This window comes from Limimaricola pyoseonensis, from assembly GCF_900102015.1.
In the GTDB taxonomy this organism is placed as follows: Bacteria; Pseudomonadota; Alphaproteobacteria; order Rhodobacterales; family Rhodobacteraceae; genus Limimaricola; species Limimaricola pyoseonensis.
This window is the reverse complement of sequence record NZ_FNAT01000001.1, coordinates 720,567-776,471: the sequence shown is the minus strand read 5'-3', so window position 1 is coordinate 776,471 and position 55,905 is coordinate 720,567. Positions and strand designations below refer to the sequence as shown.

The 55,905-nt window shown below is 71.5% G+C and carries 51 protein-coding genes and 1 pseudogene (1 of these 52 cut by a window edge); 24 read left to right on the top strand and 28 right to left on the bottom strand.

Features of this window, described 5'->3' with window-relative positions:
* Positions 1 to 115: 115 nt before the first annotated feature.
* The 8 genes from BLT43_RS03695 to BLT43_RS03660 form a co-directional block, all read right to left on the bottom strand.
* Complete coding sequence (locus tag BLT43_RS03695; RefSeq protein WP_090110151.1) at positions 116 to 994, bottom strand: 2-oxo acid dehydrogenase subunit E2; 879 nt, start codon at positions 992 to 994, stop codon at positions 116 to 118.
* Between the two features lie 10 nt (positions 995 to 1,004).
* Complete coding sequence (locus BLT43_RS03690) at positions 1,005 to 2,435, bottom strand: NAD-dependent succinate-semialdehyde dehydrogenase (RefSeq protein WP_090110149.1); 1,431 nt, start codon at positions 2,433 to 2,435, stop codon at positions 1,005 to 1,007.
* Between the two features lie 16 nt (positions 2,436 to 2,451).
* Complete coding sequence (locus tag BLT43_RS03685) at positions 2,452 to 3,789, bottom strand: biotin/lipoyl-containing protein (protein ID WP_090110147.1); 1,338 nt, start codon at positions 3,787 to 3,789, stop codon at positions 2,452 to 2,454.
* Positions 3,779 to 4,774 carry an alpha-ketoacid dehydrogenase subunit beta gene (locus BLT43_RS03680; RefSeq protein ID WP_090110145.1) on the bottom strand — a complete coding sequence of 332 codons (996 nt, stop codon included), beginning with the start codon at positions 4,772 to 4,774 and terminating at the stop codon, positions 3,779 to 3,781. The genes BLT43_RS03685 and BLT43_RS03680 overlap by 11 nt, the downstream gene beginning before the upstream one ends.
* A 10-nt stretch (positions 4,775 to 4,784) precedes the next feature.
* Positions 4,785 to 5,765 (bottom strand): thiamine pyrophosphate-dependent dehydrogenase E1 component subunit alpha, encoded by a 981-nt coding sequence (locus BLT43_RS03675; protein WP_090110143.1) that lies wholly within the window; start codon positions 5,763 to 5,765, stop codon positions 4,785 to 4,787.
* A gap of 56 nt (positions 5,766 to 5,821) precedes the next feature.
* A complete protein-coding gene (locus BLT43_RS03670; RefSeq protein ID WP_090110141.1) occupies positions 5,822 to 7,120 on the bottom strand; it encodes a M24 family metallopeptidase in 1,299 nt (432 codons plus the stop codon).
* 97 nt (positions 7,121 to 7,217) lie between these two features.
* Positions 7,218 to 8,027, bottom strand: coding sequence for an SDR family NAD(P)-dependent oxidoreductase (locus BLT43_RS03665; protein WP_090110138.1), 810 nt, complete (start codon positions 8,025 to 8,027; stop codon positions 7,218 to 7,220).
* A 10-nt stretch (positions 8,028 to 8,037) separates the two neighbouring features.
* Positions 8,038 to 9,810 (bottom strand): ABC transporter substrate-binding protein, encoded by a 1,773-nt coding sequence (locus tag BLT43_RS03660; RefSeq protein ID WP_242652209.1) that lies wholly within the window; start codon positions 9,808 to 9,810, stop codon positions 8,038 to 8,040.
* Positions 9,811 to 10,072: 262 nt separating this feature from the next.
* Between BLT43_RS03660 and BLT43_RS03655 the strand changes: the two genes are divergently transcribed.
* The 5 genes from BLT43_RS03655 to BLT43_RS03635 all read left to right on the top strand — a co-directional run bounded on the left by BLT43_RS03655 (position 10,073) and on the right by BLT43_RS03635 (position 15,440).
* The gene (locus BLT43_RS03655) at positions 10,073 to 11,035 is read left to right on the top strand and encodes a sugar ABC transporter substrate-binding protein (RefSeq protein WP_090110136.1); all 963 of its coding nucleotides are present in this window, start codon (positions 10,073 to 10,075) and stop codon (positions 11,033 to 11,035) included.
* An 80-nt stretch (positions 11,036 to 11,115) separates the two neighbouring features.
* On the top strand, positions 11,116 to 11,913 hold the full coding sequence (locus BLT43_RS03650) for an SDR family oxidoreductase (protein ID WP_090110135.1): 798 nt from the start codon (positions 11,116 to 11,118) through the stop codon (positions 11,911 to 11,913).
* 31 nt (positions 11,914 to 11,944) lie between these two features.
* On the top strand, positions 11,945 to 12,919 hold the full coding sequence (locus BLT43_RS03645; RefSeq protein ID WP_090110134.1) for an ABC transporter permease: 975 nt from the start codon (positions 11,945 to 11,947) through the stop codon (positions 12,917 to 12,919).
* An 11-nt stretch (positions 12,920 to 12,930) separates the two neighbouring features.
* On the top strand, positions 12,931 to 13,932 hold the full coding sequence (locus BLT43_RS03640) for an ABC transporter permease (RefSeq protein ID WP_090110133.1): 1,002 nt from the start codon (positions 12,931 to 12,933) through the stop codon (positions 13,930 to 13,932).
* On the top strand, positions 13,929 to 15,440 hold the full coding sequence (locus BLT43_RS03635; protein ID WP_090110132.1) for a sugar ABC transporter ATP-binding protein: 1,512 nt from the start codon (positions 13,929 to 13,931) through the stop codon (positions 15,438 to 15,440). The genes BLT43_RS03640 and BLT43_RS03635 overlap by 4 nt, the downstream gene beginning before the upstream one ends.
* 156 nt (positions 15,441 to 15,596) lie before the next feature.
* Here the strand turns inward: BLT43_RS03635 and bchO are convergent, their stop codons facing one another.
* The 4 genes from bchO to crtA are packed head-to-tail and all read right to left on the bottom strand — an operon-like array spanning position 15,597 to position 19,891.
* On the bottom strand, positions 15,597 to 16,469 hold the full coding sequence (gene bchO / locus BLT43_RS03630; RefSeq protein ID WP_242652201.1) for an alpha/beta fold hydrolase BchO: 873 nt from the start codon (positions 16,467 to 16,469) through the stop codon (positions 15,597 to 15,599).
* Between the two features lie 4 nt (positions 16,470 to 16,473).
* Positions 16,474 to 18,108 (bottom strand): VWA domain-containing protein, encoded by a 1,635-nt coding sequence (locus BLT43_RS03625; protein ID WP_090110130.1) that lies wholly within the window; start codon positions 18,106 to 18,108, stop codon positions 16,474 to 16,476.
* Positions 18,105 to 19,112: a magnesium chelatase ATPase subunit I gene (gene bchI / locus BLT43_RS03620; RefSeq protein ID WP_090110129.1), complete on the bottom strand. Its 1,008-nt coding sequence runs from the start codon at positions 19,110 to 19,112 to the stop codon at positions 18,105 to 18,107. The genes BLT43_RS03625 and bchI overlap by 4 nt, the downstream gene beginning before the upstream one ends.
* Positions 19,109 to 19,891 carry a spheroidene monooxygenase gene (gene crtA, locus BLT43_RS03615; RefSeq protein ID WP_423222111.1) on the bottom strand — a complete coding sequence of 261 codons (783 nt, stop codon included), beginning with the start codon at positions 19,889 to 19,891 and terminating at the stop codon, positions 19,109 to 19,111. The genes bchI and crtA overlap by 4 nt, the downstream gene beginning before the upstream one ends.
* A 28-nt stretch (positions 19,892 to 19,919) precedes the next feature.
* Between crtA and crtI the strand changes: the two genes are divergently transcribed.
* Genes crtI through tspO form a run of 3 tightly spaced genes read left to right on the top strand, consistent with a single transcriptional unit; the run spans position 19,920 to position 22,926 of the window.
* Positions 19,920 to 21,470 carry a phytoene desaturase family protein gene (gene crtI, locus BLT43_RS03610; RefSeq protein WP_090110128.1) on the top strand — a complete coding sequence of 517 codons (1,551 nt, stop codon included), beginning with the start codon at positions 19,920 to 19,922 and terminating at the stop codon, positions 21,468 to 21,470.
* Positions 21,467 to 22,465, top strand: coding sequence for a phytoene/squalene synthase family protein (locus tag BLT43_RS03605; RefSeq protein WP_090110127.1), 999 nt, complete (start codon positions 21,467 to 21,469; stop codon positions 22,463 to 22,465). The genes crtI and BLT43_RS03605 overlap by 4 nt, the downstream gene beginning before the upstream one ends.
* Positions 22,462 to 22,926: a tryptophan-rich sensory protein TspO gene (tspO, locus tag BLT43_RS03600; RefSeq protein ID WP_090110125.1), complete on the top strand. Its 465-nt coding sequence runs from the start codon at positions 22,462 to 22,464 to the stop codon at positions 22,924 to 22,926. The genes BLT43_RS03605 and tspO overlap by 4 nt, the downstream gene beginning before the upstream one ends.
* On the opposite strand, the gene crtC is transcribed toward tspO, so the two are convergent.
* Positions 22,923 to 23,756: a carotenoid 1,2-hydratase gene (gene crtC, locus BLT43_RS03595; RefSeq protein WP_423222113.1), complete on the bottom strand. Its 834-nt coding sequence runs from the start codon at positions 23,754 to 23,756 to the stop codon at positions 22,923 to 22,925. The two genes, tspO and crtC, sit on opposite strands and share 4 nt — an antisense overlap.
* Positions 23,753 to 25,327 (bottom strand): 1-hydroxycarotenoid 3,4-desaturase CrtD, encoded by a 1,575-nt coding sequence (gene crtD, locus BLT43_RS03590; protein WP_090110123.1) that lies wholly within the window; start codon positions 25,325 to 25,327, stop codon positions 23,753 to 23,755. The genes crtC and crtD overlap by 4 nt, the downstream gene beginning before the upstream one ends.
* Positions 25,328 to 25,447: 120 nt before the next feature.
* Here crtD and BLT43_RS03585 point away from each other — a divergent pair, with 120 nt between their 5' ends.
* From BLT43_RS03585 to pufC, 12 genes and pseudogenes are all read left to right on the top strand, one after another.
* Positions 25,448 to 26,287 (top strand): polyprenyl synthetase family protein, encoded by an 840-nt coding sequence (locus BLT43_RS03585; RefSeq protein ID WP_423222110.1) that lies wholly within the window; start codon positions 25,448 to 25,450, stop codon positions 26,285 to 26,287.
* A complete protein-coding gene (locus tag BLT43_RS03580) occupies positions 26,287 to 27,414 on the top strand; it encodes a methyltransferase (RefSeq protein WP_090110119.1) in 1,128 nt (375 codons plus the stop codon). The genes BLT43_RS03585 and BLT43_RS03580 overlap by 1 nt, the downstream gene beginning before the upstream one ends.
* Before the next feature lie 96 nt (positions 27,415 to 27,510).
* Complete coding sequence (bchC, locus tag BLT43_RS19225; RefSeq protein ID WP_090110117.1) at positions 27,511 to 28,452, top strand: chlorophyll synthesis pathway protein BchC; 942 nt, start codon at positions 27,511 to 27,513, stop codon at positions 28,450 to 28,452.
* Complete coding sequence (locus BLT43_RS03570) at positions 28,449 to 29,444, top strand: chlorophyllide a reductase iron protein subunit X (protein WP_090110115.1); 996 nt, start codon at positions 28,449 to 28,451, stop codon at positions 29,442 to 29,444. The genes bchC and BLT43_RS03570 overlap by 4 nt, the downstream gene beginning before the upstream one ends.
* Positions 29,437 to 30,996: a chlorophyllide a reductase subunit Y gene (gene bchY, locus BLT43_RS03565; RefSeq protein ID WP_090110113.1), complete on the top strand. Its 1,560-nt coding sequence runs from the start codon at positions 29,437 to 29,439 to the stop codon at positions 30,994 to 30,996. The genes BLT43_RS03570 and bchY overlap by 8 nt, the downstream gene beginning before the upstream one ends.
* A 64-nt stretch (positions 30,997 to 31,060) precedes the next feature.
* On the top strand, positions 31,061 to 32,533 hold the full coding sequence (bchZ, locus tag BLT43_RS03560; protein WP_090110111.1) for a chlorophyllide a reductase subunit Z: 1,473 nt from the start codon (positions 31,061 to 31,063) through the stop codon (positions 32,531 to 32,533).
* Complete coding sequence (pufQ, locus tag BLT43_RS03555) at positions 32,530 to 32,751, top strand: cytochrome PufQ (protein ID WP_090110109.1); 222 nt, start codon at positions 32,530 to 32,532, stop codon at positions 32,749 to 32,751. The genes bchZ and pufQ overlap by 4 nt, the downstream gene beginning before the upstream one ends.
* 119 nt (positions 32,752 to 32,870) lie before the next feature.
* Complete coding sequence (gene pufB / locus BLT43_RS03550) at positions 32,871 to 33,020, top strand: light-harvesting antenna LH1, beta subunit (RefSeq protein WP_090110107.1); 150 nt, start codon at positions 32,871 to 32,873, stop codon at positions 33,018 to 33,020.
* Between the two features lie 12 nt (positions 33,021 to 33,032).
* On the top strand, positions 33,033 to 33,203 hold the full coding sequence (gene pufA / locus BLT43_RS03545) for a light-harvesting antenna LH1, alpha subunit (RefSeq protein ID WP_090110105.1): 171 nt from the start codon (positions 33,033 to 33,035) through the stop codon (positions 33,201 to 33,203).
* Positions 33,204 to 33,317: 114 nt separating this feature from the next.
* Positions 33,318 to 34,160: a photosynthetic reaction center subunit L gene (gene pufL, locus BLT43_RS03540; protein ID WP_090110104.1), complete on the top strand. Its 843-nt coding sequence runs from the start codon at positions 33,318 to 33,320 to the stop codon at positions 34,158 to 34,160.
* 3 nt (positions 34,161 to 34,163) lie between these two features.
* Positions 34,164 to 35,150, top strand: coding sequence for a photosynthetic reaction center subunit M (pufM, locus tag BLT43_RS03535; protein WP_090110102.1), 987 nt, complete (start codon positions 34,164 to 34,166; stop codon positions 35,148 to 35,150).
* 1 nt (position 35,151) lies between these two features.
* A pseudogene (pufC, locus tag BLT43_RS03530) lies at positions 35,152 to 36,255 on the top strand (photosynthetic reaction center cytochrome PufC); the annotation flags it as partial.
* 325 nt (positions 36,256 to 36,580) lie between these two features.
* Here pufC and hemA read toward each other — a convergent pair.
* Genes hemA through bchF form a run of 14 tightly spaced genes read right to left on the bottom strand, consistent with a single transcriptional unit; the run spans position 36,581 to position 51,798 of the window.
* Positions 36,581 to 37,795 carry a 5-aminolevulinate synthase gene (hemA, locus tag BLT43_RS03525; protein ID WP_090110098.1) on the bottom strand — a complete coding sequence of 405 codons (1,215 nt, stop codon included), beginning with the start codon at positions 37,793 to 37,795 and terminating at the stop codon, positions 36,581 to 36,583.
* Complete coding sequence (gene puhE, locus BLT43_RS03520) at positions 37,785 to 38,600, bottom strand: putative photosynthetic complex assembly protein PuhE (protein ID WP_090110096.1); 816 nt, start codon at positions 38,598 to 38,600, stop codon at positions 37,785 to 37,787. The genes hemA and puhE overlap by 11 nt, the downstream gene beginning before the upstream one ends.
* Entirely contained in the window at positions 38,600 to 39,706 is a 1,107-nt protein-coding gene (gene acsF, locus BLT43_RS03515) for a magnesium-protoporphyrin IX monomethyl ester (oxidative) cyclase (RefSeq protein WP_090110094.1), read from the bottom strand. The genes puhE and acsF overlap by 1 nt, the downstream gene beginning before the upstream one ends.
* The gene (locus tag BLT43_RS03510; protein ID WP_090110092.1) at positions 39,703 to 39,999 is read right to left on the bottom strand and encodes a hypothetical protein; all 297 of its coding nucleotides are present in this window, start codon (positions 39,997 to 39,999) and stop codon (positions 39,703 to 39,705) included. The genes acsF and BLT43_RS03510 overlap by 4 nt, the downstream gene beginning before the upstream one ends.
* Before the next feature lie 9 nt (positions 40,000 to 40,008).
* Positions 40,009 to 40,482: a photosynthetic complex assembly protein PuhC gene (gene puhC, locus BLT43_RS03505; protein WP_090110090.1), complete on the bottom strand. Its 474-nt coding sequence runs from the start codon at positions 40,480 to 40,482 to the stop codon at positions 40,009 to 40,011.
* 5 nt (positions 40,483 to 40,487) lie between these two features.
* Positions 40,488 to 41,120 carry a photosynthetic complex putative assembly protein PuhB gene (puhB, locus tag BLT43_RS03500; protein WP_090110089.1) on the bottom strand — a complete coding sequence of 211 codons (633 nt, stop codon included), beginning with the start codon at positions 41,118 to 41,120 and terminating at the stop codon, positions 40,488 to 40,490.
* A 12-nt stretch (positions 41,121 to 41,132) separates the two neighbouring features.
* Positions 41,133 to 41,903, bottom strand: coding sequence for a photosynthetic reaction center subunit H (puhA, locus tag BLT43_RS03495; RefSeq protein ID WP_090110087.1), 771 nt, complete (start codon positions 41,901 to 41,903; stop codon positions 41,133 to 41,135).
* A gap of 42 nt (positions 41,904 to 41,945) precedes the next feature.
* Positions 41,946 to 43,367 (bottom strand): MFS transporter, encoded by a 1,422-nt coding sequence (locus BLT43_RS03490; protein ID WP_165612530.1) that lies wholly within the window; start codon positions 43,365 to 43,367, stop codon positions 41,946 to 41,948.
* On the bottom strand, positions 43,364 to 44,101 hold the full coding sequence (gene bchM, locus BLT43_RS03485; RefSeq protein ID WP_090110085.1) for a magnesium protoporphyrin IX methyltransferase: 738 nt from the start codon (positions 44,099 to 44,101) through the stop codon (positions 43,364 to 43,366). The genes BLT43_RS03490 and bchM overlap by 4 nt, the downstream gene beginning before the upstream one ends.
* A complete protein-coding gene (bchL, locus tag BLT43_RS03480) occupies positions 44,101 to 44,997 on the bottom strand; it encodes a ferredoxin:protochlorophyllide reductase (ATP-dependent) iron-sulfur ATP-binding protein (protein ID WP_090110083.1) in 897 nt (298 codons plus the stop codon). Before bchL ends, bchM begins: the two co-directional genes overlap by 1 nt.
* A gap of 16 nt (positions 44,998 to 45,013) precedes the next feature.
* Positions 45,014 to 48,553, bottom strand: coding sequence for a magnesium chelatase subunit H (locus tag BLT43_RS03475; RefSeq protein WP_090110081.1), 3,540 nt, complete (start codon positions 48,551 to 48,553; stop codon positions 45,014 to 45,016).
* Positions 48,543 to 50,048, bottom strand: coding sequence for a ferredoxin:protochlorophyllide reductase (ATP-dependent) subunit B (bchB, locus tag BLT43_RS03470; RefSeq protein WP_090110079.1), 1,506 nt, complete (start codon positions 50,046 to 50,048; stop codon positions 48,543 to 48,545). Before bchB ends, BLT43_RS03475 begins: the two co-directional genes overlap by 11 nt.
* Positions 50,045 to 51,325: a ferredoxin:protochlorophyllide reductase (ATP-dependent) subunit N gene (locus BLT43_RS03465; protein WP_090110077.1), complete on the bottom strand. Its 1,281-nt coding sequence runs from the start codon at positions 51,323 to 51,325 to the stop codon at positions 50,045 to 50,047. Before BLT43_RS03465 ends, bchB begins: the two co-directional genes overlap by 4 nt.
* Entirely contained in the window at positions 51,322 to 51,798 is a 477-nt protein-coding gene (bchF, locus tag BLT43_RS03460) for a 2-vinyl bacteriochlorophyllide hydratase (RefSeq protein WP_090110257.1), read from the bottom strand. The genes BLT43_RS03465 and bchF overlap by 4 nt, the downstream gene beginning before the upstream one ends.
* 334 nt (positions 51,799 to 52,132) lie before the next feature.
* On the opposite strand from bchF, the gene BLT43_RS03455 reads away from it, so the two are divergent.
* The 4 genes in view from BLT43_RS03455 to BLT43_RS03440 are tightly spaced (at most 55 nt apart) and all read left to right on the top strand, a layout consistent with a single transcriptional unit that may run on beyond the window.
* Complete coding sequence (locus tag BLT43_RS03455; RefSeq protein ID WP_242652198.1) at positions 52,133 to 52,930, top strand: cobalamin B12-binding domain-containing protein; 798 nt, start codon at positions 52,133 to 52,135, stop codon at positions 52,928 to 52,930.
* Between the two features lie 34 nt (positions 52,931 to 52,964).
* A complete protein-coding gene (ppsR, locus tag BLT43_RS03450; RefSeq protein WP_242652197.1) occupies positions 52,965 to 54,380 on the top strand; it encodes a transcriptional regulator PpsR in 1,416 nt (471 codons plus the stop codon).
* Positions 54,381 to 54,435: 55 nt separating this feature from the next.
* On the top strand, positions 54,436 to 55,362 hold the full coding sequence (chlG, locus tag BLT43_RS03445; RefSeq protein ID WP_090110075.1) for a chlorophyll synthase ChlG: 927 nt from the start codon (positions 54,436 to 54,438) through the stop codon (positions 55,360 to 55,362).
* Positions 55,359 to 55,905, top strand: the 5' end (the start) of a protein-coding gene (locus tag BLT43_RS03440; RefSeq protein WP_090110254.1) for a BCD family MFS transporter. It continues 740 nt past the right edge of the window; 547 of the gene's 1,287 nt are visible here — the first part of the coding sequence; its start codon is at positions 55,359 to 55,361; its stop codon lies beyond the right edge, outside the window. Before chlG ends, BLT43_RS03440 begins: the two co-directional genes overlap by 4 nt.

Below are 55,905 nucleotides of genomic sequence, written 5' to 3'. Positions count from 1 at the left end.
GTGACCGACGCAGCCCGCCTCCAGCTCGCTCGACAGCACCTGCGCCAGCTTGTTCGCGTAGCCGCACGATGCGGCTCCGACAACCAAGTCCTTAGCAACGCATCAGATTCAGCCGTCAGATCAACATGTTGCGGGGGTCGGCGATGAGGGCCGCCAACCGCGTCACGAAGCGTGCGGCATCGGCGCCGTTGATGACCCGGTGGTCATAGCTAAGGTCCAGCGGCAGCATCGGCACCGGGCGCGGCGTGTCGCCGTTCCAGACGGTTTCGGTCTGGGTCCGGGTGATCCCGAGGATCGCCAGCTCGGGCGGGTTGACGATCGGCGTGAACGCCGTCCCGCCGAGCCCGCCGAGATTGGTGATGGTCATGGAGGCGCCGCCCATCTCGTCGGGGCGCAGCTTGCGCGCCTGGGCCCGCGCCGCGAGATCCGAGATCTCGGACGCGATCTGCCAGACGCCCTTGCGGTCGGCATCGCGGATCACCGGCACCGCGAGCCCGTGCGCAGTGTCGACGGCGATGCCGATATGGACGTAGTCCTTGAGAATGAGCGTGGCCCCGTCAGCCGACAGCGAAGCGTTGAACCGCGGGAAATCGCGCAGGCAGCGCGCCAGCGCCTTCACGTGGAAGGCCAGAGCCGTGAGCTTGACGCCGCGGGCGCGGGCTTCGTCCTTCAGCGAGGCGCGGAAGCTCTCGATCCGCGAGACGTCCGCGCGGTCGTGATGCGTCACCAGCGGGATCAGGCTCTGCGCGGCGGCGAGGTTGCGCGCGGACACTTGCGCGAAGCGGCTCATCGGCTCCTCGGTCACGGGGCCGTACTGCGCGTGATCGACCTCCCAGTAGGAGGTGTCCGCCGGAGCCGCCCCCTTGGTGGGTCTGGCGTCGAGATCCTCCATGGCGATCGTCCTGCGGCCGAGGGCCTGCGCATGCCGCTCGAGGTCGATCCCCTTCTCGAGCGCCGCCTTGCGCACCGAGGGGCTGGCGATGATGTCCGACATGAGTGCCCCCTTACCAGCTGGCCGAGATGTACTGGGTTTCCATGAATTCGAGCATGCCCTCATGGCCGCCTTCGCGCCCGAGACCGGACTGCTTGGTGCCGCCGAACGGCGCCGCCGGGTCGCTGACGAGGCCGCGGTTCAGGCCGACCATGCCGTAATCGAGGCGCTCGCAGACCTGCAGCGCGCGCTGCATGTCCGCGCTGAAGACATAGGCCACGAGCCCGTATTCCGTGTCGTTCGCGCGCCGGACGACGTCGTCCTGATCGCTGAAGGTCTGGATCGCCGCCACCGGGCCGAAGATCTCGTCATGGACGCATTCGGAGTCCTCGGACACGTTCGACAGGACGGTGGGCGGGTAGAAGTATCCGCGCCCCTCGGGCGCCTTGCCGCCCAGCTCGATCCTGGCGCCGCGGGCCACCGCGTCCTCGACGAAGGCGGCGACCTTGTCGCGGGTGCCGGCGTTCACGAGCGGCCCGACATCGACCGAAGGGTCGCTGCCGTCGCCCAGCTTCAGCCGGCTCATCGCCTCGGCCAGCCGGCGCGTGTAGTCCTCGGCGATGTCCCGATGGACGTAGATCCGGTTCGCGGCGGTGCAGGCCTCGCCGAGATTGCGCATCTTGGCCAGCATGGTGCCCTCCACCGCCTGCTCGATGTCGGCGTCCTCGAACACGATCAGCGGCGCGTTGCCGCCGAGCTCCATCGCCGGCTTCAGGACCTGGTCGGCGGCCGAGTGCAGCAGCTTGCGGCCGACGCCGGTCGAGCCGGTGAAGCTGACGACCCGGACCCTTGGATCATGCAGCATGTGGTCGACGAGCGCGCCGGTGCGCTTCGAGGGAAGGACGTTGACTAGCCCGGCCGGCACGCCGGCCTCCTCCAGAAGCGGCATCAGCGCCAGCATGGTCAGCGGGGTCTCGGAGGCGGGCTTGATGATGACGCCGCAGCCCGCGGCGAGGGCAGGGGCGATCTTGCGGGTGCCCATCGCGGCCGGGTAGTTCCACGGTGTCACCAGCACGGCGAGCCCGGCGGGCATGTGCTGCACCATGATCCGCGCGCCGGAGGACGGGGCGCGGGTGATCATGCCGTCGGCGCGGACCGCCTCCTCGGCGAACCAGCGGAAGAACTCCGCGGCGTAGGTCGCCTCGCCCATGGCGTCGCCGCGGGCCTTGCCGTTCTCCAGGGTGATCAGCCGGGCGAAATCCTCGAGCCTCGCGGTCATCAGCTCCCAGGCCCGGCGCAGCACCTCGGAGCGTTCGCGCGGGGTGCGCGCCGCCCAGTCCGCCATCGCGGCCTCGGCCGCGTCGAGAGCGGCGTCCGCGTCGGCGATCTCGGCCGAGGCGACCGAGGCCAGTACCTCTTCGGTGGCCGGGTTGATGACGTCGAACCGCTCCTGCGCCGCGCCGGCGCGCCAGGTGCCGTTGATGTAGAGATCGGTGTGTTCCATTGGTCTGTCTTCCCGGTCAGAGCAGGTGGCGGAGGGGCTCTTCGATCCGTCCCGCAAGGTCTGTGAGGAGGGCGAGCGCCCGGTCGGCCGAAAGCTGGTCGGCGGCGCATTCGAGCGTGAGCCGCAGGCCCGGCCCGGTTCCGGTGATCGTGACCACCGGCGCGTCCTCGGCCCCCATGGACACCGACGTCACGCGGGCCCGCCGCAGGTCGCGCAGGCGCAGATGCGGGACGCCGTCGGCCGCTTCGGCCGCGCTGGCGCCGAGCCTTGGCCTGTCGGGGTCGCGGTAGTGCCGCGAGGCACCGAAGGCGTCCACCGCGACGACGATCTCGGCGTCGTCCGACCTCAGGCTCGCGGCCGCGAACCCCGCCAGCAGGGCATGTTCGTCGAGGTCGCCCGCGGCGGCGGCCCATTCCATGAAGGCGGCGAGGCCGTCGCCGCCGGTCTCGGCGGTGAGCCTGAGCGGCCGGGCGACGGGCGACACCGTGGGCGAGGGCTGCTCCCTGCCCATGACCCGGAGCGCCTCCAGATCCCGCACATGGAAGGGCTGGGGATGCCCGGCCGAGACCAGCCTCTCAAGGTCCAGCCCCTGTTCGAGCGCGAGGCGTCGCGCCTTCGGGGATGCGAGGATGCGGCCGGCCGCGCGTGCCGGCTGCGGGGCCGGGGCAGGGCGGGCCCGAGGCTGCGCCGCACTTGCGGGCCTGGCCGGCTCGGTCTCCGGAGCGACCGGTTTCGCATCGGCCTTCGCGTTCGCCTTCGCGTCGGCCTTCGCGTCCGCCCTGCGCCGGACCGGCGCGTCGGGCTTCTCCGGGCTGATGATCGCCACGGCCTGTCCGACGGGCACCTCTTCGCCGGCCTCGGCCAGAAGGGCCGCGACATAGCCGTCGTGACCGGCCGGCACCTCCATCGTGCTCTTGTCGGTCTCGACCTCGAACAGGACGTCGTCTGCGGCGACGACATCGCCCGGGGGCTTCAACCAGCCGACCAGAAGGCCGGTATCCTGCGCCATGCCGAGCGCCGGCATGATGACGTCGTGGCCCTGCGGCAGCTCGGCTGGCGCGGCCTCCTCCGCGGGGGCAGCGTCGGCCTCTCCGTCCGCCGGGGCGGGCGCGTCGGCCGTGTCGGAGATCAGCGCGATCACCTTGCCGACCGGCACGTCGTCCCCGGCGGCGGCGGTCACGCGGGTCAGGAAGCCCGCGGCCTGCGCCTCGACCTCCATCGTCGCCTTGTCGGTCTCCACCTCGAACAGGGCATCGCCTTCGGCCACCGTGTCGCCCGGAGATTTCAGCCAGGTCACGATGACCCCGGAATCCTGGGCCATCCCGAGCGCCGGCATGATCACCTCACGCGGCATGGATCATCTCCCCGGCGCAAAGCCGGCGGGCCTGCACCGCGACGGCCTCGGGCGTCGGCACGGTGAGGTCCTCGAGCGCCGGGCTGAACGGCACCGGCACGTCCATCGCGCCCATCCGCAGCACGGGGGCGTCCAGATGGTAGAAGGCCTGCTCGTTGAGCCGGCTCGCGATCTCGCTCGTCACGCCGTAGCTCTGGTGGCCCTCGTCGATCACGATGGCCCGCGAGGTCTTCCTGACCGACGCGACCAGCGCCGCCTCGTCGAGCGGCACGATGGTGCGCGGGTCGATCACCTCGGCGCTGATGCCCTCCCGCGCGAGGATCTCGGCGGCGGCCTCGGCCACCTGCACCATCGACGAGGTGCCGATCAACGTGATGTCGGACCCCTCGCGCTTCACATTCGCGACGCCGAAGGGGATGAGGTAGTCCTCCTCGGGAACCGGCGCCTTGTCCTGGTACATCAGCTTGTCCTCGAAGATGACGACCGGGTTGTTGTCGCGGATCGCGGTCTTCATCAGGCCCTTGGCCTCGTAGGCCGACGAGGGCATCGCAACCTTGAGGCCCGGGATATGGGCGACGAGGGCCTGCAGGGACTGGCTGTGCTGCGCCGCCGATCGCCGCGTGGCGCCGAGATTGGTGCGCAGCACCAGAGGCACGTTGAGCTTGCCGCCGGACATGTAGTGCGTCTTGGCGGCCTGGTTGCAGAGCTGATCCATGATCAGGAAGATGAAGTCGCCGAACATCAGGTCGACGATCGGGCGCGAGCCGGTCATCGCCGCACCGACGGCGATGCCCATGAAGCCCGGCTCGGCGATCGGCGTGTCGATGACGCGGGCGGTGCCGAACTCCTCGACGAGGCCCGAGAGGACCTTGAAGGGGGTGCCGGCCTCGGCGACGTCCTCGCCGATCACGAACACGGTCTCGTCGCGCCGCATCTCCTCGGCGATGGCCTCGTTCACGGCCTTGGACAATGTGATCTCTCGCATGATCGTCTCCTCAGGCCGCGTAGACATGCATGTCGACTTCGGACGTGTCGGGGTACTTCGCCTCGAGCGCGTATTTCACCGCATTCTCGGCATCTTCCTTGATCTCGGCCTGCAGCGCCTCGAGGTCTTGCTCGCTCGCGATGCCCTGGTCGACCAGCCAGCCGCGGAACCGCAGGATCGGGTCGCGCTCGGTCTTCCAGAGCGTCTCCTCCTCCTTGGCCCGATAGTATTCGCGGTTGATGTCGCCGACGTGGTGCCCGTGGTAGCGATAGGTCATGAGCTCCACGAAGAACGGACCCTCGCCCCCGCGGCAGCGCCCGACCAGCTCGGTCGCCAGCTTGTTGACGGCGAGCACGTCCTGGCCGTCGACCTGGAACGCCTCGATGCCGAAGGCTTCGGCGCGAGCGGTGATCGACCCGGCGGCGATCTCCTCGGTCTTGGTGTATTCCGAGTAGCCGTTGTTCTCGCAGGCATAGATGACCGGCAGCCGCCAGAGCGCGGCCATGTTCATCACCTCGTACATCAGGCCCTGCGCGGTGGCGCCGTCGCCGAAGAAGCAGACGGTGACGTCGTCGCGCCCCTGCAGCTTCGCGGTCAGGGCCGCGCCGGTCGCGATCCCCATCGAGCCGCCGACGATCGCGTTGGCCCCGAGATTGCCGTTAGACTGGTCGGCGATGTGCATCGAGCCGCCCTTGCCGCGGCAGTAGCCCTCTTCCTTTCCCAGAAGCTCGCAGAACATCTGTTTGAACTCGGCGCCCTTGGCGACGCAGTGGCCGTGGCCGCGATGGGTCGAGGTGATCTTGTCGGTCGTCTTCAGGGCCTCGCAGATCCCGACGGCGACGGCCTCCTCGCCGGAATACATGTGGGTCAGCCCCGGCATCTTGGCCGACAGGTAGAGCTGGTTGGCGTTGTCCTCGAAGCTGCGGATCCGGACCATCTGCGAAAACATGCGCAGGTAGTCCTCGGTGTTGGTCTTTGCCTTGTCTGCCATGGATGTCTCCGCGGATGGGGTGGGGCCCCGGCGCGCCGGCCGGGGCGGGCAGGGTGTCAGTAGCGGTTCGCGATCGGCAGCTCCTCGGCCGGGAACAGGCTGATGACCTCGCAGCCGGTGTCGGTGACCACGACCTCCTCCTCGATGCGGGCGGCCGAGTAGCCGTCAGAGGCCGGGCAGTAGGTCTCGAGCGCGAAGACCATGCCGGTCTGGATCTCCATCGGGTTGTCGAGGCTGACGGCGCGGCTGATGATCGGCCGCTCGTGCAGCGCGAGGCCGAGGCCGTGGCCGAACTGCAGCCCGAAGGCCGACAGCTCGTCGGGAAAGCCGAACTCCTCGGCCTTGGGCCAGAGCTTGGCCACCTGGTCGGTGGTGACGCCCGGCCTGATCGCCTGGATCGAGGCGTCGATCCATTCGCGGGCCTTCACGTAGGCGTCGCGCTGCGACGGCGTGGAGCGGCCGATGTTGAAGGTCCTGTAATAGCAGGTGCGGTAGCCCTGGTAGCTTTGCAGGATGTCGAAGAAGGCCTGGTCGCCGGGCCGGAAATAACGGTCGGTGAAGTTGTGCGGATGCGGGTTGCAGCGCTCGCCCGAGATCGCGTTGATCGCCTCGACGTCGTCCGAGCCCATCTCGTAGAGCATCTTGTTGGACAGCGCGACGATGTCGTTCTCGCGCACCCCCGGCTTCAGCTCCTCGTAGATCATGTGGTAGACGCCATCGACCATGCTGGCGGCCTGCGTCAGCAGCTGGATCTCGTCCCAGTTCTTGATCTCGCGCGCCGAGAGCATGATCTGCTGGCCGTCGACGACGTTGAGACCGGCTTCCTTCAGCGCGTGGAACATCGCGGTCTCGGCGTAGTCGACGCCGACCGGCATGCCCTTCATGCCGGCATCCTCGATCAGCCCGGCGATCTCCTCGGCGTATTTCTTCATCAGGCCGAAGCTGGGCGGGATGGTGCCCCGCATCCCGACCACGCCGGCGCGGCAGTGGTCGGGGACCAGCCAGTCGGAATACTTCTTGTGGTGCACCGCGGCCGAGCCGAAATCCCACACATAGGGCGCATCGTCGCCGGTCAGCAGGCAGAAGCGGCACATCTTGTCGCGCTCCCACTCGCCGATCTTGGTGGCCGAGACGTAGCGGATGTTGTTCACGTCGAAGAGCAGCAGCGTGCCGCAATCGGAGGCCTTCAGCGCTTGGCGCGTGCGGCTGAGCCGGTAGCGGCGCAGGCGGTCGTGATCGATGCGGCGCTCGAAATCGGTGTTGGTGTGGCCCCAGGCGGGCAGGCGTCCTTCCCAGCGCCAGTTCGGCTCGAGATCGGCTGGGGACAGGACGTTGGGTGTGAGGGCGCGGGACATGGGACAAAGCTTTCCTGCTGGGTGCGCGGGGGGCACGCACCAGTGAATGTCGTTGGGCTTGTTGCTGTCGTCGGGCGGCGCCGGGCCGCCGGCGGGATCACTGCATGATCATGCCGCCGTCGATCATGATGAGCTGGCCGGTCATGTAGTCGGACTCGTCCGAGCAGAGGAAGGCGGCCGTGCCCTTGACGTCGTCGGGCGTGCTGAGCTGCTTCATCAGGATCATGGTCTTGGCGAGGTGGTCCATCGACTGGCCCTCCTCCTCGAACATGCCGATCTCCACGAGATCCTTGTCGAGCTGCTCCCAAAGCTCGGTCTTGACCACGCCGGGGCCGTAGCCGTTCACCGTGATCTTGTGCTCCCACAGCGCCTTGGCGCCGCCGATGATCATGGCGAGGGCGCAGTATTTCGAGCAGGAATAGGGGATCACGTCGAGAAAGGCGGTGCGCGACACGATCGAGCCGACATTGATGATCTTGTAGGGGTGATCCTCCATCGGACCCTGCGCGATCATCTTCTTCGCCGCCTCCTGCATGCCGAACAGCATGCCCTTGGCGTTGATGTCCATGATCTGGTCCCAGTTGTCCTCGTCGATGTCGAGGAACATGCGCGGCTTGTTGATGCCGGCATTGTTGAGCATGACGTTGATCGAGCCGAACTCCTCGGCGCAGGCATCGACCGCGGCCGCGTGATCGGCCCGCTTGGTGACGTTCATGCCCAGCGAGATCGCCTTGCCGTTCCCGGCCGCGTTGATCCGCCTGGCGACTTCGCCGACCCCATCGACATTGATGTCACCGAGGCAGACATTCGCGCCCTGGGCCGCGAAATACTCCGCGTTCGCCGCGCCCATGCCCTGGGCCGCGCCGGTGATGACGATGTTCTTCCCTCTGAGGCGATTGGGGTCCATGGTTTCCTCCCTAGGTGATCGGCTGTCTCAGCGCGTCCTCGGCCCGGGCCTGGGCCCGCGCCAGGGCGTTGCGCGGTGTCGTCAGTCCACGCAGCATGTCGTGGAATTCGTGGCCGCAGATCTGGATGATGTCCGAGATCTGCGGGATCGGCGGGCGCGGCCAGAACTGGAGTTCGTCGCGCCAAGCCATCTCCTCCACCGCCTCGAAGACGGGCGACAGCCGGCGCACTTCCGGATCGCTCCCGACCGAGTAGCGCGGCACGGTGCGGCTGCCGTTCTGCACGTAGAGCTTCTGTGCCTCCGGCGACGTGAAGGCGATCAGGGCCTCGGCCGCGTCGGGGATGCGCTCCTCGGCGAGGTTGGCCGGGATGCCGAGCACGTAGCCCCCGACCGGGGCGACCGGGCTGCCGCGCGGGCCGGCGGGGTGGGGCAGGTAGCCGGTGTTTTCGTAGGCGGGCGAACTCGGGTCCAGTTCGAAATAGGGCGCCAGCAAGGTGTAGCCGTAGGCCATGGCGACCTTGCCGGCGGCGTAGGGGCGCATCCGCTCGTACCAGGACATCGACAGGATGTCGGGCGGCGAGAATTCGAGCAGCGCCATGAGGTATTCGGCGGCCTCGAGCGCCCTCGGCGTGTCGATCGTCGCCTCGATGTCGCCGCGGCCCAGATTGCCGGCATCGAAACCCCCGGCGATGGCCGGCAGCTTGACGATCGGCTGGCCGAAATCGGCGCAGGTCATCATGAAGGTATGGCCGAGCGCCGTTCCCCGCGCCGCGTTCCAGGCGACGCCGTGGCGGCCGCGGGCCGGGTCATGCAGCGCGGCGGCGGCGCGGAGCACCGCGTCGGTGGTGTTCGGCGGCTCCAGCCCGGCCTCGGCGAACCAGTCCTTGCGGTAGAACATCAGCTCGGGCGTCGTCTGGCTCGGGACGCCGTAGGGCACGCCGTTCCAATGCGCCGCGCGCCAGCCCGCGGTATGGAAATCGCTGGGATCGAGGCGCTCGACATCGAGCGCGGACCCGAGCGGCCGCAGCACGCCCTTCTCGACGAATTCGCCCACCCAGGGCAGGTCGACGGCGATCAGGTCGTATTGGCTGTTCGGGCGCGCGGCGTTGCGCAGCGCCTCGTCGCGGAGGCGGTCGATCGAGAAGGCGCGCTGGCTGATCTTGGTACCGACAAGCTGTTCGAACTGGCGCTTGAGGTTGTCCATCACCATGAAGGTGGGATCGCCATGCACCAAGATGCGCAGCCCCCCGGCCAGCTTGAGCGGGCTCGCCAGCACCCGCGGCGGACGGATGAGCGACTGTCCGGGCTGGTAGGAGTCGCCGAAGTAGTAGTCGGAGGACCCCGAACCCGACGCATCGGCCGCGAATTTCGAGGCGGCCAGCCGCCGGATGCGGTCGGCGAGATGGGTCCAGGTCTCGATCAGCGCGTCGCTCGGGTGCAGCGAGAAGCTCTTGCCGGTCTTGGACCGGGGCCGCTGGACGATCAGGCCGGCCTTCTGCATCTCGGCGAGCTTGCGGGTCGCGGTGGCATAGGGCACGCGCGCCGCCGACACCATCGAGGACGCGGTCACCACCCGCCCCTCGGCGTGGCTGCGCAGCAGGTACAGGGACATGTTCAGGTAGGGGTTGGGCGCGGTCGGCTCGATCGCGCCTTCGATCTCGAGGCTCAGCTCGTCGAGGAAGGCGACCACGGATTCGAGCTCGGCCGTCGCGAAGCGGGGCGCGCCGGCGACGACGCCGATCCTGTCCTGGGCGTTCTCGAAACTATGCGCGGCCGGGCTCATCATCCTGGGTGTCTTGCCTGTGTCCGATCTGGATTTTCTGGCATCGCTCATGGCGGGCTCCCTGTAGGCTGTCCAAATCGCGGGCGGGGGAGTATCGCGACTTTGTTCATTGTGGATATCTTTTCATCCAAAATGAACAAATATGCGGGGGCGCGGCGCGGCGGATTGGGGCTGACTCAGGGTCAGATTGCATCGGGCAGGTCCCGGGCTGGGGGAACAGCCGCAATCACGAAGACACGGATCTTTGGGGAGGAGCCCAGACATGACCATTTCGATCAAAGCCCGTATTGCCGTGACCACCGCGCTGGTCGGCAGCGTCGCGGCCGGGGCCGCCGCGGCCGACACGATGAAGATCGGCATCACGCAGAACAATGTCGGCGTCGACAGCTACCAGACCACCTACGAGAAGGCGTTCATCGCGGCGGCCCAGGCCAACCCCGACATCGAGGCCGTCGTGCTCGACGCCGGCGGCGACGTCGCGCGCCAGATCGCGCAGGTCGAGGACCTGATCCAGCAGCAGGTCGACGCGATCATCATCTGGCCGACCAACGGCGAGGCGGTGGTGCCCGCCGTCCGCAAGGCCCACAGCGCCGGCATCCCGGTGATCGTGACCAACTCGAACATCGCCGAGCAGGGCTTCGAGTTCGCGGCCTCCTTCTCCGGCCCCGACAACATCACCCAGGGCGCCCGCGCCGCCGAGATCATGTGCGAGAAGTTCACCGAGATGGGCATCGAGACCGAGGCCCAGATCGTGCAGATCTCCGGCCAGCCGGGCTACACCACCGCGATCGAGCGGGCCAAGGGCTTCGAGGATCGCCTGCCGGAGGTCTGCCCCGACGTGACGCTGGTCGAGACCCAGCCCGGCGACTGGAACCGCGAGAAGTCGCAGAAGGTGATGGAGGCGTTCCTCGTCAAGTATGACGACATCGACGGGGTTTATGCCGGCGACGACAACATGGGCGTCGGCGCGCTGAACGCCGCCAAGGCGGCCGGCCGCGACGGCATCATCTTCGTGGGCGCGACGAACTTCTCGGTCGGCTACGAGGCGATGGAGCGCGGCGAGTACTGGGGCTCGATCTACCAGTCGCCGGTCGATGACGCCGAGGCCGCCCTGAAGACCGCCCTCGACGTCCTCTCGGGCGCAGAGGTGCCGTTCCTGAACTACTTCGACACGCCGAAGATCACTCAGGAAAACATGGATCAGTTCGACAAGCCCGTCTTCTGATCCCCTCCCGGGAATGCACGGGGCGGCAAGGCTCCGTGCATTCTCGCCGACAAAGCCAATTTCGCAGACGGGAGGGCACCATGGGACGTGTCTCGGGACGCTCGTGCATCGTCACGGGAGCCGCGCAGGGCATCGGCCGGGCCATCGGCGAGGCGCTGCTCGACGAGGGGGCGGATGTCTGCTTTGCCGACATCAACGCCGCCAAAGTGGCCGAGGTCGCGGCGGCCAACGAGGCGCGGGCCAAGCGCAATGGCGGCCTCGTGACCCACGCGGTGGTCGACGTGACCGACAGGAGCCAGGTCAGGGCGATGATCGCGCAGGCCGTCTCCGTCTTCGGCAAGCTCGACGTCAAGTTCAACAATGCCGGCGTCAACAAGCCCATGAACTTCCTGGACGTGACCGAGCAGAACTGGCGCTTCATCATGGACGTCAACGGCCTTGGGGCGCTGATCGGGATGCAGGAGGCGGCGCGCCAGATGATCGCGCAGGGCTCCGGCGGCAAGATCATCAACACGGCCTCCGTGGCCAGCCGGCAGGGCTTCGACAACGTCGCGCCCTACTGCGCGTCGAAATGGGCCGTGGTCTCGCTGACGCAGTCGGGCGCAAGGGACTTGGCCAAGCACGACATCACGGTGACCGGCTTCGCGCCCGGCGTCGTGGCCACGGAGATGTGGGAAGGGGTCGACCGCGACCTCATGAGCATCGGCGCGGCCGAGCGGCCGGGGCAGGCGATGGAGGAATTCTCCTCCGACATCCTGCGCGGCCGCGTGGCGACGCCGCAGGACATAACAGGGACGACGACGTTCCTGGCATCGCGGGACAGCGACTACATGACCGGCCAGATTGTCATGATCGACGGCGGAATGACGTTAGTCTGAGGCAATGGCACGGAAATTCGGGGAGGACGGCATGGCGGAGATGACCAAGAGGGACGTCGGACAGTTCCTGGCCCGGCAAGGCATACTCGTGGCCTTCGTGATATTCATCATCGGCTTCACATTGGCCAACCAGCGCTTCCTGGCGGTCGACAACGTGCTGGGCGTGATCCGGTCCTCGGCGATCCTCGGGGTGATGGCGCTCGGCGTCACCTTCGTCGTCATCAGCGGCAACCTCGACCTCTCTGTGGGGTCGATGATGTCGTTCTCGACCATCGTGGTGCTTGACCTGCACGACAAGATCGGCCCGTCGCTGGCCATCCCGGCGATGTTCGCGATGACGATGTGCCTCGGGGCGCTGATCGGGTTCCTCGTCGGCTACCTGAAGCTCAATTCGCTGATCGTCACGCTGGGCATGCTGTCGGCGATCCATGGCCTGACGCTGACCTATTCGGGCGGCAAGAACATGGACATCGCCGACAAGGAGGGGACCTGGTTCAGCCTGTTCGGCCAGGGCTCCGCGCTGGGCATCCCGGTGCCGATCCTGATGTTCGCGCTGCTGGCGGCGCTGCTGAGCCTGCTGCTGGCCAAGACCGCCTTCGGGCGCAAGGTCTACGCCGTCGGCGGAAACGGCGTCGCCGCCACCTTCTCCGGCATCCGGCGCGCCCGCGTCGTGTTCCTGACCTACGTCATCTCGTCCTTCTGCGTCGCCTGCGCGGGCCTTCTGCAGGCCAGCCGGTCGATGGGCAGCCAGAACACCGTCGGGCAGGGGCTCGAACTTGAGGTGCTGGCGGCGGTGATCCTCGGCGGCGCGTCGCTGCTGGGCGGCTCCGGCACCGTGTTCAAGACCGTGATCGGCGTGCTGATCCTCGGCTTCATCCAGAACGGGCTGCTCCTGGTCGGGCTCGAGTTCTACGTCCAGTATGTCGTGACCTGGGTGATCATCATCCTCGCGGTCTGGCTCGACATCGCGGCCAATCGCGGCCGTCTCTGGTCGCCGATCGCATAGGGGAGGCAATGATGAACACCCTCAACACCAACGACCTTCTGAAGCAGGGCGCGATCTGGGGCTTCATCGTCCTCGAGCTGGTCTTCTTCACCGTGGCCGGCAAGTACCTCTCGCTGTCGCAGAACGCCTTCATGGATCTCGACAACATGCTGCTGCTGTTCAAGCAGTCCGCCCCGATCGGGATCATCGCGCTGGGCATGACCGTGATCATGATCAACGGCAACATCGACCTCTCGGTCGGCGCCATCTTCGCGCTCTGCGCGGTCGTCCTTCTCGACAGCATGAGCTGGCCGTTCCTGACCGGCCTCGGCGACTGGGTGATCCCGGTGTCGTGGGGGCTCGCGCTGCTGACCGGTGTCGTGCTCGGGGCGATCAACGGCCTGATCGTCTGGAAGACCGGCGTCGACGCCTTCATCGTCACCCTCGGGGCCATGCTCGGCTATCGCGGGCTCGTCTTCATGTTCAACGGCGAGCAGCCGACCTCGCACCTGAACTGGACGTTGGTCGACTTCGCCGAGGCGCAGTTTTTGGGGCTGCACACGGCCACGTGGTTCCTGCTCGGTGTCGCCGTGGCGCTGTGGCTGCTGATGACCCGCACCGTGCACGGCCGCAACGCCTATGCCATCGGCGACAATCGCGAGGCGGCGGTGAACGCCGGTATCCGCGTCGGGCCGCACATGATGATCAACTTCATGATCATCGGCTTTCTCGCCGGTCTCAGCGCCGTGGTCTTCTACTCCGAAAGCGGCTCGGTGAATCCCAATGACGGCTCGCTCTACGAGCTCTGGGCGATCACCGCCGTAGTGCTGGGCGGGACCAAGCTGACCGGCGGCTCCGGCTCGATCATCTCGACATTGGGCGGCGTGCTGGCGATCCAGCTGCTGCGCAAGGGTCTCGGCCATATCGGCGCCGATACCGAGACGGTCAATTTGGTGATCGGCAGCATCCTGATCGCGGTCCTGTTCCTGGATCGCCAGCTGAACCGCAAGGCCAAGGGAGAGTTGAGGACATGACCAGTTTCACACCGGCCCTGCGCCTTCAGGACATCGTCAAGACGTTCCCCGGGGTCCGCGCGCTCGATGGCGTGTCGCTCACGGTGCTGCCGGGCGAGGTGCACGCGCTGATGGGCGAGAACGGCGCGGGCAAGTCGACGCTGATGCGGGTTCTCGGTGGGGTGCTGCAACCCAACAGCGGCAGGATCCTGATCGGGGAGGAGCCGACGATCATGGCCTCGCCGCTCGACGCGAAGTCGAAGGGCGTGGTGTTCATCCACCAGGAGCTGAGCCTGGCCGAGGAGCTGTCGGTCGCCGAGAACGTCTATCTGGGCGAGCTGCCGCGCAAATCCTTCGGTCGCGTCGACTGGGACCGTCTCCACGAGAAGACCGCGGCCATTCTCGACAAGCTCAAGGTCGGCTTCACGCCGCAGACCCGCGTCGGTGATCTTTCGCTCGCCAACCAGCAGATGGTCGAGATCGCCCGCGCGCTCACCGTGGACGCGAAGGCGGTGATCTTCGACGAGCCGACCGCCTCGCTGACCGATGCCGAGAAGGTCGTGCTGTTCGACGTGATCGCCGACCTGAAGGCGCGCGGCGTCGGGGTGATCTACATCTCGCACCGCATGGAAGAGATCTTCCACATGACCGACCGCATCAGCATCCTGCGGGACGGGCAGTATCGCGGGACGCTGCACACCGCCGAGACCAGCGAGGAAGAGCTGACGCAGCTGATGATCGGGCGCAAGCTCGACCTCAGCCGAAAGATCAACCACGCGGAGGTCGGGGCCGTGGCCCTCGAGGTCCGCGGATTGAGCTGCGGCCGGCTCTACAGCGACGTCAGCTTCGAGGTCCGCCGCGGCGAGGTGCTCGGCTTCTACGGGCTGGTCGGGGCCGGGCGCACCGAGGTCGCCGAGACCCTGTTCGGCCTGCGCGATCCCGACGCGGGGCAGATCCTGCTGGACGGCGAGGAGGTCCGCATCGGCTCTCCGGTCGAGGCGATCGCCAGGGGCATTTCGCTGGTCCCCGAAGACCGCAAGGGGCAGGGCCTGGTGCTCGGCATGAACTGCCGGGACAACATGACGCTGCCGCAGGTCGATGACCTGAAGGCCGGGCCGTTCGTCGCCGAAGGCGCCGAGATCGCGATCTTCGACCAGTACCGCGACAAGCTCGACATCCGGACGCCGGGCTGGCGGCAGAAGGTCGGCAACCTCTCGGGCGGCAACCAGCAGAAGATCGTCATCGCGAAATGGCTCTCGATGCACCCCAACGTCCTGATCGTGGACGAGCCCACGCGCGGCATCGATGTCGGCAGCAAGTCCGAGATCCACAACCTGATCCGGGATCTCGCGGCGAACGGCTTCGCGGTGATCGTGATCAGCTCCGAGATGCCGGAGGTGCTGCATGTCTCGGACAGGATCGTCGCCATGCATCATGGCAAGGTCATCCGGACCTTCACCTCCGAGGAGGTCACCGAGGAAAGCCTGGTCCAGGCGATTTCCGGCATCGTGGCCGAGACGGCCGCCTGATGCGGGGGCGCGCATCGCGCGCAGGCACATGATCCATGCCGTCGTGCGAGCAGTGCCGTCGCCATGCCGGCCCGTGCAGGGGTGCCCATGGTCAGGCCGCAAGACGGTCGCGACCGCAGGTCCACCGCCCCACCACCGGCGCGGCACCCGGGCCGCTCAACCGCGCGCCTCGATCGCCTCCGTGATCGCGTCGAGCATCCGGTCGGGCGCCTCCTCATGCGCCAGGTGGCCGAGATCCGGCAGGAGCCGCAGCGTGGCGTTCCGCATCCGGGCGATTGCCTCGCGCGCGACCTCGGGCGGGACCGCCGTGTCCCTTGCGCCGGCGATCAGGACGCAGCGCGCCTGCAGTTCGGGCAGCCGGTCGAGCAGCGGATCGATGTTCCACTGCGCCATCATCCGCAACGTGGCGCCGACATGCTGCGGGTCGCCGATGAGCCGCGCGTAGCAGGCGAGACCGGCCGCATCGATGCGCGAGCCCGTGCCCTCGATCAGCCGCCGCGCCAGCGCGTCCTTCGGCCCGCCGAGCGTCAGCAGGCGCGGCGCGAGCGGGTTGGCGGCGAGGGCCTTGGCCAGCAGCGGAAACAGCCAGCCCGCGATGCCCTCGAAGCGGCCGAGCGCGGCGTTGATGCCGACCACCACCGGCGGCCGGCCAGAGGGCGCACGCAGGTGCTCTGACAGCGCCAGCGCGATCGCGCCGCCGGCCGAATGGCCGATCAGCGCCGCGGGCCGCCAGCCCTGCGCCTCGGCGAGGCGCGCGATGTCGGCCGCCATCGGCTCCAGCCCGAACCGGTCGCGGCGGCCGGCCCGGGTGAAGCCCTGGCCCGGCAGGTCGATCGCCACCACGTGCCGGTCCCGCGCCAGCGCTGGCAGCAGGTCGCGCCAGCTGTGCACCGAGGCGCCGGCACCGTGGATCAGCAGCAGCGTCTCGCCCGTGCCGAGCTCCTGCACGTGCCAGTCATGCGGGGCGCAGCGCAGCCGGCGGGAATACGCGTGGTTGGGCCATGCGGGCAGGTCGCGCTGCCAGTCCACCGCGCTAGCCGGCGCGGCTTGCGGCGATCGCCGCGCCGATCGCATCGGCGCGGGCCCGGGGCAGGGCGAGGCGCCGCGCCCCCATCAGCCCGGCCAGCCGCTCGGTCTCGGGCGTGGCACGGGGGGCGGTGTCGATCACCAGCCCCGCGGGGGCCGCGTCCCGGGCCTGCCGCGCCATCGCCTCGGCATCGGCCATCGCGGCGCCGCGGCCGCCCGTGCCGTCGAGCCCGACATTGGCCCGGCCGTCGGTCAGCAGCACCAGCGTCGGGTCCATGCCGCGCCGGCGGCCGGCGGCGGCGACCTCGAGCGCCGCCCGCAGCCCGGAGGCCAGAGGCGTGCCGCCGCCGCCCGGCAGCGCCGCGAGCTGCCGCTTGGCCCGCACCAGCGCCCGCGTCGGCGGCAGCAGCAGCTCGGCCCCGGCGCCGCGAAACGACACCAGCGCCACCTGGTCCCGATGCGCGTAGGCTTCGGCCAGCAGGGAGACGACGGCGCCCTTGGCCTCCGCGAGCCGCGCCACGGCGGCCGATCCGGAGGCATCCACCACGAAGACCAGCAGCCGGTCGGCCCGGTCCTCGTGACGGCGCTGCCGCAGGTCCTCGGGGCGGATCAGCACCCGGTCGTCCGGCGCCATCCCGCGCCGCCGGAGCGCCTGCCACGGCGCGGCGGCGGTCAGCGTGGCGAAGAGGTCGATCCGCCCGTCGCCGGCGCGGCCGGCGCGGGCGGGCAGGGGGCGGCCGCGCCGCTGGCCCGGCATCCGCGCGCCGCTGCCCGAACTCGCGCCTTTGCCGGGCGCGGCGTGGCGGTCGGCCTGCGGCAGCGCGCCCGGCGGCAGGGCGGCACGGATCGCGGCCACCAGCCGGTCGGGCAGGGCGGTGCCGTCGGTGTCGGCCGACCGCTCGGGCCCTTGCTCCGGGCGGGCCTCCGGCTCGGACGGCGGCGTCTCCGACACGGGCCGCAGCGTGGCGCGCGGGGCCAGCACGAGGCGCGCCGCCACGGCGAGATCCTCGTCGCGGACCTCGGCCCGGCCGTGCAGCAGGGCGTGCGCCCGCGCGGCGCGCAACGCGAAAAGCGGCCCGCGCGGGCTCGCGATGCCGAAGGTCGCGGCGGCCAGCCCCATGGCACGGCAGGCTTCGGGCGGCATCGCGGGTTCGGCGGTCGGCGGATCCGGCACGGCCGCGACGGGCGCGACGTCCTGCCAGCGCACGGCGTGCAGGTCGATCGTGAAGGCGAGCCGGTCGACCAGCCCGCTCTGCGCGGTCTCGTCCTCCGCGCCCTCGTCGAGCAGGATCAGCGCCGCACCGCGCCTAGTGTCGAGCGCGCGGGCGAGGCGGCTCGCGAGCAGGGGCGCGGCGCGCTCCGCCATCGGCAGGAGCAGCAGCGCCGGCGCGGCGAGGCAGCCGTCGCGGCGGACGGGCCGCCGCTCGGCCAGCGTCGCGGCGACATCCAGCCCGCCGTCGAGCGCATCGGCGCCCATGCCGGGATGCAGCCGCCGCAGCGGCAGCGGCACGATCGCCAGCGCGTCCTCGAAGGCCTGCCGGACCGGCCCGGCCCGCGCCCGCAGATGCAGCCCGCCCAGGCCCGCGGGGTCGAGCGCCAGCAGCCGCAGTGCCAGCGCCGCGTCGGCCCAGCCCTCGCTCATGCCAACACCTCCGCCACGGCGCGGCCCACCCGCGCGGCCGAGCCCGCCTCGTCCAGCGGGTCGCGCCGCAAGCGGTGGCTCAGCGCCATGGCCGCGACCCGGCGCAGCTGCGCCCGGCCGAGCCGCGCCTCGCCCCGGTAGGCCGCGAGCGCCCGCGCGGCGCGCAGCAGCGTCAGCTCGCCGCGCAGCCCGTCGGCGCCGAGCGCGAGGCACAGCTCCGCGCAGTCGCGCAGCACCGCCTCGGGGGCCTCGACATCGCGCAGCCTCTCGCGCGCGGCGAGGATCGCGCGGCGCACCCGCAGGTCGTGCCGCCGCCAGCGGGCGGCGAATCCCTCCGGGTCGGTCTCGAGGGCGTCGCGGCGTCGCAGCACCTCGATCCGCTCCTCGATGTCGGTGGGCGAGCGCACCTCGACCGAGACCCCGAACCGGTCGAGCAGCTGCGGCCGCAGCTCGCCTTCCTCGGGGTTGCCCGAGCCCACCAGAACGAAGCGCGCCGCGTGGCGGATCGACAGCCCCTCGCGCTCGACCAGGTTCTCGCCCGACTGCGCGACGTCGAGCAGCAGGTCGACGATGTGGTCCTCGAGCAGGTTCACCTCGTCGATGTAGAGATAGCCGCGATTGGCGGCGGCGAGCAGGCCGGGCTGGAACGCCTTCTCGCCCTTGACCAGTGCCCGCTCGATGTCGAGCGCGCCGGTCACCCGGTCCTCGCTGACGCCGAGCGGCAGGTCGACCACCGGCGTCGGGCGGCTGGTCAGCCGCCCCGCCGGCCCCTCGACCCAGTCCGGCCGCTCTTGGGCGCTGGCCGAGTTCACCGGGCAGTTCGCCACCGCCCGGATCGGCGGCAGAAGCGCCGCGAGCCCGCGCACCGCGGTCGACTTGCCGGTGCCGCGATCGCCGAAGACCAGCACGCCGCCGAGCCGCGGCTCGATCGCGGTGAGGATCATCGCGAGCTTCATGTCGTCCTGCCCGACGATGGCCGAGAAGCTGAAGACCGGTCCGCTCATGCCGCGACCTCCCCTGTGGCGAGCGGTGCTGTGCCGCCCCAACTGCCGCGCGCCCCGACCACCCTGAGCCGGGCGTAGAGCTCCTCGCGGAACCAGCCGCCCGCGCGCACCGCCTGGACCGCGCCGGCATGCGCCGCGTCGCCGCGCGCGAAACGGATCATCGCGGCCGCGTCGGGCCAGATGGAAAACGTGACCTGGTGCAGGAACGGCACCTCGCCGATGCCGATGCGGAACAGCACGTCGGGGTTGCCGGCGATCCGCGCGTCGACCCCCGGCACGTGGCCCCAGAACCGCGGCAGCGCGCGCGGCCGCAGGCTGGCGCGGGTCAGAACGGCGAGGGGACCCCGGCCGGGGTCGGCCCCGGCGGCGAAGGGCTCGCGCCGGGCCCAGCGGCCGCGCGTCGAAAGCGGCTGCATGAACACCGTCCAGTTTTCGTCCGCGCGGGCGGCGTAGCGGGCGAAGACGCCGCTTTCGGTGCCGCGCGCGGCCGCCGCGGTGTCGGGCCAGACCGCGAGGATGGCGCAGATCTCCATGTTCGGGATCGGGGTGAAGCCGCCGCGCGTGCCGCCGCCGCAGAGCTTCCAGAAGCGCAGACCGGGCGTGCGCCACAGCCGGAGCCGCGCCTCGGCCATCATCCAGAAGGCCCAGAGCCGCGGTGGGCCGGGGGCGAACCGGTAGAGGCTGAGGCTGACGGTGGTGATGGCTCCGCTCCCCGCTGGCGGGGCCGCGGCGCACGCGGCCCGTGCTGCCAGTGAAGGCGCAAACTTCGCGATTGTCAACTTTTGTTGACACTACTACGCTGTCATCATGTTGACAAAAGCCGAGCCAGACCTGCTGCAGGCCGCCGGGGCGCGACTGCGGCCGCATGCCGTGGTCGTCGGCGCCGGGCTGGGCGGGCTGGCCGCGGCGATGCGGCTCGGTGCCAAGGGCTGGCGGGTCACGGTGATCGACCGTCTCGACATGCCCGGCGGGCGCGGCTCGGCGCTGCGGGTCGACGGGTTCCGCTTCGATCTCGGCCCGACCATCGTCACCGTGCCGCAGGTGTTCCGCGACCTCTGGCGCGCCTGCGGGCGCGACTTTCACGCCGAGGTCGAGCTGCGGCCGCTCGACCCGTTCTACGAGATCCGCTGGCCCGATGGCAGCCGGCTCGCGGTCCGCGCCGATCCGGACGCGATGCGCGCCGAGGTGGCGCGGCTCTCGCCCGGCGACGTCGCGGGATACGAGGCCTTCATGGTGGCGAGCGAACGCCGATACGGCATCGGCTTCGAGGATGTCGGCCGCCGCCCGATGCACCGCCTGCCGGCGTTCCTGCGGATCCTGCCGCAATTCGCGCGGCTGCGCGCCGACCGCTCGGTGCACGCCATGGCGGCGCGCTACGTCCGCGACCCGCGGCTGCGGATGGCGCTGTCCTTCCACCCGCTCTTCGTCGGCGGCAATCCGTTCTCCGTCACCTCGATCTATTCGCTCGTCGGCCATCTCGAGCGCAGCTTCGGCGTGCATTGCGCGACCGGCGGCGTGGCGGCGATCGCCGCCGCCATGGCGCAGGTCGTGCGCGATCAGGGCGGGCGGCTGGTGATGGGCGCCGAGGCCGACGAGATCCTGCTCGACCGCGGCCGGGCGCGCGGCGTGCGGCTGGTCTCGGGCGAGGTGATCCCCGGCGACATCGTCGTCTCCAACGCCGACTCGGGCCACACCTACGACCGGCTGCTGCGCGGCCATCGCCGCCGCCGCTGGACCGGGCCGCGCCTGAGGCGGGCGCGCTGGTCGATGGGGCTCTTCGTCTGGCATTTCGGCACGCGCGGCACGCGCGGCGACTGGCCCGATGTCGGCCACCACACCATCCTGAACGGCCCGCGCTACCGGGCGCTGCTCGACGACATCTTCGCGCGCGGGCGGCTGGCCGAGGACATGAGCCTCTATGTCCACCGCCCCGCCGTCACCGACCCGACCGCTGCGCCGGAGGGCTGCGATACGTGGTACGCGCTCAGCCCCGTGCCGCATCTCGGCCATGCCGGGACGGTCGACTGGCCAGCGATGGCCGAAACCTACCGGGCCCGCGTGCAGGCGGTGCTCGAAGACCAGCTCCTGCCGGGCCTCGGCCCGCGCGTCACCGCCTCGCGCGTCTTCACGCCCGAGACGTTCCGCGACCGCTATCTCAGCCCGCATGGCTGCGGTTTCTCTCTCGAGCCGCGCATGACCCAGAGCGCATGGTTCCGGCCGCACAATGTCAGCGAGGAGGCGCGCGGGCTCTACCTCGTGGGCGCGGGTACGCATCCGGGGGCGGGGCTGCCGGGCGTGGTGGCCAGCGCCGAGGTGCTGGCCCAGCTGGTGCCCGACGCGGCAAAGGTGCGCGCATGAGCGCCGCCACCGATCTCGAGGCCTGCTCTGACGCGATCCGCGCCGGCTCGCACTCCTTCCACGCCGCCTCGAAGCTCTTGCCGCGCGCGGTGCGCGACCCGGCGCTGGTGCTCTATGCCTTCTGCCGGCAAGCCGACGACGCGGTCGATCTCGGCGCGGGCAAGGCGGCCGCCGTGGCGCGGCTGCGCCGTCGGCTCGACCGCGCCTGTGCCGGGCGGCCGCTCGACACGCCCGTCGATCGCGCCTTCGCAGTGCTCGTCGAGAGCCAGGCCCTGCCGCGCGCGCTGCCGGAGGCGCTGATCGAGGGGCTGGAATGGGACGCCGAGGAACGGCGCTACGACGATCTCTCCGCCCTGCGCGGCTACTGCGCGCGGGTGGCGGCGACGGTCGGGGCGATGATGTGCGTGCTGATGGGCGTGCGCGACCGCGACGCGCTGGCGCGGGCCTGCGATCTCGGCGTGGCGATGCAGTTCACCAACATCGCGCGCGACGTGGCCGAGGACGCCGCCGCCGGGCGGCTCTACCTGCCGGGCGGCTGGATGCGCGAGGCCGGTCTCGACCCCGACCGCTTCCTCGCCGCGCCCGCCGCCGGCCCCGCGATCCGGTCGGTCGTCCGCCGGCTGCTGCGCGAGGCCGACACGCTCTACCATCGCTCGGAGGCGGGCATCGCGGCGCTGCCCTTCGCCTGCCGCCCCGGCATCCTCGCCGCGCGTCACGTCTATGCCGGGATCGGCACCGCTTTGACCCGCGCCGGCCACGACCCCTTCGCCGGGCGCGCCCGCACGACCCGGGCCGCCAAGGCCGCGCTCCTGGCCCGCGCCGCGCTGCAGGCCGGAACAACCGGCCTCCTGCCGCGTTCGCCCGTGCTCTACGCCCGCCCCTTGCCGGAGACCGCCTTCCTTGTCGACGCCGCCGCCCATGCCGACACCGCCCGCCCGCATTGGAGCGACCCCGTGCTGACCGCGCTCGCCGCGCCGATGGCGAGGCCGTCGTGAACTGGGCGATCGCGCTGATCCTGCTCGGGGCCTGTTTCGCCGCCGGCACCACCGGCGCGATGTTTCCGCCGGGCGAATGGTACCGCCGTCTGAACAAGCCGCGCTGGACCCCGCCAGACTGGCTCTTCCCGGTGGCCTGGACGACGCTCTACCTGCTGATGGCCGGGGCGGGCGGGCTGGTCGCGGGGCGGCCCGGGGCCGATTTCGCGCTGGCGCTCTGGGCGCTGCAGATCGCGCTCAACACGCTCTGGACGCCGGTGTTCTTCGGCCTGCGCCGCATCCGCGCCGGGATGCTGGTGCTGGCGCTCTTGTGGCTGGCCGTGGCCGCGACCCTCGTGGCGCTGTGGCGGGTCGAGCCCTGGGCGGGGGCGATGTTCATCCCCTATCTCGCCTGGGTCAGCGTCGCGGGGGCGCTGAACCTCGCGGTCTGGCGGCTCAACCCGGCCGAGGCGAAGGCCTAGGCCGTCCCGGCCCGGGGCCAGCGCGCCCGGCGCGGCACCCGCATCGCCAGCATCGGCTTCAGCCACGGCGCGCGGAAGCGGTTCAGGTCCAGCGTCTCGTGCACGCCGATCCGTTCGGCCCCGTCGATCCGGCTGGCCACCGCCGCCCGGCAGTAGAACGGCGAATCCAGCATCGAGAGATGCTGGCGCGGCGTGACGCCGGGCGCGGCCGGGATGCTGCGGCGCAGGCCCCAGAGCGTGCGGGGCAGGGGCGCGGGATCGGGCATGGCCATCTCCTGCGCCGCGCCGTCCGTGAAGCGGATCGCCGCGCCGCGCCGCTGCCCGTCGCGCCCCAGCGCCTCGTAATAGGCCACCGCGCCGCCGGGCACCGGAAAGCGCGCCCAGCTCCAATGCGAGAAATCGGTCTCGAGCGGGCGGGTGCCGAAATTCGAGTCGAGATAGCCGTGGCCGCGCCACGTGTTGCCGTCGCCCAGCTCGACCACGACCCGCGCCGCCGGGGCGAAGGGCCGCCAGACATGCGCGCCCTCGCCGTCGAGCACCATCTCGATGCCGGTCACGGCCGCGGGCTCCAGCAGGATGCGCCCCCGCAGCCGCCCGATCTGCGGCGGGGCCGCTACCTCGTCGACCTCGACCACCAGCCGCCCGCCGCTCCAGCGCATCCGCGACGGCCCGATCTCGAGCGCGTCGCGGCCGCGGCGTAGCGCCGAGCGGCCCCGGTCGGTCATGCAGAACCGCCCGCCCGGCCCGTAGGTGGCGACGTTCAGGCAGACGTGGTTCTCCGGGTCGCCGCGCCCCGACCAGCCGTACCAGGGCGAGAAGACCGAGCCTATGAAGCCGATCGCCGAGACGGCGCGGCCGCCGTCGTCGCTGATCGCGTCGAGATACCACCAGCCGTATCCCCCGGCCGGGACCGCGACCGAGAAGTCCGGTCGCTCAGCATCGCTTCGGCCGCGTGCCGGCCGGAGAGCGCCGCCATCGGCAGGCCCGGCCCCGGATGCACCCCGCCCCCCGCGAGGTAGAGCCCTGGCACCGCCGTGCGCGCCGTCGGCCGCCGGAACGCCGCCGTCAGCGCGTCCGGGCTCTGGCCGTAGAGCGCCCCGAGGCTCGCCGGGAACATCTCCGCGAAGTCGCCCGGCCGGGTCGGCGCCATCGGCCCCGGCGCCGGGTCGAGGCGCAGGCCGAAGCGGGCGAGGGTCTCGATGCTGCGTGTCGGACATGTCTGGCCCTCCCCGGGCGCTCTGGTGGCCCCGGCGGGCGGGGCGTTGGCGATGATCTCGAAGCGCTCCGGACCGGCGGGGGCGGGGCCCGTGCCGCGATCCTGCGCGCAGAGGTAGAGGCTGGGATCGGCCGGTGTGCGCCCGGCGGTGAGCGCGGCGAACTCGGCCCGGCCGTCGGCGGTGAAGAAGACGTTGTGACGGGCCAGCTCCGGCCCCGCCGCCCGTGCCGCGAAGCTCCAGACATGGGCCGAGAGGCTGCGCGAGCGCGCCGCCTCGGCCGCGAGATGCGCCACATTTGGCCCCAGCGCCCCGGTGGCGAGCGCGCGCGGGTCGCCGTTGAACAGCACGCTGCGCGCCGCGATCCGGGTGCCGTCGGCCAGCCGCAGGCCGGCGACGCCGTGGGCATCGGTCTCGATGGCGGCGACGTCCGTTTCGAAGCGGAACCGCACCCCGCGTGCCGCGAGCAGCTCGTGCAGCACCGCGGCGAGCCGCCAAAGCCCGCCCTCGACCGCCCAGACGCCCTCCGCCTCGGCGCGCCAGATCAGCGCCAGTAGGGCGGGGGCATGGAGAGGATTGCCGCCGACATAGGTGGCGTAGCGGCCGAAGAGCTGCACGAGGCGCGGGTCGTCGAAGCGGGCCTTGAGCCGTGCGTCGAGCGTCGCGCCGGGCGCGAGGTCGGCCAGCAGGCGGGGTGTGCGCGCGATGGCGGCCATGATGCGGGCGCGGTCGGGCCGGGGCGCGCGCATCACCGGCGCGTCGAAGGCGGCGTAGAGCCGGCGCGCGGCGGTATCGAAGGCGCGGAACTCGCGCGCGGCCTCGGACCCGGCGAAGCGTCCGATCGCCTCGGCGTCGCGGCCGGTGTCGCCGGTGAGGTCGAGCCGCCCGCCATCGGGCCAGAAATGCCGGGCGATCACCGGCAGCCGCGCAAGCGCGAGGTGCTTCTCGAGCCGGGTGCCGAGCGCGGCGAAGAGGTCGTCGAAGACGTCGCGCAGCGTCAGCACCGTCGGCCCGGCATCGACCGGGCCGGCAGGCGAGGGCAGGGCGCGCAGCTTGCCGCCCGGGTGGCCGTGCCGTTCGAACACCGTCACGTCGCGCCCGGCGGCCACGAGCCACCCGGCGGCCGCGAGACCGCCGATCCCGGCACCGATCAGCGCAACGTCCTGCCTGTCGTCCCGCGCCTGCATCGCCTCACTGACCAGTTGACAGGACAACCCTACATGTCCAGTGTGACTGACACAATGAATGTGTTCGCGGATTTACAGTCGGAGCCCCCGGGCGATCTGCGCCTTCGCATAGATCGCGCGGTGACGGACGCGCTGGCCCGGGCCGGGACACCTCCCGCGCCGCCTCGGCTGGCCCGGGCGCTCGCCCATGCGACGCAGCCCGGCGGCGCGCGGATCCGCCCGACCATCCTGCTCTCCGTGGCGCTGGCCTGCGGCGACGATCGCCCGGCGCTGGCCGACGCCGCCGCAGCGGCGCTGGAGCTGATCCATTGCGCCAGTCTCGTGCATGACGATCTTCCCTGCTTCGACGACGCCGCGACCCGGCGCGGCAAGCCCGCCGTGCACCGTGCCTTTTCCGAGCCGCTGGCGGTGCTGACCGGCGACGCGCTGATCGTGCTGGGGTTCGAACTGCTGGCCCGCGCGGCGGCCGAGGCGCCCGAGCGCTGCGCGCCGCTGGTCGCGACATTGGCGCGCCAGACCGGCATGCCGGACGGCATCTGCGCCGGCCAGGGCTGGGAGAGCGAGACGCAGGTCGACCTCTCGGCCTATCACCGCGCCAAGACCGGCGCGCTCTTCGTCGCCGCCACCCGCATGGGCGCCATCGCCGCCGGGCAGCCGCCGGACCCGTGGGACGAGCTCGGCGCCCGGATCGGCGAGGCGTTCCAGGTCGCCGACGACCTGCGCGACGCGGTGATGAGCGCCGAGGATCTCGGCAAGCCCGTCGGACAGGATCCGCTGCACGACCGGCCCAACGCCGTCACCGCGCTGGGAGTCGAGGGCGCGACGCAGCGGCTGAAGGACATCCTCGCCGGCGTCGTCGCCTCGATCCCCTCCTGCCCGGGCGAGGCGCGGCTGGCGGCGATGGTGCGCTGGCAGGCCGAGCGGCTGGTGCCGCAGCCGCACGCCCGCAGCCGGGCCTGATGGCCGCGCCCGACGCAGGGCTGCCGCCCCGGCCGCGCCGCTGGCCGGGCTTCCACCGCCTGCTGGCCACCCCCGGTTTCCAGAGCTTCGTCGAGCGCGTGCCGCTGCTGCGCCGCATCGCCCGGCGCGACGGCACGGCGCTGTTCGACCTCGTGCAGGGCTTCGTCGCCGCGCAGGTGCTCTCGGCGCTGGTCGAGCGCGGCGTGCTGGCGGCACTGCTCGACGGTCCGCGCGGGGCGGAGGATCTGGCCCGGGCGCAGGGTCTGCGGCCCGACCGGATGGCGGTGCTTCTGCAGGCCGGGGCGGCGCTGAAGCTGCTGCGCCGCCGCCGCGACGGGCGCTACGGCCTCGCGCGGCGCGGCGCGGCGACGCTGGGCGTGCCGGGGCTGGCCGAGATGCTGCGCCATCACCGCCTGTTCTACGCCGACATGGCCGATCCGCAGGCGCTGCTCTCGGGCGATGCGCCGACCCGCGTGTCGCGCCACTGGTCCTACCTCGCGAGCGACGAGCCCGATCCGGCCGAGGCCGCCGCCTATTCGCGGCTGATGGCAAGGACGCAGGCGCTGGTGGCCGAGGACACTCTGCGCCTCGCGCCGCTGGACGGGGTGCGCGCGCTGCTCGATGTCGGCGGCGGCTCGGGGGCCTTTCTCGCGGCGGCCGCGGCTCGCCATCCGGCGCTGCGGTTGATGCTGCTCGACCTGCCGCCGGTGCTGCCCGCCGCGCGCGCGCGGTTCGAGCGGCTGGGCCTCGGCGCCCGGACGGCGCTGCATCCCGGCTCCTTCCGCGACGGGCCGCTGCCGGCCGGCGCCGACGCGATCTCGCTGGTGCGGGTGCTCTATGACCACGACGACGCCACGGCGCGACGCCTGATCGCCAAGGCCCGTGCGGCGCTGCCGCCGGGCGGGCGGCTGGTGATCTCGGAGCCGATGTCGGGCGGCGACCGGCCGGCCCGCGCGGCCGATGTCTACTTCGCCTTCTACACGCTCGCCATGCGCTCGGGCCGGGTGCGCAGCAGCGCCGAGATCGCCGCGATGTGCCGCGAGGCGGGCTTTGCGACGGTGCGCGCGCCGCGCCCGCTGCGACCCTTCGTGACAAGTGTCGTCATCGCCACGACGGTCGATGTGTAAATCAAAGTTGACATATAGACATGTAACAACGAACATACGATTGGCCGGTATGCCCGCGCGACCCCGTCGCGCGACCCGGCCCGGAGGAGCGTAGCGATGCATGCCGACGCCATCCTGTTCGACGGACCCGGAGAGATCGGCGTCGCGACGCTGGGCCTGTCCGATCCCGCCGCGGACGACGTCGTGGTCGAGATCCGCCACTCCGGCATTTCCACCGGCACCGAGCGGCTTCTGCATGACGGCCGGATGCCCGCTTTCCCCGGCATGGGCTACCCGCTGGTGCCCGGCTACGAGGCGGTGGGCGAGGTGGTCGAGACCCGCGCCGCGACCGGCCCGCGCGTCGGCGACACCGTCTTCGTCCCCGGCGCGACCTGCTTCGAAGGCGCGCGCGGGCTGTTCGGCGCCTCGGCCAGGCGCCTCGTCGTGCCCGCCGCCCGTGTCGCCCGCCTCGACGCCGGGCTCGGCCGCGCCGCCACGCTCATGGCGCTGGCCGCGACCGCGCGGCACGCCATGGCCGCGCCGAACGCCCGGGCGCCGCAACTCATCGTCGGCCACGGCACGCTGGGCCGGCTGCTGGCGCGGCTGACCCTGGCCGCGGGGGTCGCGCCGCCGACCGTCTGGGAAACGGACCCGGCCCGCCACGACGGCGCCGCCGGCTACCCGGTCGTCGCGCCCGAGGACGACCCGCGCCGCGACTATGCCAGCATCTACGACGTCTCGGGCGACCCGGACCTGCTCGACACGCTGATCGGCCGGCTCGCGCCCGGCGGCGAGATCGTGCTCGCGGGCTTCTACGCCCGGCCGCTCGGCTTCGCCTTTCCGCCCGCCTTCCTGCGCGAGGCGCGGCTGCGCGTCTCGGCCGAATGGACGCGCCCCGACCTCGACGCCGTGCTGGCGCTGGTCGATCGTGGCGCGCTGCCGCTCGACGGGCTGATCTCGCACCATTTGCCCGCCGCGCGGGCGGCCGAGGCCTACCGCACCGCCTTCGGCGACCCCGCCTGCCGCAAGATGATCCTCGACTGGAAGGACAGCGCGTGACCGAGATCCCGAACCTGCGCGACTACGATTCCGGCCTGCGCGCCGAGGCCGCGACGCCGGACGAGGCCGTCCCCGTCTCGGAGCCTAAGAAGACCCAGATCATCGCGATCTACGGCAAGGGCGGCATCGGCAAGTCGTTCACGCTGGCCAATCTCAGCCACATGATGGCCGAGCAGGGCAAGCGCGTGCTGCTGATCGGCTGCGACCCGAAATCCGACACCACCTCGCTGCTGTTCGGCGGCAAGGCCTGCCCGACCATCATCGCCACCTCGACCGAGAAGAAGCTCGCGGGCGAGGAGGTCAGGATCGGCGACGTCTGCTTCAAGCGCGGCGGCGTCTTCGCGATGGAGCTCGGCGGCCCGGAGGTGGGCCGGGGCTGCGGCGGGCGCGGCATCATCCACGGCTTCGAGCTGCTTGAGAAGCTCGGCTTCCACGACTGGGACTTCGACTACGTGCTCTTGGACTTCCTCGGCGACGTGGTCTGCGGCGGCTTCGGCCTGCCGATCGCGCGCGACATGGCGCAGAAGGTGATCGTCGTCGCCTCGAACGACCTGCAGTCGCTCTACGTCGCCAACAACGTCTGCTCGGCGGTCGAGTATTTTCGCAAGCTCGGCGGCAATGTCGGCGTGGCCGGTCTGGTGATCAACAAGGATGACGGCACCGGCGAGGCCGCGGCCTTCGCCAAGGCCGTCGACATCCCGGTGCTGGCCTCGATCCCGGCGGACGAGGACCTGCGCCGCAAATCCGCGAACTACCGCATCGTCGGCACCGCCGCCGGCCCCTGGGGCGGCCTCTTCGCCGATCTTGCCCGCAACACCGCCGACGCCCCGCCGCGCCATCCCGTGCCGCTCGGGCCAGACGCGCTGCTGGGCCTGTTCTCGGCCGAGGCGACCGGCGCGGATTTCAAGCTCGAACCCGCCACCGATGCCGACATGCGCGGCAAGTACGGCGCGGCGAAACCGTCTCTGGAGGTGGTCTACGACGATGCCTGAGCGGCAGGGATACGAGGTCGGCCACGGGCCGGACGGCGCGATCGAGGTGATCGAGACCGGCACGGCCGCGCCTGCGCCCGAAGGCGCGGGCTGCCATGCCGGGGCCGAGCTGGCCGCCGCCACGCGCGCGGCCGGGCAGGGCGACCTGCTCGACCGGCTCGCCGCCGACTACCCGCGCGGCCCGCATGACAAGCCGCAATCGATGTGCCCGGCCTTCGGCAGCCTGCGGGTCGGGCTGCGGATGCGGCGCGTGGCGACGATCCTCTCGGGCTCGGCCTGCTGCGTCTACGGGCTGACCTTCACCAGCCATTTCTACGGCGCGCGGCGCTCGGTCGGCTACGTGCCGTTCTCCTCCGAGACGCTGGTGACCGGCAAGCTCTTCGAGGACATCCGCGACGCGGTGCGCGCCACCGCCGACCCGGACCGCTACGACGCGGTCGTCGTCACCAATCTCTGCGTGCCGACCGCCTCGGGCGTGCCGCTGCGGCTGTTGCCGAAGGAGATCGACGGCGTGCGGATCATCGGCATCGACGTGCCGGGCTTCGGCGTGCCGACCCATGCCGAGGCCAAGGACGTGCTGGCGGGCGCCATGCTCGCCTATGCCCGCGCCGAGGCCGAGGCGGGCCCGGTGCCGCGCCCCGAGGCCGGGCGCGAGGACCGCCCCTGCGTGGCGCTTCTGGGCGAGATGTTCCCCGCCGACCCGATGGTGATCGGCCGGATGCTGGCGCCGATGGGCCTTGCCGCAGGGCCCAATGTGCCCTGCCGCGAATGGCGCGAGCTCTACGCCGCGCTCGACTGCGGCGCGGCGGCGGCGATCCACCCGTTCTACGCGGCCTCCATGCGCGAGTTCCGCGCCGCCGGCCGCCCGGTGATCGGCTCCGCGCCCGTGGGCGTCGAGGGCAGCGCGGCCTGGCTCGCCGCCATCGGAGAGGCCTGTGGCCTTTCGGCCCGGAAGATCGCGGCGGCGCAGGAGGCGAGCCTGCCCGCGATCCGCGCCGCGCTTTCAGAGGCCCGGATCGACGGCACCATCACGCTCAGCGGCTACGAGGGCAGCGAGCTGATCGTGGCGCGGCTGCTGGTCGAGAGCGGCGCGCGGCTGCCCTACGTCGGCACAGCCTGCCCGAAGACCGAGGCTTCGCGCGCCGATGCCGAGTGGCTCGCCGCCCACGGCGTCACGGTGAAATTCCGCGCCGCGCTCGAGGACGATCTCGACGCGATGCAGGCGGTCCGGCCCGACCTCGCCATCGGCACCACGCCGGTGGTGCAGAAGGCCAAGGAGGCGGGCATCCCGGCGCTCTACTTCACCAACCTCGTCTCGGCCCGGCCGCTGATGGGCCCGGCGGGTGCCGGCAGCCTCGCGCAGGTGATCAACGCCGCGATCGGCAACCGCGACCGCATGGCGGCGATGCGCGCCTTCTTCGAGGGCGTCGGCGCGGGCGACACCGCCGGCGTCTGGGAGGGCGCGCCGAAGCTGCGCCCCGACTTCCGCGACCAGCAGCGCCGCAAGCTCGAGAAGCAGGCCCGCGCCGCCAAGTCCGGGGAGATGATCTGATGGCGGGCGCGTGGGCACATCGCCGGATCGAAGGCGGGCGCTGCCCGGACGCCCGGGGGCGGCCATGCTGATCCAGGATCACGACAGGGCCGGGGGCTACTGGGGCGCGGTCTACGCCTTCTGCGCCATCAAGGGGCTGCAGGTGGTGATCGATGGCCCCGTCGGCTGCGAGAACCTGCCCGTCACCTCGGTGCTGCACTACACCGACGCGCTGCCGCCGCACGAGCTGCCGATCGTCGTCACCGGCCTGGGCGAGGAGGAGCTGGGCCGCGACGGCACCGAGGGCGCGATGAAGCGGGCGTGGAAGACGCTAGACCCGGCGCTGCCGGCGGTCGTCGTCACCGGCTCGATCGCCGAGATGATCGGCGGCGGCGTGACGCCAGAGGACACCAACCTGCGCCGCTTCCTGCCGCGCACCATCGACGAGGACCAGTGGCAGGCCGCCGACCGGGCGATGACGTGGCTCTTCACAGAGTTCGGCCAGACCAAGGGCCGGATGCCGCCCGAGAAGACGCGCGAACCGGGCGCCAAGCCCCGCGTCAACATCCTCGGGCCGATCTATGGCAGCTTCAACATGCCCTCCGACCTCGCCGAGATCCGGCGGCTGGTCGAGGGGATCGGTGCCGAGGTCAACATGGTGATGCCCATGGGCAGCCACCTCGCCGAGATGCGCGACCTCGTGAACGCCGACGCCAACATCTGCCTCTACCGCGAGTTCGGCCACGGCCTCGCCGAGCTTCTGGGCAAGCCCTGGCTGCAGGCGCCGATCGGCATGGAGAGCACGACGCGCTTCCTGCGTAAGCTGGGCGAGATCCTCGGCCTCGACCCCGAGCCCTTCATCGAGACCGAGAAGCACTCGACCCTGAAGCCGCTGTGGGACCTCTGGCGCTCGGTCACGCAGGATTTCTTCGCCACCGCTTCCTTCGGCATCGTCGCGGGCGAGACCCATGCCCGCGGCATCCGGCATTTCCTCGAGCGCGATCTCGGGCTGCCCTGCGCCTTCGCGGTGGCGCGCCGCCCCGGCGAGAAGACCGACAACGACGCCGTGCGCGCGCTGGTCGCGAAGCACCGGCCGCTGGTGCTGTTCGGCTCGATCAACGAGAAGATCTACCTCGCCGAGACCCGCACCGGCCACGGCCCGCAGCCGGCCTTCATCCCGGCGGGCTTTCCAGGCGCGGCGATCCGGCGCCACACCGGCACGCCCTTCATGGGCTATGCCGGCGCGACCTACCTGCTGCAGGAGGTCTGCAACGGGTTGTTCGACGCGCTGTTCCACATCCTGCCGCTCGGCACCGAGATGGACGCGGCGGCGCGCACGCCGACGCCTTTGCGCCGCGCCCTGCCATGGGACGAGGCGGCGCGCGCCGAGCTCGACCGCATTCTCGCCGGCCACCCGGTCCTGACCCGCATCTCCGCCGCGCGCGGTCTGCGCGACGCGGCCGAGGCGGCGGCGCTGGCCGCGGGCGCGGAGCGCGTGGCGCTCGACGCGGTGCGCGGGCTGGCCCCCGATCCCACCCCAGAGGAGGAGCTGCGATGATCCACGCCACGAGAGCCGCGAAACCCGGCCGGCCCGGCCGTCGGCGCGGCCGGGAATACACCACCTACTTCACCGTCATCTACACGCTGGCGCTGCCCTTCGCGACGGCGGGCTGGCTGCGCGACGCGCTGCGCGGCGATCTCAGCGACACGCGCGGGCCGCTGTCGCGGGCGCGCGCGGCGGCCGACGAGGTGACGCCCACGATCTTCTCGGCATGAGCGCCGGGACCGTTGTCCGGCCGCCCTGAAGGGCGGGCAGGCTCCGGGGCGCCATCCGGCGTTTCGGAAACCCGGCCGCGGGGCACGCGGCATCAGCATAACCTTCCGGAGGAAGTTTCATGGCTGATAACACGGACCTGTCCTTCACAGGTCTAACGGACGAGCAGGCGGCAGAGCTGCACTCGGTCTACATGAGCGGATTCTGGCTGTTCACGGCAGTCGCGGTTCTGGCTCACCTGGCCGTGTTCATCTGGCGTCCATGGCTCTGAGGAGGGGGCGAGATGGCTAAGTTCTACAAGATCTGGCTGATCTTCGACCCGCGCCGCGTGTTCGTCGCGCAGGGCGTGTTTCTCTTCCTCCTGGCCGTGATGATCCATCTCGTCCTGTTGAGCACCGAGCGATACAACTGGTTCGAGGTCTCTGCCGAGAAATACGGCACGGGCACGGAATAGGCGGACGCTCGCGTCGCGGGCGGCCTCATCCGGTCGCCCGCGACACCCCCCGGATCTGCTGTGTCTCCCGCGGGGCGGGGCTTGCCCGTCGCCGTGCGCAAACGGAGAGTGACGATGGCCCTGCTGAGCTTCGAGAGAAAATACCGGGTCCGCGGCGGGACGCTGATCGGCGGCGACCTGTTCGACTTCTGGGTCGGCCCCTTCTACGTCGGCTTCTTCGGCGTCACCACGCTCTTCTTCTCGCTGGTCGGCACCGTGCTGATCTTCTGGGGAGCGAGCCAGCAGGGCACCTTCAACCCCTGGCTCATCAACATCGCACCGCCCGATCTCAGCTACGGCCTCGGCCTGGCGCCGCTGCTCGAGGGCGGGCTGTGGCAGATCATCACCATATGCGCGCTGGGCGCCTTCGTCTCATGGGCGCTGCGCGAGGTCGAGATCTGCCGCAAGCTCGGCATGGGCTACCACGTGCCCTTCGCCTTCGGCGTCGCGATCTTCGCCTACGCCACGCTGGTGGTGTTCCGCCCGCTCCTGATGGGCGCCTGGGGGCACGGCTTTCCCTACGGCATCTTCAGCCATCTCGACTGGGTGTCGAACACCGGCTACGCCTATCTGCACTTCCACTACAACCCGGCGCACATGCTGGCGGTGACCTTCTTCTTCACCACCACGCTGGCGCTGGCGCTGCATGGCGGGCTCGTGCTTTCGGCCGCCAATCCCGGCAAGGGCGAGCCGTCGAAGACGCCCGACCACGAGGACACCTTCTTTCGCGACTTCATCGGCTACTCGGTCGGCACGCTGGGCATCCACCGGGTCGGGCTGCTCCTGGCGCTCAACGCCGGTTTCTGGTCGGCGGTCTGCATCATCATCTCGGGCCCGGTCTGGACCGAGGGCTGGCCGTCCTGGTGGGACTGGTGGCTGGAGCTGCCGTTCTGGCCGTCGCAGCAGGCGGGGAGCTGAGCCATGATCGAGTACCAGAACATCTTCAGCCAGGTGCAGGTGCAGGGCGCGCCCGAGCGCGGGCTCGACCCGACCGGCGGCATGGGCCGCGAACGCACGGGCGGCATCACCTTCAGCAAGCTGGTCGGCTGGATCGGCAACGCCCAGCTCGGGCCGATCTATCTCGGCTGGGCCGGGCTCGTCTCGATCGCCACCGGCACGCTGTGGCTCAACATCATCGGCTTCAACATGCTGGCGCAGGTCGGCTGGTCGATCCCGGAATTCCTGCGCCAGCTGTTCTGGCTGGCGCTCGAGCCGCCGGGGCCGGAATGGGGGCTGCGCATCCCGCCGCTCGACCAGGGCGGCTGGTACATCATCTCCTCGTTCTTCCTGCTGATCTCGGTCTGCCTGTGGTGGCTGCGCTGCTACCAGCTGGCGGCGATGCACCGGATGGGCAAGCACGTCGCCTGGGCCTTCGCCAGCGCGATCTGGCTGTTTCTGGTGCTGGGCCTGTTCCGGCCGATCCTGATGGGCTCGTGGTCCGAGGCGGTGCCATACGGCATCTTCCCGCATCTCGACTGGACCACCGCCTTCTCGATCCGCTACGGCAACCTCTACTACAACCCGTTCCACTGCCTCTCGATCGTCTTCCTCTACGGCTCGGTGCTGCTCTTCGCGATGCACGGGGCGACGATCCTCGCCGTCAGCCGCTTCGGCGGCGACCGCGAGCTCGAGCAGATCTACGACCGCGGCACGGCGAGCGAGCGCGCGGCGCTGTTCTGGCGCTGGACCATGGGCTTCAACGCCACGATGGAGAGCATCCACCGCTGGGCCTGGTGGTTCGCGGTGCTGACCCCGATCACCGGCGGCATCGGCATCCTGCTCACCGGCACGGTCGTCGACAACTGGTTCATCTGGGCGCAGGAGCACAGCTTCGCGCCGATGTATGACGGCGCCTACGGCTACGAGGCCTACGGCACCTACGAAGCCTTCGTCGGCCAGGAGGAGTGAGATGTTTCCCAAGTGGTTCATGGACTGGAACCGGTCCAACCCCACCGACATCTACCGCCCCGGCATCGCCGTCGGCGTGGTCGGCGGCGCGATCTTCGTCACGGCGATGCTGCTCACATGGGGCTGGCCGTACCCGACCCAGAGCCTGCAGACCGGGCCGCGCGGCACTGGCATGTCGGTGACCGAGTTCCAGCGCCAGCTCGCCGTGCCCGACCCCGACCGCGCGCTGGTCTACGACAACCCGCCCTTCATCCCCGAGCCGGGCGAGCCGCTGGCCGGCGAGGTCTACGAGAACGTGCTGGTGCTCGACGACCTGACGGAGGCCAACTTCCTGCGGGTGATGACCGCGATCACCGACTGGGTCGCGCCGGAGCAGGGCTGCGCCTACTGCCACGGCGATGGCGGGGTCGAGACCTACGGCGAGGACAACCTCTACACCAAGGTCGTGGCGCGGCGGATGCTGCAGATGACCCGGCACATCAACGAAAGCTGGGATGCCCATGTCAACGCCAACAAGCAGGTCGGCGTCACCTGCCTCACCTGCCATCGCGGCGAGCCGGTGCCCTCGGGCACATGGTTCCTCTCGACCCCCACGGTCGAGGCGGCGAGCGGCTGGGCGGCGGTGCAGAACCGCGCCACCGAGGTCAGCCAGTCGACCTCGCTGCCCTCGGACGCGCTCGAGAAATACCTGCTCGAGGGCGAGATCATCGCCGTGCACGACCTCTCGTCGCGGGTCGAGAACCTGCCCGGAGATCCGCTGATCCAGCAGACCGAGCGGACCTACTCTCTGATGAACTACATCGACAATTCGCTCGGGGTGAACTGCCTGTTCTGCCACAACTCCCGCGCCTTCTACGACCCCGCGCAGGTGACGCCGCAATGGGCGACCGCCTCGCTCGGCATCATCATGGCGCTGGAGCTGAACACCGAGTACCTCGTGCCGCTGGGCGACCTCTACCCGCCCGAGCGGCTGGGCCCGCTGCATGCCGATGCGCCGAAGGTCGCCTGCCTGACCTGCCACAAGGGCTACCAGCAGCCGCTGCAGGGCCTGAACGTGATCGCCGACTACCCCGAACTCGCCACCACCGGCGCGCCGGTCTACGAGGCGGCCATGGAGGCGGAGGCACCGGCGGAGGACGCGGCGGCAGAGGACGAGCCCGTGCCCGCGGACGAGGTCGGGGACGAGGAGGCGGCGCCGGCAGACGCACCCCCGGCCGAGGATGCGGCGGCTGAAGATGCGGCGATCGAAGACGAGGCCGCCGAGGAAGAAGCGTCCGGGGAAGAGGCGGAGCCGGCGCAGTAGCGCCGGTCCCGTCCCGGGCCACCGCCCCACACCGGGCGCATCGCCGCCAGATCGCGTTCCACGAACCGCCCGGCCGGACGATCCCGGCCGGGCCATGACGTGGAAAGGGGGGGGCGCAGGAGTTGCCTCAGGCCACCGCCCGCGACAGCGCGCATTGCCGCCACAGCGCGTTCAGCGCCTCGACCAGGCGGTCGATCTCGGCGGGCCCATGCAGCGGCGAGGGGGTGAAGCGCAGCCGCTCGGTGCCCTTCGGCACGGTCGGGTAGTTGATCGGCTGCACGTAGATGCCCCAGTCGCGCATCAGGATGTCGGCCAGCATCCGGCACTTCACCGGGTCCTTGATCATCACCGGCACGATGTGGCTGTCGTTGTCGAGATGCGGGATGCCATGCGCGTCGAGCCCCGCGCGCAGCCGCCGCACCGCCGCGCGCTGCCGCGCCCGCTCCAGCCCCGAGCGCTTGAGATGCGCGATCGAGACCCGCGCGGCGGCGGCCACGGCCGGCGGCAGCGCGGTGGTGAAGATGAAGCCGCTCGCGAAGGAGCGCACGAAGTCGCACAGCGCCGCCGAGCCCGAGATGTAGCCGCCGACCACGCCATAGGCCTTGCCCAGCGTGCCCTCGATCAGCGTGATGCGCCGCGCCAGCCCCTCGCGCTCGGAGATGCCGCCGCCGCGCGGGCCGTAGAGCCCGACCGCGTGCACCTCGTCGAGATAGGTCATCGCGCCATGCGCCTCGGCCACCTCGACGATCTCGGCCATCGGGCAGATGTCGCCATCCATCGAGTAGACGCTCTCGAAGGCGACGATCTTCGGCGCCTCGGGCGGCAGTTCGGACAGGCGGCGGTCGAGATCCTCGGGGTCGTTGTGCCGCCAGATCACCTTTCGCGCGCGCGAATGCCGGATGCCCTCGATCATGCTGGCATGGTTCATCGCGTCCGACAGGATCACCGCGCCCGGAAGCCGCGCCCCCAGCGTCGACAGCGCCGCCCAGTTCGAGACGTAGCCGCTCGTGAACAGCAGCGCCGCCTCCTTGCCGTGCAGATCGGCGATCTCGGCCTCGAGCAGCAGGTGATGGTGGTTGGTGCCCGAGATGTTGCGCGTCCCGCCCGCGCCTGCGCCGCAATCGTCGATCGCGGCCTTCATCGCCGCGATCACCTGCGGGTGCTGGCCCATGCCGAGATAGTCGTTCGAGCACCAGACCGTGACCTCGTCGGGCCCGTCCGCGATGTAGGAGCGCGCCGCCGGAAAGGCGCCGCAGCGGCGCTCCAGCTCGGCGAAGACCCGGTAGTTGCCCTCGTCCCTGAGCGCCTGCAGTTGGGCGTCGAAGATGGCGTCAAAGTTCATGCGGTCTCTCCCTCGGGTCGGGCCGCCGCGCGGGCGGGTCGGGCAGCATCCAGCGCCAGAGCTTGGCGTCGGGCAGGGGCAGGACCATCAGCCAGTGCTCGACGAGCGCGAGCGCGGTGATGGCCGCGAGCAGCGAAAACCCGGTGGCCGCGCCGGGCGTGCCGGCGGCCATCAGCCGCTCCAGCCAGCATCCCGTCGCAAGGCCCAGGCCGGTCACCGAGACCGGGAAGAGCCAGCTCCACCCCGCGATGCGGAAATGGCTGGCGAGATGGCCGAGCCCGGCGGGCAGGAACTCGAGATTGACCCGTGGCACGCCGAGAAACAGGTTGAGCTGGGCCGAGATGCGGGCGGCGTAGAGCACCGCGAAGGTCCAGAAGCCGAAGGGGTTGGCCGCGCCCATGGCGGCCCAGCCGACCAGCAGCAGCGCCGCGGTCAGCGCCATGTCGTGATGCGCCACCGTGCCCCAGCCCCGCAGGAACCGCTCCCATCCCGGCAGGCCGGGCGGGCAGGGGCGGCGGTTGGGGCCGGTGACGAGCCCGGTCAGGAAGGCCAGCTCGATCCAGCCCCAGACCGCGACGGCCGAGACGAAGGCCACCAGCACGCCGGTCGGGTCGGCGCGCCCGAGGCTCGCCGCGAGGCCCCAGGCCCCGAGCCCCAGAAGCGGCAGCCCGCCCGAGGCCGCGAGCCACCGCCCGCGCGCCCCGTGCCGCTCGGCCCGCCGCACCGCGAGCAGGATCGCCCCGGTGGAGAACCACCACAGGAACAGCGCCAGCAAGGCGGCGGTGGCGGGGCCGGGGCCCGGCATCAGTAGGCCGGCTCGAGCCGCGAGGAGCGCGGCACCGCGTTGCGCCGCGCCGGGATCGTCATGAGCCCGAGGAAATGCGCCGCCGCCCGCGCCCGCGCGCCGAAGCGCCGCAGCGCCGCGCCGGGGCCGGTCGCGCCCGCGAGACCGGCGAGGTCGGCATTGGCGCGCTGCAGCCGCTCGAGGCCACGGGCCCAGCGCGGGCTGTCGATGTCGAGCGTGATCGGGAAGACCTGCCGCGAGATCTCTGAGGTCTTGCGGAACACCTCCTCGCCATACTCGGCCGGATCGACGCCGAGCGCCGCGTGGAAGGCCGGGCGCTGGTGGTCGCGGATCCACATCGTCGCGAAGACCGCCGTCAGGAAGAACTTGATCCACAGCACGTTGACGCCAGAGGTCAGCTTCGGGTCGGTGCGCATCAGGAGCGCGAAGGCCTCGCCGTGGTTGAACTCGTCGTTGCACCACTCCCTGAACCACTTGAAGATCGGGTGGAACCGATGCTCGGGATGCGCCTCGAGATGCCGGTAGATGGTGATGTAGCGGGCGTAGCCGATCTTCTCCGACAGGTAGGTGGCGTAGTAGATGAACTTGGGCCGGAAGAATGTGTATTTCTTCTTCTGGGTCAGGAAGCCGAGATTCACCGCCACGCCGGCCTCGCGCAGCGCGTCGTTGATGAAGCCCGCATGCCGCGCCTCGTCGCGCGCCATCAGCTGGAACAGCCCGGTGATGTCGCGGTTCCTGCCGCGGCGCTTCATCTCCTTGTAGAGCACGCAGCCCGAGAACTCGGCGGTGCAGGACGAAATGAGGAAGTCGATGAACTCCTTGCGAAGTTCAGGCTCCATGCCGTCCCAGTCGACATGGTCCCAGTCCTCGTTCTTCTTGAAGTGTCCCTTGTTCGGGTCGGCGGTCATCCGGGCGATCAGCGCGTCCCACTCGTCGCGGATCGGGCTCACGTCGATCGCGTCGAGCGCGTCGAAATCGGTGGTGTAGAAGCGCGGCGTCAGCAGGGTGTTCTGCATCGCGGCCTCGGTGGCGCTGGCGGTGTCGTGCACCGCCTGCGCGGCGAGCGCCTCCTCGACGGTGGCGGCGTCGGCGGAATGCATGTTCATAGTCTGGCCTCCTCGGAGAACGAGAACTCGCACAGCTCCATCACCTCGATGTCGCCGGTCATCCGGGTCCAGAGCCGCTCGAGCGTGCTGGCGCGGCGGATGATCGCCTCGCGCTGCTCGGTGACGACGGCGCCGAAGGGCGCCATGATCTCGGGGCCCTGCACCTGCACCTCGTCGCCGGGATGCACCACGGCGCCGTTGTCGAAGCGCAGATGCGCGTGCAGGCTGTCGAAGCGGTGCGAGATCTCGACCGTGCAGGGCGCGCGCTCGGTCTCGCGTGTCAGGAATCCCATGGCGATCTCCTATTCATGGTCCAGAAGCCGGGCGAAGGCCCGGGCGTTGTCGGCGCCGAAGCCCATCAGCTCGGCGCGCCATCCGGTCGAGGGGTCGAGAAGGCTCAGCCGCCCGGCGGTGTCGCGCATCAGGCTCACCGGCCCGTCGGGCGGCACCCGGTGCAGCGCCCGCTGGCGCTGCAGCACCCGCCAGACGCCGGAGACGAAGCCGCCCTCCTCGGGCGAAAGATCGGCGATCAGCCGGCCCCCGGCGTCGCGCACCGTGGCCGCGCCCGTCATGTCGCCCGACAGAAGCAGCACCCGGCTCGCGGCGATGCCCTCGGGCGCGGGGGCGTATTCCGGCGCGCGGCCCGACCAGACGCTGAGGCTCACCAGCGCCAGCACGGTCAGCACCAGCGCCAGCATCGCGCGGGTCAGCGCCCGCGGGATCATCTCGCGGTCGGGCCGGGCGGGGTGCGCGGAGTAGGCGGCGATCCGGTCCATCGCGCTCACTCCGCCGCCAGCGCCGGGCCCGGCGCGGTGCGGCCGAGCCGCGGCCGCGTCAGCCGCGCCTGCGCCGCGTCGGACAGAAGCCGCGCCACCCGCGCCGCGTCGGGGATGCAGCGCAGCGCCGGCTTGGGGTGGCGCAGGTGCCAGGGCCGGACATGCGGCCAGCAGATCAGGTAGCCTAGCCGGGTCGGCCCGGACATCTCGAGCGCAATGGTGCCGTGGCCGTCCCGGCGCAGCTGCAGGTCGGCGGAGGCGAGCTGCGCGTAGGGCAGGTTGAAGGTCACGGTGAGCGCCGCGCCGATCCGCATCGCCACCCGCGCGGTGGTGATCGTGTAGAGCGTGGCGCGCGCCTGCACCCATGCGATCGCCAGCAGCAGCGCGCAGACCGCGCCGCCGAGGATCAGGAAGGGCGAGGCGAGGCGCGCCGCCTCGACCGGGCCCTGCAGGTCGACGAGCGTGGCGAAGCGCCAGCCGAAGAGCAGCACGAACCAGCCCGCCACCCAGTGCAGCGCCAGCGCCTCGCGCGCCAGCGCCCATGTGCCGGGCCGGCCCTGCCACAGGATGTGCTCGCCGTTCGGCGGCCGCTCGGGCAGGCCGGGGATCGGCTCATGCGCGAAATCGTCATGGCTCATGTCGAACCCCCCTCATCCGAGCTGCGGCGCCAGCCGCGCGGGCGTGGCGTAGAGGATGCCGCCGGCGTAGTAGGCCGAGACCTTGTCCTCCTCGAGCAGCGTGATCTGGCTGTGCGAGGCGATGGTCGGCACCGAAGCGAACTGGTGCGCGTAGAGCGTGCGCACCCGCGCCCTGCGGCCCCAGAGCCGGACCAGCTGGATCGGCACCAGCCGCGCGCCTTCGCCGAACTCGGGCGAAAGCTCGTATTCGAGGTAGCGCACCTCCTGCTCGGGCTCGTCGATCCAGAGATCCGTGACCCGGCCCACCTCGACATTGTCGCCCGAGACCACCGGCAGGCCGCGCGGGTCGCGCCCGGCCGAGACGAAGAAGCCCTCGGCCGCCGCCATCGGCACGATCTTCGGGTGGCCCGTGCCGTCGAGTTCCGGCACGTCGCGGCGCGGCGCCCAGCTGGCGGGGCCGACGCCGCCCGTCAGAGGGTCGCCCACCGGCTCCATCGGGAAGCCCTGCGACACCGCGGTGCGCGCCAGCGGCAGCTCGCTCCGCTCGGCGATGTCGTCGGGCACGGTGCGCGGGCCGCGGCCATGCGGCAGGATGAAGGTCTTGCTGTCGGGGATCGGGAAGACCCCCTCGTTCGAGGACTTGGTGCCGTCGTCGTTCTCGAGCGGGTAGCCCTCGCGCATGTTCTCGCGCTGCAGGTAGACCACCAGCCCGATGAAGAAGATCAGGAACAGCCAGAGGCAGAGCTCGGCGAGGTCGGTGTTGCCGAAGAAGGGTTCCGTCATGGTCTGGCTCCTTTGCGAAGCGGGCGGGGGCGACGCGCGCGGTCAGGTCGGGAACTCGGCCAGCCCGAGGCGCGGCCCGGGCGTGTCGAGCGCGATGCTGCGGACCAGTGGCCCGAGCACCGCGAGGGTGAGGAAGAGAAGGCCGATCTCGGCGTGGTAGACGACGCTGTAGCCGGTGGCGGGATCGTCGAGCACGGGGCCGAAGCGGCCCGAGAGCGCCATCGCCCCGGCCCAGTCGCGCAAGCCCCCGCCCAGCGCGATGGCGAGCCCCGCGGCACTGGCCTGCGCCGCGCCCCAGGCGCCCAGCGCCAGCCCCCGCCCGGCCTGACCGGCGGCGGGCATCGCCATCGCGGCCGAGAGCATCGCCACGGCAAACAGCCCGGCGCCGAAGCCGATGACCGCGGCCCCGGCGAAGAACAGCGGCGGCGAGGCCATCGGCGCCGAGAAGATCACCAGCGAAAAGCCCCCGATGCCCGCCAGAAGCCCGCCGGCGGCCAGCCTGAGCGGGTCGGTGCCGCGCCCGAGCCGCCTTGCGGCCAGCGCGAAGCCCGCCAGCGCGCCGCCGGCCCAGAGCGCGGTCAGCGCCGTGGTGGCGGCGACCGGCAGGCCGAGGATCTCGCCGCCATAGGGTTCGAGCAGCACGTCCTGCATGTTGAAGGCCATGGTGCCGAGGAACACCACCGCCAGAAGCCGCCCGGCCTGGCCGCCGGCCAGCAGGTCGGCCCAGGCGTCGGCAAAGCGCGGCCGTGGCGCGGCGCGCTCGGCCGCGCTCATCGGGCGGACGCGCTCTTGCTTCCACAGCGCCACGAGGTTCAGCGCCAGCGTCGCCAGCGCCGCGCCCTGCACGACGCGGATCAGCCGCAGCGGCGAGAACTCGGCCAGAAGCCCGCCGATCAGCAGCGCCGAGACCGCCATGCCGGCAAGGAACATCACGTAGAGCAGCGCCACGACGCGCGGCCGGGTCTCGGGCGTCGCGCGGTCCGAGGCCAGCGCCAGCCCGGCGGTCTGGGTCATGTGCAGCCCGAGGCCGGTCATCAGGAAGGCCAGCGCCGCCAGCACCTCGCCGGCGAAGGGCACGTCGTGCACCGTGTCGCCGCCCAGCACCAAAAGCGCGAAGGGCATCAGGGCCAGACCGCCCATCTGCCACAGCGAGCCGAACCAGAGATAGGGGATGCGCTTCCAGCCGATCGCGCTGCGATAGGTGTCCGACCGAAAGCCCATCAGCGCCCGGAACGGCGCGATCAGCACCGGCAGCGCCACCATCGCCGCGACGAGGAAGGCCGCGATGCCCAGCTCGACGATCATCACCCGGTTCAGCGTGCCGAGCAGCATCACCGTCGCCATCCCGGCCGAGACCTGGAACAGCGACAGCCGCAAGAGCTGGCCCAGCGGCAGTCCGTCGCTCGCGGCATCCGCGAAGGGCAGCCAGCGCGCCGCCAGCCGCATGCGGCGCCGGGCGGTCATCGGCCCACCTCCAGCGCCTGGCTGATGTAGAAGCCCGAATTGACGCGGTCATGCACGCGCAGCCGCGCCGGGCGGTCGGCGAAGCGCAGCGCGGCGGCGAGCCGGGCCGGGGTATGCGGCACCATCAGCGGCGCCCGGTCGGCGCGCGGGAACAGCTGCCCGAGCTGCCACATCGCCATCAGGAGCGGCGTGCGCGGCGCGACGGTGAAGAGCACCTGCCCGGCGCGGCGCGAGAGCCCCGACAGCGCGCGGGCGAGGTCGTCCTCGCGGTAGTAGATCAGGCTGTCCATCGCCACGACGTGGTCGAAGCGGCCGAGACCGGGGTCGAGCATGTCGCCCGCAACGAAGCGGACCCGCCCGGCGCACGCCTCCGGCAGCCGCGCGGCGGCGATCTTCAGAAGCTCGGGCGACAGGTCGCAGGCCACCACCTCCGCGCCGCGCCGGGCCAGCTCGACCGTAAAGGGCCCGGCGCCGCAGCCGGCGTCGAGCACCCGCGCGCCGGTCAGGTCGTCGGGCATCTGCGCCAGCAGCGCCGCGCGCATCGCGTCGCGGCCCGAGCGCACGGTCTGCCGGATCCGGCTCACCGGCGCGTCCGAGGTCAGCCGCTCCCATGTGCGGGTGGCGCTGCGGTCGAAATAGTCGTGCACGCGGGCGCGGGTCCGGGCGTAGCCCGGCGCCTCTGGCGGGGCGTCGAGGGGCAGGGCCCCGGCGGGATATGTCGGCGTGCCGGCCATCAGTCGAAGCCCAGCAGTTCGAAGATGTCGCGATCGGCCATCGGCGCGGGGGCGAGCGGCTCCGTCCCGGCCCAGAGCGCCTCGGCGAGGCGGACATACTCGGCCCGCGCCGCGACGATGTCGGGCTCGTCCTCCATTTCGAACAGCGTGCGCTTCTTCAGCCGCGAGCGGCGGATCGCGTCGAGATCGGGCAGGTGCGACAGGCGGCGGAAGCCGACCCGGTCGCAGTAGCGGTCGATCTCGTCGGTCTCGCGCGAGCGGTTGGCGATGCAGCCCGCCAGCCGGACCTTGTAGTTGCGCGACTTGGCCTCGACCGCGGCGATGATCCGGTTCATCGCGTAGATCGAGTCGAAATCGTTGGCGGTGACGATCACCGCCCGGTCGGCATGCATCAATGGCGCGGCGAAGCCGCCGCAGACCACGTCGCCCAGCACGTCGAAGATCACCACGTCGGTGTCGTCGAGCAGGTGGTGCTGCTTCAAGAGCTTCACCGTCTGCCCGACCACGTAGCCGCCGCAGCCGGTGCCAGCGGGCGGGCCGCCCGCCTCGACGCAGCGCACGCCGCCCCAGCCCTCGAAGACGTAGTCCTCGGGGCGCAGCTCCTCGGCGTGGAACTCGACCTCCTTCAGGATGTCGATCACCGTCGGCACCAGAGACCCGGTCAGGGTGAAGGTGCTGTCATGCTTGGGGTCGCAGCCGATCTGCAGCACCCTTCGCCCGAGCGTGGCGAAGGCGGCCGAGAGGTTCGAGGAGGTGGTCGACTTGCCGATCCCGCCCTTGCCGTAGATCGAGAAGACCTTGGCGCCGTCGATCCGCTGCGACGGATCCTGATGCACCTGCACCGACCCCTCGCCGTCGCCGCCGCGCAGGTCGGGGATGTCGTCCTTCGGGCTCATGTCTCTCTCCCATGGGTCATTCGGCGGCCACCCCTTCCATCCGGTCCTCGAGCGTGTCGGCGGCGTCCCGCAGCGCGTCGAGCGTTGCGGCGTCGGGCTGCCAGTAGGCGCGGTCGGAGGCCTCGATCAGGCGGCTCGCCATGCGGTGCGAGGCGGCCGGGTTCAGCTCGGCCATGCGGGCGCGCATCGCGTCGTCGAGCACGAAGGTCTCCGACAGGCGCTGGTAGACCCAAGGGTCCACCTGGCCGGTGGTGGCCGACCAGCCGAAGGTGTTGGTCACATGCGCCTCGATCTGCCGCACGCCCTCGGCGCCGTGGTCGAGCAGCGCTTCGTGGAAGCGCGGGTTGAGCGCACGCGAGCGGGTCTCCAGCGCCACCTGGTCCGCCAGCGTCCTGATGCGGCCGCTGCCGCGCGTGGTGTCCGAGATGTAGACCGCCGCCGCCGCGCCGCCGCGGGCGCGGCGGATCGCGCGGGAAATGCCGCCCAGCGTGTCGAAGTAGTGGTCGACCGTGGTGACGCCCAGCTCGATCGACTCGAGGTTCTGGTAGGCGAGTTCCACCTCCTTCAGCGCCCGCGTCAGCAGGGCGGGCCGGGCCCGGGCGCGGCCGTCCGGGCCGTAGGCGAAGCTCTTGCGCGCCTCGTAGGCGTCGGCCAGCTCGTCCTCGGCGCCGAAGGCCGCGCCGTCGACCATCAGGTTGACGTTGGCCCCGTAGGACCCTTCGGCGTTGGAGAAGACCCGCAGCGCCGCCTCCGCCAGCGTGCAGCCCGTCGCCTTCACTGTCGCCAGCGCGTGGGCGCGGACGAAATTCCGCGCCACCGGCTCGTCGGCTTCGGCGGCCAGAAGCGCGGCCTCGGCCAGGAGCCGGGTCTGCAGCGGCAGCAGGTCGCGGAAGATGCCCGAGAGCGTCATCACCACGTCGATCCGCGGCCGCCCGAGCTCGTCGAGCGGGATCAGTTCGGCGCCGCAGAGCCGTCCGAAGCTGTCGAAGCGCGGCCGCGCGCCGATCAGCGCCAGCGCCTGCGCCAGCGGCGCGCCGTCGGACTTGATGTTGTCGGACCCCCAGAGCACCAGCGCCACGCTGCGCGGCAGGCCGTGTGACTGGCTGGCATGGGTGTCGAGCAGGAGCTGCGCCTGCCGCGCGCCTTCGCGGCAGGCGAAGGCGGTGGGCATGCGGAACGGGTCGAAGGCGTGGATATTGCGCCCGGTCGGCAGGATTTCGGGCGAGCGGACGAGGTCGCCGCCCGGCACCGGCGGGGTGAAGCGGCCCGCGAGCGCGCGCATCAGCCCCGGCGTCTCGTGATCCTCGGCCAGGAGCCTCGCGGCGCGGTCGCGCGCGGCAGGGTCCGAAAGATGCGACAGGTAGGCGTCGCGCCGCTCCGGCGAGAGCGCCCGACCCAGCACGTGCAGCCCCTCTGGCACCAGCGCCTGCTCGGTCTCCAGAAGCCGCAGCCACAGCGCGTCCGGCGCGAGGCCGCCGAGATCCACCGCCTCGGCCTGCTCTGCGATCAGCGCCTCCAGCTCGGCCCGCTCGGGCGCGCCCGCCGCCAAGCCGCGCCAGCGCGCGAGGCTGTCCTTCAGCTCCGCGAGCCCCTTGTAGAGCCCGGCCGCGGCCAGCGGCGGGGTCAGGTGCGTCACCGTCACCGCGTTGGCGCGGCGCTTGGCCAGCGTCGCCTCCGACGGGTTGTTGGCAGCGTAGAGATAGACGTTCGGCAGATCGCCGATCAGCCGGTCGGGCCAGTCCGCGCCCGAGAGCCCCGCCTGCTTGCCCGGCATGAATTCGAGCGCGCCATGCATCCCGAAATGCAGCACCGCGTCGGCGCGGAACGTCTCGCGCAGCCAGAGATAGAAGGCCGAGAAGGCGTGCGTCGGCGCGAAGCTGCGTTCGAACATCAGCCGCATCGGGTCGCCCTCGTGGCCGAAGGCGGGCTGCAGCCCGACGAAGACCTTGCCGAACTGGCGGCCGAGCACGAAGACGCCACGCCCGTCGCTCTGCAGTTGCCCCGGCGCAGGGCCCCATTGCGCCTCGATCTCCGAAAGCCACGGCGTGCCGGTGACGATCTCGGCCGCCGGCACCTGCGCGGCGATGTTCGCCTCCTGCCCGTATTGCCGGGCCGAGCCTTCGAGTATGGCCACGCGCAGCGCCGCGACGCTTTCGGGCGGGTCGATGTCGTAGCCCTCGGCCTTCAGTCGCCCCAGCAGGTGGTGCAGCGAGGCGAAGACGTCGAGATAGGCGGCGGTGCCGGCGGCGCCGGCATTGGGCGGAAAGCCGTGCAGCACGATCGCCAGCCGCCGCTCGGCGGCCTTCGAGCGGCGCAGCCGCGCCAGCTTCGCCACCCGCGCGGCCAGCATCTCGACCCGCTCGGGGCAGGGCGCCATCTCGCGCCCCGCATGCCCCGCGCCGGGCCGCCCAGCAAAGACGGTGGGCGTGGTCGCGCCGTCGATCTCGGGCAGGGCCACGAGCATCGTCGTCTCGACCGGTCCGAGCCCGCGCTCGGAGGCCGCCCATTGCGCCAGCGTCTGGAACTCCAGCGGATGCGCCGCGACATAGGGCACGTCGAGCGACTTGAGCGCCGCCACCGCCGCGTCGCTGTCGTTGTAGGCCGGGCCGCCGACCAGCGAGAAACCGGTGAGCGAGAGCAGCGCGTCGATCCGCGTGCCCTTGTCACCGCGGAAATAGCCGTCGATCGCCGGGCGCGCGTCGAGCCCGCCGGCGAAGGCCGGGATCACGTTCAGCCCGCGCGCCTCCAACGCCGCGATCACCGCGTCGTAATGCGCGGTGTCGCGCGCCAGCACGTAGGAACGCATCAGGAGCACGCCGACGGTCGGCGCGCCGTCGTGGCGCGGCAGGTGCCCGGCGCTCTCGGCGATGCGGTCGGGCAGGGCGGGGTGGTAGAGCCCGGTCTCGGGATACTCGACCGGCTCGGGCGCCGGCGTGCCGCGCCAGTCCGCGCGTCCGGCGTAACGCGAGACGAGAAAGCGCACCATCGCCTCGATGTTGTCGTCCGACGAGCCGAGCCAGTACTGCATGGTCAGGAACCACGCCCGCAGGTCCTGCGCCTTGCCGGGGATCATCCGCAGGATGCGTGGCAGCCGGCGCAGCATCCGCATCTTCGCGGCGCCGGAATCCGAGCCGGGCTTCGACGAGCCGCGCAGCCGCTTCAGCAGCGCCATGGCCGGGCTCGCCTGCGCCGACATGTCGAGCCGCCCCATCCGGGTCAGCCGCACGATCTTGGCGTCCGAGACGATCCCCGCCATCGCGTCGCAGGCGTCGCGCCGCGCCTCGAGCGCCGGGCGGATCGCCTCGACATGGTCCTCGAGGAACAGAAGGCTCGTGACGACGATGTCGGCCGTGGCGATGGCGGCGCGGGCGGCGTCGAGCGTCTGCGGCTGCTCGCCCCATTCGGCGGCGGCATGGACCGAGAGCGTCAGCCCGGGGAAATCGCGCGCGAGCCGCGCGCCCGCCCGCGCGCAGGGCCCGGCCGCATGGGCGTCGAGCGTCAGAAGGACGACGCGGTAGGGCGCGGGGGCGCGCCGGGTCTGGACCTCATCGCGCATAATGGGCCTTGGCCTCGTAGAGCGTCTCGACGTCGATCTCGGAGAGCCCGCGCTCCCCGGCATAGGTCTCGGTGTTGCGCCGCGCCTTGCCGCGCACGAAGAACGGCACCTTGCGCAGCTCGGCCTCGGCGGCGGGCCGCCACGTGATGCCGGTGGCCTGCGGCAGCCCGGCCTCCGGCGGCGCGGCGTGGGGGCCGAGATGGCTGGGGCCGGCGGCGTCGTGGAACTCCGGGTCCTCGCGGAACATCGCCAGCAGGTGCTCCTCGAGCCCCATCGCCAGCGGGTGCACCAGCGTGTCGAACAGCACGTTCGCGCCCTCGAACCCCATCAGCGGCGAGTGCCGCGCCGGGAAGTCCTGCACGTGCACCGGCGCCGAGATCACCGCGCAGGGAATGCCGAGCCGCTTGGCCACGTGGCGCTCCATCTGCGTGCCGAGGATCAGCTCGGGCTGGGCGGCGAGGATGGCCTCCTCCACCTCGAGGTGATCGTCGGTGACGAGCGGCGAAAGGCCGTGGTCGCGCGCCATGGCGCGCAGCGGCCGGGCCATCTCGCGGTTGTAGCAGCCCAGGCCCACCACCTCGAAGCCGATCTCGTCGCGCGCCACCCGCGCCGCGGCCATGGCATGGGTGCCGTCGCCGAAGACGAAGACCCGCTTGCCGGTCAGGTAGGTGGAATCGACCGAGGCCGCGTACCAGGGCAGCCGCAGCCGGCCCTCGTCGGGCCGGGCCGCGCAGCCGGTCATCTCCGCCAGCTCGGTGAGAAACTCGCGCGTCGCGCCGACGCCGATCGGCACGGTCTTGGTGTAGGGCAGGCCGAGGTGCTTCTCCATCCAGCGGCAGGCGCTCTCGCCGGTCTCGGGGTACATCAGCACGTTGCCATGCGCGGCGCCGAGCCGGGCGATATCGGCGGGGCGCGCGCCGTAGGGCGCGACGACGTTCACCGAAAGGCCCGTCTCCCCGATCAGCCGCGTCAGCTCGGCGATGTCGTCGCGGTGGCGAAAGCCCAGCGCGGTCGGGCCGATCAGGTTGACGCTCGGCCGTTCGGCCTTGGGCACCTCGCGCGCCAATGCCCGGACGATCTGCAGGAAGGTCTCGTCCGCGCCGAAATTCTCGCGCCGCTGGTAGGAGGGCAGGTCGAGCGGGATCACCGGCACCGGCAGGTCGAGCGCGCGGGCGATGCCGCCGGGGTCGTCCTGGATCAGCTCGGCGGTGCAGGACGCGCCGACGATCATCGCCTCGGGGCGGAAGCGCGCGTAGGCGTCGCGGCAGGCGCTTCGGAACAGCTCGGCCGTGTCGGCGCCGAGATCGCGGGCCTGGAAGGTGGTGTAGGTGACGGGCGGCCGTGCGCCGCGCCGCTCGATCATGGTGAAGAGAAGGTCGGCATAGGTGTCGCCTTGCGGCGCGTGCAGCACGAAGTGCAGCCCCTGCATCGCCGTGGCGACCCGCATCGCGCCCACATGCGGCGGCCCCTCATAGGTCCAGACCGCGAGCTTCATGGCGCGGGCTCCAGCCCAAGCACGGCGCGGCGGCGCAGCGGGCGCGCGAAGAGACCGGCGAGGTCGCCCGCCTGCTCGTAGAAATGCACCGGCGAGAAGACCAGCTCGATCGCCCATTTGGTGGCGAGCCCCTCCGCCTCGAGCGGGTTGGCGAGGCCGAGGCCGCAGACGGTGAGGTCGGGCCGCGCCGCGCGCAGCCTGTCGAGCTGGCGGTCGACGTCCTGCCCCTCCGAGAGCACTGGGCCCGGGGCAAGCAGGTCCAGCTCCGGCCCGAGCATCTCGCGGTGCAGGTAGGGCGTGCCGATCTCGACCGCGCGCATCCCGCATTCGCGCGTGAGAAACCGCGCCAACGGCAGCTCCAGCTGGCTGTCGGGCAGGAAGCTGATGGTCTTGCCCCGCAGCGCCTCGGCCGCCTGCGCCACCGCGCGGCGGGCGCGGGCGCGCGGCGCGGCGGTCACGGCCTCGAACCGCTCTGGCGCGACGCCGAACTCGCGCGCGAGCGCGGCGAGCCAGAGCGTCGTGCCCTCCTCGCCGAAGGGGAAGGGCGCGTCGATCACCCGCGCGCCGCGCCGCTCCAGCGCCGCCCGCGTGTCGCCGAGAAAGGGTTGCACCAGCGCCACCACGGTGCCGGGTCCGACCGCGCAGGCCGCATCGGCCCGGCGCGCGGGCAGGAGCGCCAGCGGCGCGATGCCGAGCCCGTCCAGCAGGCCGCGCATCTGGTCCTCGACCACGTCGGGCAGCGCGCCCGCGACCATGAGCTGCCGCACCGGCGTCTCGGGCAGGGCGGGCACCATGGCGGCGAGGCAGGCGTCCTCGCCTTGGGTGAAGGTCGTCTCGATGCCCGAGCCGGAATAGGACAGCACCCGGAGCGCGGGCCCGTGCGTCGCGCTCAGCCGCGCGGCGGCGCGGCCGAGATCGAGCTTGATCACCTCGGACGGGCAGGAGCCCACGAGGAACAGCCGCCTTATGTCGGGCCGCCGCGCCAGCAGCCGCGCGACCACGCGGTCGAGTTCCTCCTGTGCGTCGGCCATGCCGGCGAGGTCGGTCTCCTCGAGGATAGCGGTGGCGAAGCGCGGCTCCGCGAAGATCATCACCCCCGCCGCCGATTGCAGCAGATGCGCGCAGGTGCGCGAGCCGACCACGAGAAAGAAGGCGTCGGGCATCTTGCGGTGCAGCCAGACGATGCCGGTGAGCCCGCAGAACACCTCGCGCTGGCCGCGCTCGCGCAGCACCGGCGCGTCGCGGCAGCCGGGGGTGGGGTGCTCGTGCCGGGTCACGGCGCGGCCTCGCGGCGGGCGAGCCGCAGCTTGCGCAGGAACTGCCCGGCATTGACGAGGTAGGCGGCATAGGCCGCGAGCGCGAGGCCCATCTCCGTGCCGGGCCCGGCGGCCTGCAGGAGCGCGACCACATAGGCGGTGTGCAGCGCGATCACCGCGAAGCTGAACACGTCCTCCCAGAAGAAGGCCGGCGCGAAGAGGTACTGGCCGAAGACCCGCTTCTCCCAGATCGCGCCGGTCAGCATGATGGCGTAGAGCAGCCCGGTCTTCACCAGGATCGAGACCGTCGCCGCGCCGTAGCCCGCGCCGGTGGCGAGGTAGCGGCAGACCAGCATGAGGGAGACCAGGAAGGCGAGGAACTGCAGCGGCGCCAGCACGCCCTGCACCGGCGTCCAGATCGTGGCGTCGCGGCGGGCGCGTTGCTCGGCGCTGTAGATCGCCGCGGTCGCCCTGGCAGGTTTCGCCGGCACGATCGTCCTCCCGTCATGCAAAGCGGATGGCTGCCCCGATACTAGGAACGCGCCGGCCAAAGTGTCAACTTTGATTTACAGCCCAGCCCGTACCGCGAGCGGGGCGCCGCTGCGGGTCCGCGCGATTTGCCGCACCATAACCGTAAGGATTGCTGCGAATGAGAGAAGGCTTGGCGGCCGGGGCCCCGTACCCGACGTCGGCGTAAGTTTCCGCGCTCCGAGTGTCAGGAATGTTTGACAGATGCCCTTGCGTCACGCACCTTGGTCCCCATTGGGACGCTCGGATCGAAGGACGAGGCTCCTGGGTGGCGATCCCGACATCGGCATGGAGGATGCCATGTACGTCATCGACCACCGCAATCCCGATACCGCGCCGGACCGCCAGCACAAGGGCATATGCGTGCTCGTCGAGGCCGCGCTCAGCTCCATGGTCGCCGCGCGCTCGGGCCCCGTCCCGGCCCGCGTCGACGACTGGGTGCGCGAGCTGACCGAGGCGCTGATGGCCGAGTCCGAGACGCTGCATCTCAGGGTCGTGGCCGCGCTGCGCGCCAGCGGCGTCGGCGGCGACGAGCTGTTCGAGCGCTACGTCCCGGACGCGGCGCGCCTTCTGGGCGAGTACTGGGTGCAGGACCGCGCCAGCTTCGTCGAGGTCACGGTCGGCACCGGCCGGCTGCAGCGGCTGATCCGCGAACGCGGCGAGGCCGGGCACGGCACGCCCGACCGCACCGTGCCGCTGGGCCAGTCGGTGCTGATGGTGGTGCCGCGCTTCGAGGACCATTCGCTTGGCGCCTTCGTCGCCGCCGACCAGTTCCGCCGCCACGGAATCTGGGTGCATGTCGCGATCGGGCTGGGCGGGGCGGAGCTGTCGCAACAGGTGATGTCGCGCCGCTACGCGATGATCGGCCTGACCGGCGGCAGCCTGAAAGTGCTTGAAGAACTGGCGGGATTGGTGGATGCCCTTAGGACGGATGCGAGGCCCTCGGTGCCGATCGTGCTGGGCGGCTGCGTCGTGGCGCTGACGCGCGAGGCCGGCCGCATCACCGGGGTCGACCACGCGGTCTCGAGCGTGCGCGAGGCGATCGCGCGCTGCGGCCTCGTCACCGTCGCAGGAGCGCTGTCATCGGGGGCGGCGTGAGGTTCGGGGGCCGGGCCCCCAGAATAGGTATGACGTGACCGAACACAGCTCTCCCTACGATGCCCTGCTGACCGGCGTTCTGGCCGTGCCCGAGGGGCTCGACAGCATCGTGGCGGACGTCGCCGACATCGCGATCTCGATCGACGCGCAGAACGTGATCCGCGGCATCGCGGTCAACCCCGAGCGGCGCACGCTCGGCCGGCTCGACCACTGGGTCGGCCGCGACTTCGGCAGCTTCCTCACCGTCGAGAGCCGCGAGAAGTTCCAGCGCCGCATCCGCAGCCACCGCGCCGGCGAAGGCGGCGGCGCGCTGGAGCTGAACCATCTCGACAACGCCAGCTGGGGCTTTCCGGTGCGCTACAGCCTGCACGATGTCGGCGAGACGGTGCTGCTGCTCGGCCGCGACCTGCAGGCCATCGCCGAGCTGCAGCAGCGGCTGGTGCGCGAGCAGATCGCGCGCGAGCGCGACCAGGAGCGCGCGCGCGGCCGCGAGACCCGCTACCGCGTGGTGCTCGAGGCCTCCGAGACACCGATCCTGGTGATCGACCCCGAGGCCGGCCGGATCGAGGATCTGAACGGCGCCGCCGCGCTCCTGCTCGGGGCCCGGCGCGACGCGCTGCAGGGCAGCGCCGTGGCGCAGGCCTTCGAGGGCCGCCGCCGCGGCGAGTTCACCGAGGCGCTGCGCCGCGCCGCCGCCGACAAGGACGCGCCGCATCTCGAGGCGCTGGCCCGGCGCAGCGGCCGCGCCCTGCGGCTGGTGCCCGAGCTGTTCCGCGCCTCCGGCGACATGGCGATGCTGGTGCGGCTGCAACCGGTCGCCGACGAGGAACGCGGCGGCTCCGAGCTGTCCGACCGGCTGGCCGCGCTCTGGGAGGCCGGGCCCGACGCGGTCGTCTTCACCGACGTCAAGGGCGTGATCCGCGACGCCAACGAGGCCTTCCTGACGCTGGCCGACGCGGCGCAGCCGCGCGACGTGCAGGGCCGGCCGCTCTCGGATTTCCTCGCGCGCGGCGGCGTCGACCTGAAGCTCTTGCTCGACAACACGCTCGACGCGCGCAAGCTGCGCAACTACGCCGCCCAGCTCGAAGGCGTGGTCGGCACCCGCGTCGCGGTCGAGATCGCGGTCGCCCGGCTCGGCCGGCGCGGCGAGGACGGGCTCGGCTTCGTGATCCGCGACGTCTCGGCCCGCGAGGAGGCGACGCTCGACGAGGCCGGCGCGGCGATGAGCCCCGAGGCGATGAAGAACGTCATGGACCTCGTCGGCACCGCGCCGCTCAAGGATCTCGTCGCCGCCACCACCGACGTGGTCGAGAAGCTCTGCATCGAGACCGCGGTGCAGCTCACCAACAACAACCGCGTCGCCGCCGCCGAGATGCTCGGCCTGTCGCGCCAGAGCCTCTACGTGAAGCTGCGCAAGTACGGGCTGATCGACAGCTCCGGCGACAGCTGAACCGCACCGCGAGAAACGGCTTCCCTGAACCGACATGTCAGGCTAGATTGACACCATGTGTGTCAATCAAGTCATACGTGCCCGGACAGGCCGGACAGGCCGGACTGACCGGACATGGCCCGAACCGCGGGCGCTGCTGGAGCTGATCAAGCCGATCACCTGGTTCCCGCCGGTTTGGGCCTTTCTCTGCGGCACCGTCTCCTCCGGCGCGGACCCGCTGGCGCATTGGCCGATGGTGCTGCTCGGTCTCGCGCTGGCCGGGCCGGTGGTCTGCGGCATGAGCCAGGCCGCCAACGACTGGTGCGACCGCCATGTCGACGCGGTGAACGAGCCGGGCCGCCCGATCCCCTCGGGCCGCGTGCCGGCGCCGTGGGGCCTCGCCGTGGCGCTGGCGATGACCGTTCTGGCGCTGGCGCTCGGCCGGCTGCTGGGGCCATGGGGCTTCGGCGCGACGCTGCTCGCCGTGCTCGCCGCCTGGGCCTACTCGGCCGAGCCGCTGCGGCTCAAGCGCTCGGGCCTCTGGGGGCCGGGGCTGGTCGGGCTGTGCTACGAGGGGCTGCCATGGATCACCGGCGCCGCCATCCTGTCCGCCGGCGCGCCGCGGCCCGAGGTGCTGGCGCTGGCCGCGCTCTACGCGCTGGGCGCGCACGGCATCATGACGCTCAACGATTTCAAGGCGCTGGAGGGCGACCGCGCCTTCGGTGTCAACTCGCTGCCGGTGACGCTCGGGCCCGCGCGCGCCGCAAAGCTGGCCTGCTGGGTGATGGCGCTGCCGCAGCTCGCGGTGATCGCGCTCATGATGCTCTGGGACCGGCCATGGCACGCCGCGGCCCTCGTGGCGCTGCTCGCCGCGCAGGCGGCGGCGATGCGGGTGCTGCTGCGCGACCCGAAGGCGCGCGCGCCGTGGTACAACGGCACCGGCGTGCTGTTCTACGTCACCGGCATGATGATCGCCGCCTTCGCGCTCAGGGGCCTGGGCTGATGCTGGGCTGGGTCGCCATCATCCGGCTCGGTCTGGTGCAGATGTGCCTCGGCGCGATCGTCGTTCTGACCACCTCGACGCTGAACCGGCTGATGGTGGTCGAGCTGGCGCTGCCGGCGCTGCTGCCCGGCCTGCTCGTGGGGCTGCATTACGGCATCCAGATCACCCGGCCGCATTGGGGCTTCTTCTCCGACACGCAGGGCCGCCGCAGCCGCTGGATCACCGGCGGCATGGCGGTGCTGGCGCTGGGCGGCTTCGGCGCGGCGCTGGGCGTCGTCATAATGCAGCACAGCTTCGCCGCCGGCCTGGCGCTCTCGGTCGTAGCCTACGCCGCGATCGGCCTCGGCGTCGGCGCCTCGGGCACCTCGCTGCTGGCGCTTCTCGCGAGCGCCGCCGCGCCCGAGCGCCGCGCCGCCGCCGCGACCATCACATGGCTGATGATGGTGGCGGGCATCGCGGTCACCGCCGGCACGGTCGGCGCGCTGCTCGACCCCTATTCGCCGGGGCTGCTGCTGCGCATCGTGGCGGCGCTGGGCCTCGGCG

Bases quoted from the DNA above. Each gene is read 5' to 3' on its own strand.
- BLT43_RS03695 (WP_090110151.1), bottom strand. From the start codon at position 994: ATGTCGGACATCATCGCCAGCCCCTCGGTGCGCAAGGCGGCGCTCGAG.
- BLT43_RS03690 (WP_090110149.1), bottom strand. From the start codon at position 2,435: ATGGAACACACCGATCTCTACATCAACGGCACCTGGCGCGCCGGCGCG.
- BLT43_RS03685 (WP_090110147.1), bottom strand. From the start codon at position 3,789: ATGCCGCGTGAGGTGATCATGCCGGCGCTCGGGATGGCCCAGGATTCC.
- BLT43_RS03680 (WP_090110145.1), bottom strand. From the start codon at position 4,774: ATGCGAGAGATCACATTGTCCAAGGCCGTGAACGAGGCCATCGCCGAG.
- BLT43_RS03675 (WP_090110143.1), bottom strand. From the start codon at position 5,765: ATGGCAGACAAGGCAAAGACCAACACCGAGGACTACCTGCGCATGTTT.
- BLT43_RS03670 (WP_090110141.1), bottom strand. From the start codon at position 7,120: ATGTCCCGCGCCCTCACACCCAACGTCCTGTCCCCAGCCGATCTCGAG.
- BLT43_RS03665 (WP_090110138.1), bottom strand. From the start codon at position 8,027: ATGGACCCCAATCGCCTCAGAGGGAAGAACATCGTCATCACCGGCGCG.
- BLT43_RS03660 (WP_242652209.1), bottom strand. From the start codon at position 9,810: ATGAGCCCGGCCGCGCATAGTTTCGAGAACGCCCAGGACAGGATCGGC.
- BLT43_RS03655 (WP_090110136.1), top strand. From the start codon at position 10,073: ATGACCATTTCGATCAAAGCCCGTATTGCCGTGACCACCGCGCTGGTC.
- BLT43_RS03650 (WP_090110135.1), top strand. From the start codon at position 11,116: ATGGGACGTGTCTCGGGACGCTCGTGCATCGTCACGGGAGCCGCGCAG.
- BLT43_RS03645 (WP_090110134.1), top strand. From the start codon at position 11,945: ATGGCGGAGATGACCAAGAGGGACGTCGGACAGTTCCTGGCCCGGCAA.
- BLT43_RS03640 (WP_090110133.1), top strand. From the start codon at position 12,931: ATGAACACCCTCAACACCAACGACCTTCTGAAGCAGGGCGCGATCTGG.
- BLT43_RS03635 (WP_090110132.1), top strand. From the start codon at position 13,929: ATGACCAGTTTCACACCGGCCCTGCGCCTTCAGGACATCGTCAAGACG.
- BLT43_RS03625 (WP_090110130.1), bottom strand. From the start codon at position 18,108: ATGAGCGAGGGCTGGGCCGACGCGGCGCTGGCACTGCGGCTGCTGGCG.
- bchI (WP_090110129.1), bottom strand. From the start codon at position 19,112: ATGAGCGGACCGGTCTTCAGCTTCTCGGCCATCGTCGGGCAGGACGAC.
- crtI (WP_090110128.1), top strand. From the start codon at position 19,920: ATGTTGACAAAAGCCGAGCCAGACCTGCTGCAGGCCGCCGGGGCGCGA.
- BLT43_RS03605 (WP_090110127.1), top strand. From the start codon at position 21,467: ATGAGCGCCGCCACCGATCTCGAGGCCTGCTCTGACGCGATCCGCGCC.
- crtD (WP_090110123.1), bottom strand. From the start codon at position 25,327: ATGCAGGCGCGGGACGACAGGCAGGACGTTGCGCTGATCGGTGCCGGG.
- BLT43_RS03580 (WP_090110119.1), top strand. From the start codon at position 26,287: ATGGCCGCGCCCGACGCAGGGCTGCCGCCCCGGCCGCGCCGCTGGCCG.
- bchC (WP_090110117.1), top strand. From the start codon at position 27,511: ATGCATGCCGACGCCATCCTGTTCGACGGACCCGGAGAGATCGGCGTC.
- bchY (WP_090110113.1), top strand. From the start codon at position 29,437: ATGCCTGAGCGGCAGGGATACGAGGTCGGCCACGGGCCGGACGGCGCG.
- bchZ (WP_090110111.1), top strand. From the start codon at position 31,061: ATGCTGATCCAGGATCACGACAGGGCCGGGGGCTACTGGGGCGCGGTC.
- pufQ (WP_090110109.1), top strand. From the start codon at position 32,530: ATGATCCACGCCACGAGAGCCGCGAAACCCGGCCGGCCCGGCCGTCGG.
- pufB (WP_090110107.1), top strand. From the start codon at position 32,871: ATGGCTGATAACACGGACCTGTCCTTCACAGGTCTAACGGACGAGCAG.
- pufA (WP_090110105.1), top strand. From the start codon at position 33,033: ATGGCTAAGTTCTACAAGATCTGGCTGATCTTCGACCCGCGCCGCGTG.
- pufL (WP_090110104.1), top strand. From the start codon at position 33,318: ATGGCCCTGCTGAGCTTCGAGAGAAAATACCGGGTCCGCGGCGGGACG.
- pufM (WP_090110102.1), top strand. From the start codon at position 34,164: ATGATCGAGTACCAGAACATCTTCAGCCAGGTGCAGGTGCAGGGCGCG.
- hemA (WP_090110098.1), bottom strand. From the start codon at position 37,795: ATGAACTTTGACGCCATCTTCGACGCCCAACTGCAGGCGCTCAGGGAC.
- puhE (WP_090110096.1), bottom strand. From the start codon at position 38,600: ATGCCGGGCCCCGGCCCCGCCACCGCCGCCTTGCTGGCGCTGTTCCTG.
- acsF (WP_090110094.1), bottom strand. From the start codon at position 39,706: ATGAACATGCATTCCGCCGACGCCGCCACCGTCGAGGAGGCGCTCGCC.
- BLT43_RS03510 (WP_090110092.1), bottom strand. From the start codon at position 39,999: ATGGGATTCCTGACACGCGAGACCGAGCGCGCGCCCTGCACGGTCGAG.
- puhC (WP_090110090.1), bottom strand. From the start codon at position 40,482: ATGGACCGGATCGCCGCCTACTCCGCGCACCCCGCCCGGCCCGACCGC.
- puhB (WP_090110089.1), bottom strand. From the start codon at position 41,120: ATGAGCCATGACGATTTCGCGCATGAGCCGATCCCCGGCCTGCCCGAG.
- puhA (WP_090110087.1), bottom strand. From the start codon at position 41,903: ATGACGGAACCCTTCTTCGGCAACACCGACCTCGCCGAGCTCTGCCTC.
- BLT43_RS03490 (WP_165612530.1), bottom strand. From the start codon at position 43,367: ATGACCGCCCGGCGCCGCATGCGGCTGGCGGCGCGCTGGCTGCCCTTC.
- bchM (WP_090110085.1), bottom strand. From the start codon at position 44,101: ATGGCCGGCACGCCGACATATCCCGCCGGGGCCCTGCCCCTCGACGCC.
- bchL (WP_090110083.1), bottom strand. From the start codon at position 44,997: ATGAGCCCGAAGGACGACATCCCCGACCTGCGCGGCGGCGACGGCGAG.
- BLT43_RS03475 (WP_090110081.1), bottom strand. From the start codon at position 48,553: ATGCGCGATGAGGTCCAGACCCGGCGCGCCCCCGCGCCCTACCGCGTC.
- bchB (WP_090110079.1), bottom strand. From the start codon at position 50,048: ATGAAGCTCGCGGTCTGGACCTATGAGGGGCCGCCGCATGTGGGCGCG.
- BLT43_RS03455 (WP_242652198.1), top strand. From the start codon at position 52,133: ATGTACGTCATCGACCACCGCAATCCCGATACCGCGCCGGACCGCCAG.
- chlG (WP_090110075.1), top strand. From the start codon at position 54,436: ATGTGTGTCAATCAAGTCATACGTGCCCGGACAGGCCGGACAGGCCGG.